Annotated in this window: 43 protein-coding genes, 1 tRNA gene, 1 other RNA gene and 4 pseudogenes; 28 read left to right on the plus strand and 21 right to left on the minus strand. The window is 72.8% G+C overall.

The features are described from left to right. Positions 1-9: 9 nt before the first annotated feature. Positions 10-871: pseudogene (locus BGP03_RS18335) on the plus strand (CoA transferase). Beyond that, positions 871-2,039: pseudogene (locus BGP03_RS18340) on the plus strand (acyl-CoA dehydrogenase family protein). Before BGP03_RS18335 ends, BGP03_RS18340 begins: the two co-directional pseudogenes overlap by 1 nt. Here the strand turns inward: BGP03_RS18340 and BGP03_RS18345 are convergent. From BGP03_RS18345 to BGP03_RS18360, 4 genes are read right to left on the minus strand one after another with little or no spacing between them, the layout of a single operon-like run. Then, positions 2,014-2,682, minus strand: coding sequence for a hypothetical protein (locus tag BGP03_RS18345; RefSeq protein WP_296371667.1), 669 nt, complete (start codon positions 2,680-2,682; stop codon positions 2,014-2,016). The pseudogene BGP03_RS18340 and the gene BGP03_RS18345 overlap by 26 nt on opposite strands. Next, positions 2,679-3,473, minus strand: a complete 795-nt coding sequence (locus BGP03_RS18350) for an ATP-binding cassette domain-containing protein (RefSeq protein WP_296371669.1) — start codon at positions 3,471-3,473, stop codon at positions 2,679-2,681. The genes BGP03_RS18345 and BGP03_RS18350 overlap by 4 nt, the downstream gene beginning before the upstream one ends. Position 3,474: 1 nt before the next feature. Further along, positions 3,475-3,846 (minus strand): hypothetical protein, encoded by a 372-nt coding sequence (locus tag BGP03_RS18355; RefSeq protein ID WP_296371671.1) that lies wholly within the window; start codon positions 3,844-3,846, stop codon positions 3,475-3,477. Then, positions 3,843-4,187 carry a helix-turn-helix transcriptional regulator gene (locus BGP03_RS18360; RefSeq protein WP_298795563.1) on the minus strand — a complete coding sequence of 115 codons (345 nt, stop codon included), beginning with the start codon at positions 4,185-4,187 and terminating at the stop codon, positions 3,843-3,845. The genes BGP03_RS18355 and BGP03_RS18360 overlap by 4 nt, the downstream gene beginning before the upstream one ends. Positions 4,188-4,365: 178 nt before the next feature. Between BGP03_RS18360 and BGP03_RS18365 the strand changes: the two genes are divergently transcribed. Continuing rightward, positions 4,366-4,593 carry an RNA-binding S4 domain-containing protein gene (locus tag BGP03_RS18365; RefSeq protein WP_296371675.1) on the plus strand — a complete coding sequence of 76 codons (228 nt, stop codon included), beginning with the start codon at positions 4,366-4,368 and terminating at the stop codon, positions 4,591-4,593. Between the two features lie 148 nt (positions 4,594-4,741). After that, positions 4,742-4,963 carry a hypothetical protein gene (locus BGP03_RS18370; protein WP_296371677.1) on the plus strand — a complete coding sequence of 74 codons (222 nt, stop codon included), beginning with the start codon at positions 4,742-4,744 and terminating at the stop codon, positions 4,961-4,963. Here BGP03_RS18370 and BGP03_RS18375 read toward each other — a convergent pair. The 4 genes from BGP03_RS18375 to BGP03_RS18390 all read right to left on the minus strand — a co-directional run bounded on the left by BGP03_RS18375 (position 4,944) and on the right by BGP03_RS18390 (position 9,832). After that, entirely contained in the window at positions 4,944-6,953 is a 2,010-nt protein-coding gene (locus BGP03_RS18375; protein ID WP_296371678.1) for an acyltransferase family protein, read from the minus strand. The genes BGP03_RS18370 and BGP03_RS18375 overlap by 20 nt on opposite strands. Positions 6,954-7,010: 57 nt before the next feature. Further along, positions 7,011-7,688, minus strand: a complete 678-nt coding sequence (locus BGP03_RS18380) for a transglycosylase SLT domain-containing protein (protein ID WP_296371680.1) — start codon at positions 7,686-7,688, stop codon at positions 7,011-7,013. 375 nt (positions 7,689-8,063) lie between these two features. Next, entirely contained in the window at positions 8,064-9,149 is a 1,086-nt protein-coding gene (locus BGP03_RS18385; protein ID WP_296371682.1) for an S-adenosylmethionine:tRNA ribosyltransferase-isomerase, read from the minus strand. After that, positions 9,146-9,832, minus strand: a complete 687-nt coding sequence (locus BGP03_RS18390) for an SDR family NAD(P)-dependent oxidoreductase (protein ID WP_296371685.1) — start codon at positions 9,830-9,832, stop codon at positions 9,146-9,148. Before BGP03_RS18390 ends, BGP03_RS18385 begins: the two co-directional genes overlap by 4 nt. Before the next feature lie 47 nt (positions 9,833-9,879). Here BGP03_RS18390 and soxR point away from each other — a divergent pair, with 47 nt between their 5' ends. After that, the gene (gene soxR, locus BGP03_RS18395; RefSeq protein ID WP_296371687.1) at positions 9,880-10,350 is read left to right on the plus strand and encodes a redox-sensitive transcriptional activator SoxR; all 471 of its coding nucleotides are present in this window, start codon (positions 9,880-9,882) and stop codon (positions 10,348-10,350) included. 447 nt (positions 10,351-10,797) lie between these two features. Here the strand turns inward: soxR and BGP03_RS18400 are convergent, their stop codons facing one another. Further along, the gene (locus tag BGP03_RS18400) at positions 10,798-11,907 is read right to left on the minus strand and encodes a polysaccharide pyruvyl transferase family protein (RefSeq protein ID WP_296371689.1); all 1,110 of its coding nucleotides are present in this window, start codon (positions 11,905-11,907) and stop codon (positions 10,798-10,800) included. Between the two features lie 173 nt (positions 11,908-12,080). Beyond that, on the minus strand, positions 12,081-13,532 hold the full coding sequence (locus tag BGP03_RS18405; RefSeq protein WP_296371691.1) for an AMP-binding protein: 1,452 nt from the start codon (positions 13,530-13,532) through the stop codon (positions 12,081-12,083). Between the two features lie 24 nt (positions 13,533-13,556). On the opposite strand from BGP03_RS18405, the gene BGP03_RS18410 reads away from it, so the two are divergent. Both BGP03_RS18410 and BGP03_RS18415 read left to right on the plus strand, forming a co-directional pair. Beyond that, complete coding sequence (locus BGP03_RS18410) at positions 13,557-13,877, plus strand: NIPSNAP family protein (RefSeq protein WP_296371693.1); 321 nt, start codon at positions 13,557-13,559, stop codon at positions 13,875-13,877. Then, positions 13,874-14,602 carry a tyrosine-protein phosphatase gene (locus BGP03_RS18415; RefSeq protein ID WP_298795559.1) on the plus strand — a complete coding sequence of 243 codons (729 nt, stop codon included), beginning with the start codon at positions 13,874-13,876 and terminating at the stop codon, positions 14,600-14,602. Before BGP03_RS18410 ends, BGP03_RS18415 begins: the two co-directional genes overlap by 4 nt. Before the next feature lie 3 nt (positions 14,603-14,605). Here BGP03_RS18415 and BGP03_RS18420 read toward each other — a convergent pair whose 3' ends face one another. Both BGP03_RS18420 and BGP03_RS18425 read right to left on the minus strand, forming a co-directional pair. Beyond that, the gene (locus BGP03_RS18420) at positions 14,606-15,004 is read right to left on the minus strand and encodes a hypothetical protein (RefSeq protein ID WP_296371696.1); all 399 of its coding nucleotides are present in this window, start codon (positions 15,002-15,004) and stop codon (positions 14,606-14,608) included. After that, positions 15,001-15,234, minus strand: a complete 234-nt coding sequence (locus BGP03_RS18425) for a hypothetical protein (protein ID WP_296371698.1) — start codon at positions 15,232-15,234, stop codon at positions 15,001-15,003. The genes BGP03_RS18420 and BGP03_RS18425 overlap by 4 nt, the downstream gene beginning before the upstream one ends. A gap of 83 nt (positions 15,235-15,317) precedes the next feature. Here BGP03_RS18425 and BGP03_RS18430 point away from each other — a divergent pair, with 83 nt between their 5' ends. From BGP03_RS18430 to BGP03_RS18475, 10 genes are all read left to right on the plus strand, one after another. Continuing rightward, a complete protein-coding gene (locus tag BGP03_RS18430; RefSeq protein ID WP_296371700.1) occupies positions 15,318-16,502 on the plus strand; it encodes an acyl-CoA dehydrogenase family protein in 1,185 nt (394 codons plus the stop codon). A gap of 12 nt (positions 16,503-16,514) precedes the next feature. Beyond that, complete coding sequence (locus BGP03_RS18435) at positions 16,515-17,528, plus strand: acyl-CoA dehydrogenase family protein (RefSeq protein WP_296371702.1); 1,014 nt, start codon at positions 16,515-16,517, stop codon at positions 17,526-17,528. Positions 17,529-17,683: 155 nt separating this feature from the next. Beyond that, positions 17,684-18,199 (plus strand): helix-turn-helix transcriptional regulator, encoded by a 516-nt coding sequence (locus tag BGP03_RS18440; RefSeq protein WP_296371704.1) that lies wholly within the window; start codon positions 17,684-17,686, stop codon positions 18,197-18,199. A gap of 25 nt (positions 18,200-18,224) precedes the next feature. Next, the gene (gene prfB, locus BGP03_RS18445) at positions 18,225-19,331 is read left to right on the plus strand and encodes a peptide chain release factor 2 (protein ID WP_296371705.1); all 1,107 of its coding nucleotides are present in this window, start codon (positions 18,225-18,227) and stop codon (positions 19,329-19,331) included. A gap of 74 nt (positions 19,332-19,405) precedes the next feature. Continuing rightward, positions 19,406-20,095, plus strand: a complete 690-nt coding sequence (gene ftsE, locus BGP03_RS18450; protein ID WP_296371708.1) for a cell division ATP-binding protein FtsE — start codon at positions 19,406-19,408, stop codon at positions 20,093-20,095. A 38-nt stretch (positions 20,096-20,133) separates the two neighbouring features. Next, positions 20,134-21,036, plus strand: a complete 903-nt coding sequence (gene ftsX, locus BGP03_RS18455) for a permease-like cell division protein FtsX (protein ID WP_296371710.1) — start codon at positions 20,134-20,136, stop codon at positions 21,034-21,036. Between the two features lie 20 nt (positions 21,037-21,056). Beyond that, positions 21,057-21,545: an SsrA-binding protein SmpB gene (gene smpB / locus BGP03_RS18460; RefSeq protein WP_296371711.1), complete on the plus strand. Its 489-nt coding sequence runs from the start codon at positions 21,057-21,059 to the stop codon at positions 21,543-21,545. Next, positions 21,542-22,486: an amidohydrolase family protein gene (locus tag BGP03_RS18465; RefSeq protein WP_296371713.1), complete on the plus strand. Its 945-nt coding sequence runs from the start codon at positions 21,542-21,544 to the stop codon at positions 22,484-22,486. The genes smpB and BGP03_RS18465 overlap by 4 nt, the downstream gene beginning before the upstream one ends. 54 nt (positions 22,487-22,540) lie before the next feature. Further along, positions 22,541-22,918, plus strand: a transfer-messenger RNA (tmRNA) gene (gene ssrA, locus BGP03_RS18470). 62 nt (positions 22,919-22,980) lie between these two features. Further along, on the plus strand, positions 22,981-24,213 hold the full coding sequence (locus BGP03_RS18475; protein WP_298795558.1) for a saccharopine dehydrogenase NADP-binding domain-containing protein: 1,233 nt from the start codon (positions 22,981-22,983) through the stop codon (positions 24,211-24,213). Between the two features lie 151 nt (positions 24,214-24,364). On the opposite strand, the gene BGP03_RS18480 is transcribed toward BGP03_RS18475, so the two are convergent. Together BGP03_RS18480 and BGP03_RS18485 are read right to left on the minus strand one after the other, a co-directional pair. Beyond that, complete coding sequence (locus BGP03_RS18480; RefSeq protein WP_296371716.1) at positions 24,365-24,748, minus strand: GntR family transcriptional regulator; 384 nt, start codon at positions 24,746-24,748, stop codon at positions 24,365-24,367. Between the two features lie 68 nt (positions 24,749-24,816). Continuing rightward, entirely contained in the window at positions 24,817-25,548 is a 732-nt protein-coding gene (locus BGP03_RS18485) for a VIT1/CCC1 transporter family protein (protein ID WP_298795557.1), read from the minus strand. Positions 25,549-25,681: 133 nt separating this feature from the next. On the opposite strand from BGP03_RS18485, the gene BGP03_RS18490 reads away from it, so the two are divergent. The 3 genes from BGP03_RS18490 to BGP03_RS18500 are packed head-to-tail and all read left to right on the plus strand — an operon-like array spanning position 25,682 to position 28,412. Continuing rightward, entirely contained in the window at positions 25,682-27,163 is a 1,482-nt protein-coding gene (locus BGP03_RS18490; protein WP_298795556.1) for a cryptochrome/photolyase family protein, read from the plus strand. Positions 27,164-27,184: 21 nt separating this feature from the next. After that, positions 27,185-27,655 carry a MauE/DoxX family redox-associated membrane protein gene (locus tag BGP03_RS18495; protein ID WP_296371722.1) on the plus strand — a complete coding sequence of 157 codons (471 nt, stop codon included), beginning with the start codon at positions 27,185-27,187 and terminating at the stop codon, positions 27,653-27,655. A gap of 1 nt (position 27,656) precedes the next feature. Next, positions 27,657-28,412 (plus strand): thioredoxin domain-containing protein, encoded by a 756-nt coding sequence (locus BGP03_RS18500; protein ID WP_296371723.1) that lies wholly within the window; start codon positions 27,657-27,659, stop codon positions 28,410-28,412. On the opposite strand, the gene BGP03_RS18505 is transcribed toward BGP03_RS18500, so the two are convergent. After that, positions 28,399-29,298 carry a prolyl oligopeptidase family serine peptidase gene (locus BGP03_RS18505; protein WP_296371725.1) on the minus strand — a complete coding sequence of 300 codons (900 nt, stop codon included), beginning with the start codon at positions 29,296-29,298 and terminating at the stop codon, positions 28,399-28,401. The genes BGP03_RS18500 and BGP03_RS18505 overlap by 14 nt on opposite strands. Before the next feature lie 239 nt (positions 29,299-29,537). Here BGP03_RS18505 and BGP03_RS18510 point away from each other — a divergent pair. Continuing rightward, a tRNA-Ala gene (locus BGP03_RS18510) sits at positions 29,538-29,610 on the plus strand. Positions 29,611-29,647: 37 nt separating this feature from the next. Here BGP03_RS18510 and BGP03_RS18515 read toward each other — a convergent pair. Beyond that, positions 29,648-30,085 (minus strand): STAS domain-containing protein, encoded by a 438-nt coding sequence (locus BGP03_RS18515; RefSeq protein ID WP_298795555.1) that lies wholly within the window; start codon positions 30,083-30,085, stop codon positions 29,648-29,650. A gap of 87 nt (positions 30,086-30,172) precedes the next feature. Between BGP03_RS18515 and BGP03_RS18520 the strand changes: the two genes are divergently transcribed. Both BGP03_RS18520 and BGP03_RS18525 read left to right on the plus strand, forming a co-directional pair. After that, positions 30,173-30,556 (plus strand): PH domain-containing protein, encoded by a 384-nt coding sequence (locus tag BGP03_RS18520; RefSeq protein WP_296371729.1) that lies wholly within the window; start codon positions 30,173-30,175, stop codon positions 30,554-30,556. 67 nt (positions 30,557-30,623) lie between these two features. Next, positions 30,624-30,950 (plus strand): plasmid stabilization protein, encoded by a 327-nt coding sequence (locus tag BGP03_RS18525; protein ID WP_296371730.1) that lies wholly within the window; start codon positions 30,624-30,626, stop codon positions 30,948-30,950. Positions 30,951-30,957: 7 nt separating this feature from the next. Here the strand turns inward: BGP03_RS18525 and BGP03_RS18530 are convergent, their stop codons facing one another. The 3 genes from BGP03_RS18530 to BGP03_RS18540 all read right to left on the minus strand — a co-directional run bounded on the left by BGP03_RS18530 (position 30,958) and on the right by BGP03_RS18540 (position 34,361). Continuing rightward, positions 30,958-32,604, minus strand: coding sequence for an ATP-binding protein (locus BGP03_RS18530; RefSeq protein WP_296371732.1), 1,647 nt, complete (start codon positions 32,602-32,604; stop codon positions 30,958-30,960). Further along, the gene (locus tag BGP03_RS18535) at positions 32,604-33,293 is read right to left on the minus strand and encodes a response regulator transcription factor (protein ID WP_298795554.1); all 690 of its coding nucleotides are present in this window, start codon (positions 33,291-33,293) and stop codon (positions 32,604-32,606) included. The genes BGP03_RS18530 and BGP03_RS18535 overlap by 1 nt, the downstream gene beginning before the upstream one ends. A gap of 81 nt (positions 33,294-33,374) precedes the next feature. Beyond that, the gene (locus BGP03_RS18540; protein ID WP_296371735.1) at positions 33,375-34,361 is read right to left on the minus strand and encodes an LLM class flavin-dependent oxidoreductase; all 987 of its coding nucleotides are present in this window, start codon (positions 34,359-34,361) and stop codon (positions 33,375-33,377) included. A 120-nt stretch (positions 34,362-34,481) separates the two neighbouring features. On the opposite strand from BGP03_RS18540, the gene BGP03_RS18545 reads away from it, so the two are divergent. Together BGP03_RS18545 and BGP03_RS18550 are read left to right on the plus strand one after the other, a co-directional pair. After that, positions 34,482-36,434 (plus strand): acetoacetate--CoA ligase, encoded by a 1,953-nt coding sequence (locus tag BGP03_RS18545; RefSeq protein WP_298795553.1) that lies wholly within the window; start codon positions 34,482-34,484, stop codon positions 36,432-36,434. Then, a complete protein-coding gene (locus BGP03_RS18550) occupies positions 36,431-37,177 on the plus strand; it encodes an LLM class flavin-dependent oxidoreductase (RefSeq protein ID WP_296371738.1) in 747 nt (248 codons plus the stop codon). The genes BGP03_RS18545 and BGP03_RS18550 overlap by 4 nt, the downstream gene beginning before the upstream one ends. 136 nt (positions 37,178-37,313) lie before the next feature. Here the strand turns inward: BGP03_RS18550 and BGP03_RS18555 are convergent, their stop codons facing one another. Beyond that, positions 37,314-37,805, minus strand: coding sequence for an adenylate/guanylate cyclase domain-containing protein (locus BGP03_RS18555; protein WP_296371740.1), 492 nt, complete (start codon positions 37,803-37,805; stop codon positions 37,314-37,316). A 75-nt stretch (positions 37,806-37,880) separates the two neighbouring features. Here BGP03_RS18555 and BGP03_RS18560 point away from each other — a divergent pair. Then, positions 37,881-38,006: pseudogene (locus BGP03_RS18560) on the plus strand (repressor LexA); the annotation flags it as partial. Between the two features lie 80 nt (positions 38,007-38,086). On the opposite strand, the gene BGP03_RS18565 reads toward BGP03_RS18560, so the two are convergent. Continuing rightward, positions 38,087-38,647, minus strand: coding sequence for a dihydrofolate reductase family protein (locus BGP03_RS18565; protein ID WP_296371742.1), 561 nt, complete (start codon positions 38,645-38,647; stop codon positions 38,087-38,089). A 110-nt stretch (positions 38,648-38,757) separates the two neighbouring features. Here BGP03_RS18565 and BGP03_RS18570 point away from each other — a divergent pair. Both BGP03_RS18570 and BGP03_RS18575 read left to right on the plus strand, forming a co-directional pair. Beyond that, positions 38,758-39,051: pseudogene (locus tag BGP03_RS18570) on the plus strand (DUF5313 family protein); the annotation flags it as partial. 85 nt (positions 39,052-39,136) lie between these two features. After that, on the plus strand, positions 39,137-40,078 hold the full coding sequence (locus BGP03_RS18575; protein WP_296371743.1) for a glycoside hydrolase family 16 protein: 942 nt from the start codon (positions 39,137-39,139) through the stop codon (positions 40,076-40,078). Positions 40,079-40,681: the final 603 nt, after the last annotated feature.

A 40,681-nucleotide genomic window follows, 5' to 3' on the forward strand; every position in this document is an offset into this window, starting at 1 on the left:
ACCGTGGTGATGGGCCCGTACGCGACCCAGGTCCTCGGCGACCTCGGTGCCGACGTGGTCACGGTGGAGCCGCCGGACGGTGACCGCACCCGGCGCATCTTCCCGCAGCGGCACGAGACGATGAGCGCGCTGACGATGGCGGTCAACCGCAACAAGCGCAGCGTGGCCCTGGACCTCAGGTCCGACGACGGCCGGCGCGACTTCCTCGCGCTCGTGCGCACCGCCGACGTGGTGGTCACCAACATGCGTCCCGGCGCGCTGCGGCGCCTCGGCCTCGACCACGAGACACTGGCGGGGGAGAACCCGCGGCTCGTCCACCGCACCGCGCAGGGGTTCCGCAGCGACTCGGCGCTGGCCGACCGCGCCGCCTACGACGAGATCATCCAGGCGTCGTCGGGGCTGACCGACCTCATGCGCCGCCCGACGGGCCGCCCGGACTACGTGCCGACGATCCTCGCCGACAAGGTCTGCGCGCTGACCATCGCCTACTCCTTTCACCGCCGCCGGCCGTCCCGACCTGGCCGACGATGCGCGCTTCGCCACCTCGGCGTCCCGCGCCGCGCACCACGGAGACCTCTACGAGCTGATCGAACAGGTGGCCGGCACGCGCACCACCGCCGAGTGGGAAGCGCTGTGCGCGGAGCACTCGATCCCGATGGGCCCGGTGCTCGACCTCGCCGACGCACCCGACGACCCGTACGTCGTCGAGGGTGGGGTGCTGGAGACCGTCGAGCACCCCACCGAGGGTCGCTACCGCTCGATCGGTATCCCGGTGCGGTTCTCGGGTACCCCGGGTTCGGTCCGCCGGCACGCCCCGAACATCGGTGAGCACACCGACGAGGTGCCGGCCGAGCTGAGGGAGAAGATCTGATGCACGAGGCCGTCACCACCAGCGACTACTACGACTTCGAGCACCTGCTCCCCCCGGAGGAACGCACGTTCCTCGACGGCGTCCGGAAGTTCCTCGACGCCGAGGTCCGGCCGCTCGTCAACGACGCGTGGGAGGCCGCGGAGTTCCCCTTCCAGCTGGTGCCGAAGTTCGCTGAGGCGGGCCTGGTCGGGCTGGCCTACGGCGAGAAGCAGGCGTCCAAGCTGCTCACCGGGTTCGTCGGGATGGAGCTCTCGCGCGTCGACCCGTCGATGTCCACGTTCCTGGGCGTGCACAACGGGCTCGCGATGGGCAGCGTCGCCGAGCTGGGCTCCGAGGAGCAGCAGGAGCGCTGGCTGCCGGCCATGACCGCGGTGGACAAGATCGGCGCGTTCGGGCTCACCGAGCCGCACGGCGGCTCCGACGTGGCCCGCGGTCTGGAGACCACCGCCCGCCGGGACGGCGACGACTGGGTCCTCGACGGCGCCAAGCGCTGGATCGGCAACGGCACGTTCGCCGACCTCGTGGTGATCTTCGCCAAGGACGTCGAGGACGAGCAGGTCAAGGCGTTCGTCGTGGAGAAGGACACGCCGGGTTTCACCGCCACGAAGATCCAGGGCAAGTTCGCGCTGCGCACCGTGCAGAACGCCGACATCGTGCTCGAGGGCTGCCGGGTGCCCGAGGCGACCGGCTGCAGCGCTGCGCGTCGTTCCGCGACGTCAACCGCGTGCTCAAGGCCACCCGCGGCGGCGTCGCGTGGAACGCGGTGGGTGCCCAGCGCGGCGCGTACGAGGCGGCACTGGCCTACGCGGGCGAGCGCGAGCAGTTCGGGCGGCCGATCGCCGGGTTCCAGCTGATCCAGGACCTGCTGGCGCGCATGCTCGGCAACGTCACCGCGTCGATGGCGATGGCGGTGCGCGTGGCGCAGCTGCAGGACGCGGGCGAGTGCCGCGACGACCAGGCCGCGCTGGCCAAGTCGTTCTGCACGAGCCGGGCGCGGGAGACCGTCGCGTGGGCGCGGGAGCTGATGGGCGGCAACGGGATCCTGCTGGAGAACGACGCCGTCCGGTTCTTCGCCGACGTCGAGGCGCTCTACTCCTACGAGGGCACCCCCGAGATCAACACCCTGGTGGTGGGCCGGGCGATCACCGGGGTCGGGGCGTTCGTCTAGCCATCGTCGACGCCGCGCTCAGCAGGGACGCCACGACGGCCATGGCGAGACCGATCGCGGCGTCGACGGCCAGCGCCGGCAGGTCCGGCGGAACCGTTTCGATCGCCTTCACCGCGGTGCCCACGGGCGGTAGCCACGGCGTCACGCCGGTGACCACCACGACCGTGACGGCCGCCAGCAGCGACCAGCCCACCCGCTCGATCACCGGCCGGGCGCACAGCAGCCCTACGGCCGTGCCCGCCGTCGCCGTGGCGAGGTGGGCGAGCCCGCCGCCGAGCAGCGCGATGGCCGGGTACGGGTAGACGTGGGTGACGATGGGGATGACCGGCCGGATGGCGGACGCCGCGGCGAGCACGACGTCGGCCAGCAGGCACGCGGCGAGCACCCCGCGGGCCACGACGGCCGGCCCGCCCGCCGCCGCGACGGTGACGAGCCGGGCCACCGGGTCCTCGCTGTTGGCCGTCGTGATCGCCAGCCACGCGCTCACCGGATAGAGGATCAGCGCCGACGCGGGCCAGCCGGCGGGGGCGGGCCCGGGGTCGCCCCCGAACAGCACGCCGAGTGTCGCGACGTAGACGAACACCGGGACGATGAACCGCTGCGAGCGCAGCAGGTCGGCGAGGACGTAGCGCGCGACGATCACGGCTGCACCGCCAGCACGCCACAGCCCCGCGCGAGCGCCCACGACAGCAGCGCGTCGCGGTCGGCCACGGGCACACGGACGACCACGCGGTCGCCGTCCACCGCGGTGTCGGCCGGGAGGTGGGGGAGCAGCGGGTCCGCACCGAGCAGGGTGATCGTGACCATCGGGCGGGGCGGTGACGCGGGGGCCAGCCGGCCCCCGACCAGCGCGAGCACCCGCGCACCCGGGAGCGCCGCCGCGGTGCCGGTGTGGTCGGCGACCAGCACGGCGGCGTCGGCGGCGCCGCTGATCCGGCTGCTCAGCGCGGCGGCCGCGGCCGCGTCGAGGCCCGACCACGGTTCGTCGAGCACGAGCAGCGCGGCCCGGCTGCACAGCGCCTGGACCAGCGCCACCTTCTGCGCGTTGCCCTTCGACAGCCGCACCATCGGCACGTCGAGCCCTCCGGTGAAGCCCAGCTCGTCGAGCAGTGCCGGTGCCTCGGACGGGTCGGACCCGTGCATCGCGGCCAGGTGGCGCAGGTAGCTGCGGGCGGGCATCCGCAGCTGCGACGGGAACCGGTCGGGCACGTAGCCCACGTGGCGGGGGCGGCCGGTGACCACTCCGGCGCTGGGCGCCTGGCACCCGGCCACCACACGCAGCAGGCTGGACTTGCCGGACCCGTTGCCGCCGAGCACCACGACCGGACGGCCGGGTGTGACCTGCAGGTCCAGCTCGTGGAGCACGGGGGCGGCGCGGCCGTAGCGCACCTCGACGCGGCTCAGCTCGACGGTGGGCGGGGGCTCGACGTCCACGTCAGTTCCGTCGGAGTGCGAGACACCAGCTGGTGACCGCCCAGCTCGGCAGGCCGAGTACGAATCCCCACAGCTGGCGTCGCCGTTCGGGCCCGTCCTGGGCGGCGTCCAGCACGGCCCGCACCTCGGCCCGCCAGTGCGCCCGTTCCGGGACGGGGAGCAGGCCCGAGGCGACGTCCGCCCAGCTCCGGGCCAGACCGCAGCCGGCCGCCACGACGACGGCGAGAACCGTGAGCGCGGCCGTGGCCAGCGCCAGCGCGTCACCGGGCACGCAGGACGCCGCGACCACGAGCGCGGCGACGCCGCCCACCCGCTGCGCCCACGACAGCGTCCTGAGCCGGGCCCCTGTGGCCGGCGCCGCCGCAGCGGTCATGACGGAGCCGCGTCGGTGTCGGGCCGCAGGCCGAGCAGGCGCGAGAGATCCGCCCGGCGCGCGGCCGTGGCCTCCAGTGCGTGCACGGCCCGGCTCCGGCCCTCGACGGTGAGCTGGTGGTAGCGCCGGGCCGGGCGCCCTCCGGCTTCGGCGTCGGACTGGTCCTCCCAGCGGCTCACGACCCACCCGGCCGCGGCCAGCCGCTGCAGGATCGGGTAGATGGTGCCTGCGGCGAGCCCGCTGAGCCGGCTCAGCTCGAAGCCCCACAGCTCGCCGCCGTGCTCCAGCAGGGCGGCCAGCACCGCCTCGGTCTGCACGGTCATCCGCGGTGGGCGCGTCATAGAAAGAATTCTACATAGGTCGTCTCGGCTGCCGCCACGGGTTGGCGCGCAGGCCCTGAGAGCGCCGATGGCGTCGTGTGGGCCGCGACGCTGCCCGACGACGGGCCCACCGGTGGCTTCTTCCGCGACGCGCGACCCCTGCCGTGGTGAGGTGGGCCGCCGCTGGTCATGATGAAGCGTGTCGAAGCCCCCGATCCTGGACATCCCGATCACCGAGGACCCCATCCGGTTGGGGCAGTTCCTCAAGCTGGCCGGACTCGCCGAGCACGGTGCCCACGCCAAGGCGCTGCTCGAGGCCGGTGAGGTCGAGTTGAACGGGCGGGTGGAGACCCGCCGCGGTGCTCAGCTGCGGTCGGGCGACGTCGTCGCGGTGGGTGGGCGGCGCGCCCGACCGGTGAAGTCATGACCGTCGAGATCCTGCGGTAGGCGTAGTAGCGCCGTCGGATCCCGAGGCCGGCTCCCCTCGCCCGGGGCGGCAACGGCCCGACGACCGACGTTCCCCATCGCACCGGCTCCGGGCCGGGGCACCGGGGAATCGGGGAATCGGGTGGATCATGAGAAAGGGCTTCGGCAGGCCGAAGGCCGTCGCCGACACGATCGCGGTTGTGCCGGGAGGGCCGGGCGACCCCGGACGCAAGGCCGACGTCCGCAAGTACTTCCGGCTCGCCCTGCACCCGAACAACGAGATCCACCTGCTGGAGACGGGCATCGGGTTCGTCATCGACGTCCTGCGTCGGCTCCAGCGGGAGCGGAAGGCTATCGGTCCACGGCCTTGACAACCTGCTCCTCGATCACTCCGGCCATGGTGGTCGTGTAGGAGCGGGTGAGGTGGTTGTCGTCCAGGTACACCAGTACGTTGCCCATCGTGGGCGGGCAGACCGTCGCGGTGCAGATGGCGTCGGCGGTGTCGAGGAACGTGACGCCCGGCGGCACCCCCGGGACCTTCTCGTACGGCGGCACCGCGCTGTAGATGTCGGCGCGGGGGAAGGAGCACCGGGGCGAGTCGATGCCGTTCTGCTGCACGCAGTCGGGCATGGAGAACGTGAAACGCGGGTTGTCGCGAACCGCCAGCACCGGGATGCCCAGGTCGGTGACCCGCTTCCACTGGGCGGGGAAACCCGGAGGGGTGTGCTCGGTGAGCCCGGGCATGACGTCGAGCGAGGCGAGGGTGACCACGGCGTCGGGCTTGAGGTCGGCGATCTCCTGCACGGCGGCGTTGTTCCACTCGACGCATCCGGGCTGGTTCGGGTCGGTCTCCGAGGCCGTGGAGAACGGGCAGGCGCCGCGCAGCAGCGAGATCAGCTGCCAGTGGTACTTCTCGGCGATCGGGCGCAGGGCCGCACCGAACTGCTGGATGTGGGAGTCGCCGACGATCACCACCCTCCTGGCCGGGTTCTGCACCGGCTGCACGCACACGTTCGACGTGGGGAACGTCTGCACGGGCGAGCAGTTCCAGTCGGTCTCGTTGTCCCAGTCGTCGAGCACCGAGACCGCGGTGGGCAGCAGGGGAGCGGCCTTGACCGGGCCGGTGGTCAGGGCCATCGAGCCGGGGTGCTGCGCGTCGCCGACCACGCCGCTGGGCATCGCCCGCACACTGGCCGCGCCCTGCCATGCTGCCGCTGCCAGCAGGACGACCGCCGCGCACACGGCCGCGAGCTTGACCCCGCCGCGCACGCCGAAGCCCCGGGCGATCAGGGGCTTCTCGACGAGGTGGTGGGTGAGGACCGACAGGACCATCGAGACCGCGATGATCGCGAGGCCGCCGAGCAGCCCTACGGTGTAGTGGTCGCGGCCCGACAGGTAGAGCATCAGCACGGGCCAGTGCCACAGGTAGAGCGTGAAGCTCAGGTCGCCGAGGTAGCGGGCCCAGCGGCCGGCGAGGATCCGGTCGGCGGCGAACGCCGAGCGGGTGTGGCCCGCGAGCAGGACCAGAACCGCGCAGCCGGTGGGCCACAGCGCCGCGTAACCGGGGAAGACGTTGACGCCCTCGATCACCAGCCCGCACGCCACGAGCGCGACGACCCCGACCCAGCCCATCGCGATCCGCGCCCACATCGGCAGCATGATGCGGTCGATCCAGAGCGCCAGCAGCGCGCCGAGCGCGAACTCCCACGCCCGGGTGAGCGAGTGGAAGTAGGCCAGCGGCTGGTCGGTGATGGTCAGCGAGACCGAGTAGGCCAGGGAGGCGACGAACACGACCGCGGAGGTGATGGTCAGGCAGGTGTGCAGGGAGGCGGTGACCCGGCGGGCGGCGAGCACGACGAGAGCGATGACGATCGGCCAGAACAGGAACACCTGCCCCTGGATCGACAGCGACCAGAAGTGCTGCACGACGCTGGTGGTGTTGCTGCGCGCCGCGTAGTCGACCGAGTCGGCCGCCAACTGCCAGTTCTCCAGGAACAGCACCGACGCGACGATCTCGCGGACGGTCTGGTGCCAGCGGCCCTCGGGCAGGATCAGGAAGCCCGCGACAGCGGTGGTCACCAGCACCACGGCCATCGACGGGAGCAGGCGCACGAGGGTGCGGCTCCAGCGCTGCGGGAGGCTGAACTTCCCGCGCGCGGCGGCCCGGTAGAGCTGCCCGGTGAGCAGGAACCCCGTGACGATCAGGAAGACGTCGACGCCGCCGGAGACGCGGTCGAACCACACGTGGTAGCAGACGACCAGCGCGGCGGAGAGGGCCCGGAGGCCCTGCAGCTCGGGCCGGTAGGCGTTGGTGGTGGCCGGTACGACACCGGCGGGAGGGGCGGACCGCGTGGTGGTCACGGGCGTCCACGGGGCCCTCGTCCGGCGGAACGGGGAGAGGGCCGGGGCGGGCGCATATCAGTAGCCGACGTATCCGCCGCTGCTGTTGGACCGGCCGCCGGCCTCGACGGTGTCGAGGCCATAGTTGGCAATCATATAGCTGATGCCCGCGGTGAGGTTCGCCACCGGGTCGGTGATGGGTCGGTTGGCCAGCTGCGGTGCCACGTAGTGCTTGAACGTCACCGGGATCGTCTGCATCAGGCCCTGCGACGGCGTGCCGCGGCGGGCGTTGGCGTCCCAGTTGTTGATGGCCCGGGGGTTGCCGCCCGACTCGGCCATCACGATCTTCTTGACGCTCGGGGCGAGCGACTGCGGGAGGTCGAGGATGTTGAGCGCCTCGGCGATCCAGCCGTCGAGCCCGCCCTGGGCGACGATGGCGTCGATGCGGGCCTGCTCGGCCTGCTTCGCCTGCTCGTCCGCGAGCTGCTTCGCGAGCTGGGCGGCGAGGTCGGAACCCTTGCCGAGGGCGGCGAGGTGCTCGTCCGCGGCGGAGAAGCCGGGGGCGGAGTAGGACACCGGGGCCAGCGTGCCGATCGCGTGCGCGTTGCTGGGGATCTTCATCGTGCTGGCGGCGAGCGTGGCGGACATCGAGGTCTCGTCGGCCGCCGCCTGCGTGGTGGTGCCGTCACCGGGGGTGGGAACGAGCGCGGTGAACGTGCCGGTGGCCACGGCGCCGACGGCGGCCGCGGAGGCCACGACGGTGGTGCGCAGGGAGGGGCCGGTCGGTGCCGGGCCCGGGGCTACCAGGTGCCGTGCCGGAACCAGCTCGCTGTTCCAGTGCGCACGCCGACCACGGGGGGAACGGTGTCCAGCCAAGAAACTGCCCTTTCAGCGTGGGGGAGCGATCTCACGCGAGGGCAGACCCGGCTCTGTCAATGTCACAGCGGGGCCGGTCGAGCCGGGTGGGGAGTCCCGGCTCGGTTGCGCTCGTGATCGGATCGTGACGCTGCGGGAGACCTTACGAGACGGCGTTATCGCGAGACAAGGTGAACCGGTGCCTGTCGGCGCACGTCAGCATCCGTTCGTCTCTCGAAGCCCCGTCGGGCGGCGGCTCGGCGGCCCGTCCAACGGTCACGGAGTGCGACCAACGGCGCCCGGTCCGGGAAGCAGCAGGCAGGAATCCCCGAACTCGTGCCACCGGTACCCTCGCTCGACGGCGGCGGCGTACGCCCGTCCGACGAGCCGGGGCCCGGCCACCGCCTCGAGCAGCAGCAGGTGGGACGCCTGGGGTTCGTGCCAGCCCGTGACGAGGCCGTCCACGACGCGGGCGGGGCGGTCCGGGCCGAGCACGAGATCGGTCCACCCGGCGCCCGCACGCACCGAGCCGTCGGGCTCCGCGACGGTCTCGAGCGCCCGCGTCGCCGTCGTCCCGACCGCGACGATCCGGCCGCCCGCGGCCCGGGTGCGGTTCACGGCGTCGGCCGTGGCGGCCGGCACCCGGTAGCGCTCGGGCAGCGGCACCTCGTCCTCCTCCAGGGAGGACACTCCCGTGTGGAGGACGAGCCGCGCGACCCCGACGCCCCGGGTGCGGAGCCCCTCGAGGACGGTGGGGGTGAACGGGCGCCCGGCGCTCGGGGACTCGGCACTGGCGAACTCCCCGGTGGGCTCGGCGAACACCGTGCGGTACTCCGTGAGTGGCGGGTGTTCGCGCAGGTGGGCGTAGCGGACCGGACGGCCGACCGCCGCGAGCCACGCCCGCACGTCACCCTCCACGGCGATGCGGGCCTCCCGGATGCGGCCCGTCGTGACCAGCTCGGCGTCCACCCCGCGCGGGAGGTGGACGACCTCACCGGGTCGCCCGTCCCGTACGCGCCTGCCGTCAGGGGTGCGGAGCTCGACGAGGAAGGTGTCGACTCGTGCACGGAGATCCGCCGACTCGCGCGCCGGGAAACGCCGACCCGCGGGGGTGGGGCCGGAGACGTGCAGCACCACCGGGCGGCCGTCGTCGCGGTGGCCGTCCACCGCCGCCGGCTCCGTGTCGGAGGTGTTGACCACCAGCAGGTCACCGGGAACCAGCGCGGACGGCAGGTCGGTGAAGCGGACGTGCCGCAGGGGGCGGCGGCTGCGGGCCACCAGGAGCCGTACCCCGTCGCGGGTGGGCGGTGGGGCGTCGGCCTCGAGCTCGGGTGGCAGGACGAAGGTCGTCGTGGCTCTCATCCCGCCACCGGCAGGTCCGTGGCGCGGTGGCGGCCGCTCGCCGGTCGGTCGTCGAGCAGGCGCAGGAAGGCGGGGACGACGGTGGATGCCTCCGGCCGGTCGGAGATGTCCTCACCGGGGAAGGCGCGCTGGTGCATCGCGGTGCGCATGTCGCCGGGATCGAACGCGTGCACGCGCAGGAGGGGCTCCTCGACGGCGAGCACGGCCGCCATCCGGTCCAGAGCGGCCTTGGCGAGGCCGTAGCCGCCCCACCCTTCGTACGCCTCGACGGCGGCGTCGGAGCTCAACGTCACCACGGTCGGTGCCGCGGCCTCGCGCAGCAGTGGCAGGGCGAGCTGGGTCAGGGCCAGCGGGGCGAGGACGGTGGTCTCCAGCACCCCGCGCAGCGCGTCGAGGGGGTAGCGCTCGAGCCGCGGCAGCGGTGACGGGCCGAGCTCGCCGGCGTTGTGGACGAGCAGGTCGAGCCGGCCGCGGGTGGCCCACACGAGCTGCTCGCGGAAGGCCGGGTCGGTGACGTCGCCGGGCAGCGCGGTGACGCCGGCGAGCCCGGCCGTGGCGGCGTGCAGGCGGTCGGCGTCGCGGGCGCAGGCGATCACGGTGGTGCCGCGGGCGGCGAGGGCGGCGGTGAGCGCGAAGCCGAACCCCTGGCCGGCGCCGGTGACGATGGCGGTGTCGGTGGTCATGTCGGTACCGTGCAAGTTGAAGTCAGGTTGAGGTCAAGGGGGAATGTGTGGACGCGAAGGACCTGCTGACGATCGGGGAGGTGGCCCATCGCAGCGGTTTCCCGCCGTCGTCGCTTCGGTACTACGAGCGGGAGGGCCTGCTGCGCACGGCGCGGACGTCGGGAGGCCAGCGGCGCTACGAGCGCTCGGTGCTGCGGAGGCTGGCGTTCATCCGCGCCGCCCGCACCATCGGCGTGGGCCTGGACGAGGTTCGTGAGGGCCTGGACCAGCTGCCCGACGGCCGCACCCCGACCAGGGCCGACTGGACGCGGCTGTCCCGGTCGTGGCGGGGCCGGCTCGACGAGCAGATCGAGGCGCTGGTGGCCCTGCGCGACGGCCTGGACTCCTGCATCGGCTGCGGCTGCCTGAGCCTGCAGCGCTGCCGCCTCTACAACCCCGGGGACCGGGCGGCGGAGGGCGGAACGGGCGCGCAGCTCCTCCCGAAGCTGCTGAGGCGCACGCCCGCCCAGGGCATGTAACCGCTCGTCGCGGAGGGGGAGTTGTCCACATCGGGGTGTGGCCATCCACAGATCCCGGATCGGGGTGGTCTCCCCGGGGCCGCCGCGCTTCGCTCGGGGGCATGCCTCGTCGAACCCACTCCCTGCGACCTGGGCAGGTCGCCGCCCTCCGCCGCTCCACGGTCGTCCGCGTCGCCGATCTCGTGGAGCTCGGGCCGCACCGGGCCACGATCGCCCACCGCCGCCGCCCGGGCGGGCCGCGGCCCTCGCTCGTGCCCGGCATCGTGCTGCGGCACAATGGCACCTGGGCCCCGGTGGGTACGACGCGACCCTGGAGCGCCGGGGAACATGACGGCCGCGGGGGCGCTGGTTCTCCCGGTGCAACCCGGCCGGCTGCCGAGGAAGCCGGGGGAGGCCCTGACGGAGCTGGGGAACACGTGGGCGACGGCGGGCAGGCGCCCCCTGGGGCTACGAGCTCAGGAGTCGGGGCCTCGCGGACCAGCGGGCCGGGAGGGTGCGGTCCACCCACGCGTGCAGGTCCTCCACCGGGGGCCGGGTGCTGATCGCGGCCTGCTCGTGCTCGGCCAGGAACGCGGTGATGCGCTCCTCCCAGCCGACGCCGAGACACGGCACGCCCGTGGAGACCGCGAAGATCAGCGCGTGCAGGCGCAGGCCGAACAGCGCGTCGGCCTCACCGACCACGGCCTTGGCCAGCGCCGGGGGGAGCTGGGGGCCGAGCACCGGCACCGTGCGGCCGAGGCGCTCGCCGAGCTCGTTGATCAACACCTCGTCACGGCGGGCGAGGCCGAGGCCGTAGTCGGCGTGGGTGCTGATGGCCAGGCCCGCGACGGCGCCGCCACGTTCGATCCACCGCTTCGCGAGCGTGGCCGCGGCGTCCTGGAGGGCGTCGACGAGGATCGGGTTCGGCAGCGCCTTCGGGGCCACGATCAGCAGCGGCACGGCCGGGTCGACGCCCGCGGAGGCCAGCGCGCGCCGGGCGTCGGCGGGCGGGGCGGGGGCGAGGCCCATGGCCAGGTCACCCACCACGGGAGCAACGATGGCGTCACCGAGGGTAGCGGCCGACGTCTCGTCCCGGACGGAGATGCGGCCCGGCTTGCGCACCGAGCGGCGCAGCAGGTCGAGCACGCGGTCCGGGGTGCCCGGGTAGACGCCGATGGCCAGGTAGGTGATGTCGCGGCCCCGCGCCGTGGCGGCCCAGATGATCGCCGGGAGCGCCTTGACCAGAGGGGAGGCGCCGCTTCCGAAGAGACCGCCACCGACGACCGCGATGCCGTCGCACCAGTGCAGCGCCTTCGCGAACCCGAGGCCGTCCATGGGAACGGCCGGGACGCGGTGCAGGGCCTCGACCATCCGCGGGTTGCGCGAGACGACCTTGACCTCGGCGTCGCCGGGCAGTTCCTGCAGCGTTCGGGCCAGCATGGCCTCGTCGCCGGTGTTGCCGTTGCCGAAATTGCCGATCACCAGCACCCTCGTGGTGCGTCCGCCCTGGCGCGCGGCGTGCCGACGGCCGAGGTCGGCGAGCTGCTGGCGGATCAGGCTGGTGCGGGGGTCCGTCATGGAGTTCCTCGGGTTGGGAGGGGCGCCACTCTCTGTCACCAACGACTCCGGCGTCAAATCGCTCCGCAGTCGTTGTCACTCGTTCGCCGTAGCCTACGGGGTGTCCTCCGGGTGCCCGACGGCACGTTCCTCGAACCGGCGACATGCTCCGCGCCGTGCTTGACAGCGGCCGCTCAGAGGCGTTCGGCCCGCAGCGCCGAGCGCCGGATCTTGCCCGTGTCGTCGCGCAGCGGGTGATCGACACGCTCGAACGTGGCCGGCACCTTGGTGCCGGTGAGCCGGGCCCGGACGTGGGCCCGCAGCTCCTCGTCGGAGGCGTCGCCGTCGAGCTGGACGATCGCGTGCACGCGGGCCCCGAGATCGTCGTCGGGCAGGCCGACCACGCACGACGACAGCACCCGCGGGTGTTCCGACAGTGCCGCCTCGACCTCCGCGGGATACACGTTCGACCCGCCCACGAGGATCAGGTCCGAGCGCCGGTCGGCCAGGTACACGTAGCCGTCCGCGTCGATGTGTCCCATGTCACCGATGGACTCCCAGCCGTCGCGGGAGCGGGCCTCCGCGCCGACGTAGTGGTAGGGCGTGGTGTCGGGCGGCGGGCGCATCCAGATCTCACCGATCTCGCCCGGAGCCACGGGCTGCCCGTCCTCGTCGAGGACGCGCATCTCGCCCGACGTCGGGCGCCCGACCGATCCCGGCCGCTCCAGCCACTCCACCCCGTCGATCATGCAGACGGCCTGCGACTCCGTGCCCGCGTAGAGCTCGACGATCCGTTCCGGCCCCAGCCAGTCGATCCACGCGCGCTTGACGGGCTCCGGACACGGGGCGCCTACGTGCAGCAGCGTGCGGACGCCGGACAGGTCCGCCGCCTCGCGCACCTCGGCGGGCAGCCGCAGGATGCGGCCCATCAGGGTGGGGACGGCGTAGAACCAGGCGACGCGGTGACGCACGACGGCCTCGAGCACCCGCGCCCCGTCGAAGTGGTCGAGCACGAGGAGTGTGCACCCGCGCAGCAGCGCGATCAGCGAGAACATGAAGGGAGCGTTGTGGTAGAGCGGCGCGGTCACGGCGAACACGTCGCCCGGCCCGCCGATGCGCAGGCGTTCCGCCCGGCTGGTCACCGACGACAGCCAGCCCGCGTTGCCCGCCACGATGATCTTCGGACGCCCGGTGCTGCCGCCCGACGTCGGGGCCTTCCAGCTCGGGGGCACGACGGGCGGCAGGGGATCGGCCGACAGCGTCTCGTCAGGGGCCCAGTCGGCGGGCAGCCACGACCGTCCGGCGGCCTCGGTGCCCACCACCAGCGACGAGTCGGCGAGCTCGACGATCGCCGCGAGCTCGGCGGGCGGCAGCTTCGCCGACACCGGCTGCGGGATCGCGCCGAGCTTCCACGCCGCGACGACGGCGATGTAGAAGGCGGCCCCGTTGGGCAGGCCGATCGTGACCATCGAGCCCTCGGTGACGCCGAGCGCGGCGAACTGCCGGGCGGCGCGGCTGGACGCGGCCGCGAGCTCCGCGCGCGTGACCGTGCGGTCGGGGCAGATCAGGGCGGGGGCGTCCGGATCGGCCGCGGCCAGCAGGTCGATGCCGGTGCCGACCGGCACGTCGTCGTCGGGTGATGGCACGCCTGTCCGTCCTAGGATCGTCGTGTGATCTACGAGATTCGTGAGTACACCACGGTGCCCGGCCGGATGCCCGCCCTCGTGAAGCGCTTCAGGGACCACACGCTGCCGATCTTCGCCCGGATGGGGATGGAGGTCACCTTCATGTCCGTCACCGAGCTGGGCGGCGACTCCAACAACGAGCTCGTCTACGTCATGAAGTTCGACTCCTACGAGGACATGGCAGGGAAGTGGGCGGCGTTCCAGGCCGACCCGCAGTGGCGCGCGGCCCGCAAGGCCAGCGAGGAGGACGGCCCGATCGTCGCGAGGATCAGCCGCCGCGTGCTCAACCCGGGACCCTTCGCATGACATGGGTGGAGCTCCAGGGCGTCGACAACGTGCGCGACGTCGGCGGCCTGCCCCTGCGCGACGGCGGTGCCACGCGCTCCGGTGTGCTGCTGCGCAGCGGGTCGCTGCACCACGTCACGCCCGAGGACGTGCAGCACCTGGTGGAGGAGTTCGGGCTGACGCTGGTGCTCGATCTCCGCACGCCGACGGAGATCGACCGGGACGGTCCGACCGCCGTCGCGGCAGCGGGCGTCGAGACCGTGGCGCTGAACTTCATCGGCGTGAGCCGGGAGTACCTGCCCGAGACCGGTGACGACACCGATCCGCTGCTGCGCAACTACCTCGGCTACCTCGCCGACCACCCCGGCAACGTCGTGACGGCGGTGCGCCGCCTGGCGGCGGAGAACGCCGGCCCGGCGCTCGTGCACTGCGCCGCGGGCAAGGACCGGACCGGCACGCTCGTGGCGCTGGTGCTCGACGCCGTCGGGGTCGAGCGCGACGCCGTGGTGGCCGACTACGTGCGGTCGTCGGAGCAGATCGAGGCGATGTTCCGGCGCTGGACCGCGGCCTCGGGCGCCCCGATGCCCTCGGCGGAGGAGCTCGCGCCGCACCACCCCCGGGGTGAGGTCATGGTGGCGGTGCTCGACCGCCTCGACGCCGGGCACGGCGGTGCGGCGGGCTGGCTGCGCGCCCACGGCCTGACCGACGAGGAGCTGGACCACCTCCGCGCCCGCTTCACCGCATGACCGTCAGGGGAGTTCCTCGATCGCCACCGCCGTGTCCAGCTTGCGGAGGGCGCCCGGGTCGCCGGTGACCGCGGGCCAGCCGCGGCGCCGCGCGCTCGCCGCCACCTGGCCCGCCGCGATGTCGTCGCCGCCCGACGCCGCCATCAGCAGGCCGGACTCCTGCGCGGACGCCGGGCTCAGGTCGTCGATCACGGTGTTGGGCAGGTCCAGCAGCACCTGCAGGGCCGCGTGGTGCTCGGGTTCCAGCAGGGCCCAGGCGCGGCCCAGCGCGGCGCTCGGCACCGCCAGCACGATGTTCTCCTCGACCGCGGCCCAGACCAGGGCCCGCATGTAGACGGGCCGGCCGACGGCGAAGGCGGCGAGTGCGGTGCTGTCGAGGACGCGTCCGCCGATGCCGCTCACACGCCCGCCCGCGGCAGCAGTGACCGCCTCGCCTGCGCCAGCTCGTCGGGTGGGGGCGGGCCGCCGTACAGGTCCGCCAGCACCGCCAGGGAGCGCTCGCGCATCTGCCGCGCGCCCATCGCCTCGGCGATGTACGCGGCCAGGCTCGTGGACGCCCCGCGCGTCACCGCCTCGCGAGCCTCGGCCAGGAGGTCGGCCGGCAGGCTCACCGTCACCCGCTCCGTACGCATCTGCCGAGCGTACCCGCTGGTCACCCGCGGTCAGATGGGTGATGGGAGGCGCAGGTTACCCACCGGTATGCCAAGGTGGGGGCATGGACCTGACCTACACCGCAGCCGAGGAGGAGTTCCGCAGCGAGTTGCGGTCCTGGCTGCAGGCCAACATCCCCGACGAGTGGCAGCGCCCGAACTTCTGGGAGTCCCTCGACGACGACGAGAGCTTCCGTCTGCGCCGCGACTGGGAGCGCGACAAGGCGCTCGCCGGGTTCGCCGGCATCCAGTGGCCCACCGAGTTCGGCGGCCGCGGCGGCACCCCCGGCATGAAGGCGATCTACGACGTCGAGATGGTGCTGGCCAACGCGCCGCGGTCGGTCAACCCGCTGGGCCTGACGTTCCTCGCGCCCACCGTCATGGCGATCGGCACCGAGCAGCAGAAGAAGGACATCATCGGCCCCCTGCTGCGCAGCGAGGTGATCTGGTGCCAGGGCTTCTCCGAGCCCGGCGCGGGGTCCGACCTCGCGGCGCTGTCCACCAAGGGCGTCCGCGACGGCGACGACTTCGTGGTCAACGGCCAGAAGGTGTGGACCACCAACGCCGTCCACGGCGACAAGATCTTCACGATGGTCCGCACCACGCCGGGCAGCGAGAAGCACCGCGGCATCTCGATGCTGCTCATCGACATGCACCAGGACGGCGTCGACGCCCGCCCGCTCAAGCAGATGAGCGGCGCGAGCGAGTTCGGCGAGGTCTTCTTCGACGACGCGCGCGTGCCCGCCACCGACGTCCTCGGCGCGGTGGACGACGGCTGGCGCACGGCGATGCTGCTGCTCTCGTTCGAGCGCGGTGCGTCGGGCATCTCGCAGTACACCGAGTTCCGCCGCCAGTACGACGAGGTCGTCGCCGTGGCGAAGAAGCTGGGCCGCGACAAGGACCCGGTGATCCGCGGCAAGCTCGCCCGCGTGCTCACCGACCTCGAGTGCCTGCGCCTGCACGCCATGCACGTCCAGACCGAGGTGGAGCTGGGCCACGACCTCGGGTTCGAGGCCTCGATGACCAAGCTGATCTGGTCGGAGCCGAGCCAGGACCTCTGGGAGGTCTTCGACGACATCCTCGGCGAGGACGCCACGCTCTCCGAGCTCAGCCTCGATTCTGGTGGGAGCGAGGACATCACCGCGCTGCACGCGCAGGCGATGTGGTCCCGGTCGGTCACGATCTGGGGCGGGTCCTCGCAGGTCCAGCGCAACGTCACCGCCGAGCGCGTGCTCGGCCTGCCCCGATAAGGAGGGACCACCATGTTCTTCGCACTCACCGACGACCAGCGCGAGTTCGACGGCGCGGTCCGCTCCTACCTGTCGGAGCGCTTCGACCTCGCCGCCGTGCGTGAGGTCTTCGAGGACGTCTCCGGCGACGGACACCCCGCCTCGCTGTGGAAGGCCGCAGCCGATCAGGGCTGGCTCGCCGTCACCGTCCCGGAGGACCAGGAGGGACTGGGCCTGGGGCTCGTCGAGGCACAGGTCATCGCCCGGGCGCTGGGCGCCGGCGCGGCCCCCGGCCCGTGGCGCGGCACCGTCCTGGCCGCCGAGGCGGTCCGCCTGGCCGGCTCCGACGAGCAGAAGGCGGCCTGGCTGCCCCGGCTCGCGACGGGCGACGCCGTCGGCGCGTTCACGCTGCGCGGTTCGGCCCCCGGCACGCTGACGGCCGTCGAGTACGGCGGCGTGGCCGACGTGGTCGTGGCCCGTTCCGCGGACGGCCTGGTGCTGGTCACCGGCGCCACCGCCACCCCGCAGGGCTCCTACGACGGCACCACCCGGCTCGCGTCGGTGGAGGCCGGCGCGGGCGAGGCGCTCCCGGGCGCCACGGCGGAGGTGATCGCGGAGCTGGAGGCGCGGGCCACCGTGCTCGTCGCCGCCGACCTGGCCGGCATCGCCCGTGAGGCCGTCTCCCGCACGGTGGCCTACGACAAGGAGCGCTCCCAGTTCGGCGTGCCCGTGGGCTCGTTCCAGGCGATCAAGCACGCGCTGGCCGACCTGCACGTGGCCGTCACGCTGGCCGAGCACGCGGTGCTCTACGCGTCCTACGCGGTGGACGCGAAGCTCGACGGGGCCGACCTGGCCGTCGCGGTGGCCAAGGCCAAGGCGGGCGACGCGGCCGTCGCGGCGACGGCCGCGATGATCCAGTACCACGGCGGCATCGGCTACACCTGGGAGCACGAGGCGCACTTCTTCTACAAGCGCGCCAAGCGGCTGGCCGGGCAGTACGGCGACGCCGACGCCCAGCGCGAGAAGATCGCGACGCTGACGATCTAGCAGCGGTCTCGTCGACGGGTTCGACGTGCTCGACGGGGTGAGCGTCGGTCGAGGAGGACAGATGATCATCCGATCGGGTGTGGTCGGCCCACTCTGGACAACACACGGCCACTGTGGATCCTGCGAAACGGACGTTCGGGTGGCACGGTAGGGGTATGCCGCCCGCACGTGCCACTCCCGTGAACGCCACCGCCGCCGCGCTTCTCGGGCTCCTCCACGCCGGACCCATGACCGGCGGGCAGCTGGTGGCCGCGGCGGGGGAGCGGTTCGGGTCGTTCTTCGCCGTCACCCGCAGCCAGGTCTACCGGGAGCTGCCGGTGCTCGCCGAGGCCGGGTTGCTCAAGCTCGGGAAGGTCGGGGCGCGGGCGTCGCAGCAGTACGCGATCACCGCCGCGGGCCGGCGGTCGTTCAAGGCGTGGCTGGCGGACGACGGCGGCGTCGACGCGGTGCGCAGCCCCCTGGTGCTGCGGATCCTGCACGCCGGGACGCTGACGGCGAAGCAGCGCGCACAGCTGGTGGGGGCCAGCCGTGAGGCCTACGCGGAGCGGCTCGTCGCGGCGAGGGCGGCGGCCCGTGGCGAGGGCGACCCGTACAAGAAGGCGGTGGCCGACTTCGTCGTCGCGCACCTGCGGGCCATGCTCAAGCTGCTGGACGCGATCCCGGGGGAGTGAGCACGCCCGCGTACCCTGGACTGTTGTGAACCCCGACGCCGCGGCCGACCTGAAAGAGCTCACCACCACCCTGGAGAGCATCGAGGCGGTCACCGACCTGCCCAAGCTGCGTGCGGAGATCGAGGACCTCTCCGGTCAGGCGGGCCAGCCCGACCTGTGGGACGACACCGAGGCCGCGCAGAAGGTCACCAGCCGGCTCGCGCACGCCACCGGGGACCTGCGCCGGCTCGAGGAGCTGCGCCGCCGCCTCGAGGACCTGCCGGTGCTCTACGAGCTGGCCGAGGACGAGGGCGACGAGGGCGCGATCGCCGACGCCGACGCCGAGCGCGCCAAGCTCCGCTCCGACATCTCCTCGCTGGAGGTGCGCACGCTGCTGTCGGGCGAGTACGACCAGCGCGAGGCCCTGGTGACCATCCGGTCCGAGGCGGGCGGCATCGACGCGGCCGACTTCGCCGAGATGCTGCTGCGCATGTACCTGCGCTGGGCCGAGCGCCACGGCTACCCCACCGACGTCTACGACACCTCCTACGCGGAGGAGGCGGGCATCAAGTCGGCCACCTTCGCCGTCCACGCGCCCTACGCCTACGGCACGCTCTCGGTGGAACAGGGCACGCACCGGCTCGTGCGCATCTCGCCGTTCGACAACCAGGCCCGCCGCCAGACGTCGTTCGCGGGCGTCGAGGTAGCGCCGGTCGTCGAGACCACCGACCACGTCGAGATCGACGAGAAGGAGCTGCGCGTCGACGTCTACCGCTCGTCGGGGCCGGGTGGACAGGGCGTCAACACCACCGACTCCGCGGTGCGGCTCACCCACCTGCCCACCGGCATCGTCGTCTCCTGCCAGAACGAGCGCAGCCAGATCCAGAACAAGGCCTCCGCGATGGTGGTGCTCGCGGCCAAGCTGCTCGCGCGTCGTCAGCAGGAGGAGCGGGCGCTCATGGACTCGCTCAAGGACACCGGCTCGTCGTGGGGCAACCAGATGCGCTCCTACGTGCTGCACCCGTACCAGATGGTGAAGGACCTGCGCACCGAGTACGAGGTGGGCAACCCGTCCGCGGTGCTGGACGGCGACATCGACGGCTTCATCGAGGCCGGCATCCGCTGGCGCCGCAACCAGGCCACCGAGAGCTGACCGGTAGGGGTTCGTCGCCGAAGGGGCGGGTCGGATAACGGGTCGGTCCCGCCCCGGCGGTAGCGTCACGCACCGTGATCCGCCTCGAACGCGTCACCAAGCTCTACAAGACCTCCACACGCCCCGCGCTGGACCGGGTCTCGGTGAACGTCGACAAGGGGGAGTTCGTCTTCCTCATCGGACCCTCGGGCTCGGGGAAGTCGACGTTCCTCCGGCTGCTGCTGCGCGAGGACGTGCCCACCCGCGGCAACATCTTCGTCTCCGACCTCAACGTGGCCAAACTGCCGCGACGGCGGGTGCCGCGGCTGCGCCAGCGCATCGGCTGCGTGTTCCAGGACTTCCGGCTGCTGCCCAACAAGACCGTCGGCGGCAACGTCGCGTTCGCGCTCGAGGTGATCGGCAAGCAGCCGTCCACGATCAAGAAGGTCGTGCCCGAGGTGCTCGACCTCGTCGGGCTGCAGGGCAAGGCCGACCGCCTCCCGCACGAGCTCTCCGGCGGTGAGCAGCAGCGCGTGGCCATCGCGCGGGCGTTCGTGAACCGGCCGTTGGTGCTGCTGGCCGACGAGCCCACGGGCAACCTCGACCCCGACACCAGCCAGGACATCATGCTGCTGCTGGAGCGGATCAACCGCACGGGCACCACCGTCGTCATGGCCACGCACGACCACTCCATCGTCGACTCGATGCGCCGGCGCGTCGTCGAGCTCGACCTCGGGCAGGTCGTCCGCGACGAGTCCCGCGGGGTGTACGGGGTGGGGCGCTAGATGAGGCGCGACGACGTGCTTGCTCCCGGGGAGGCGTCATGAGATCCGACTTCGTCGTCCGCGAGGTCCTCACCGGGCTGCGCCGCAACGTCACCATGACCATCGCGATGGTGCTGACCACGGCCATCTCGCTGGGCCTGGTGGGCACCGGCCTGCTGGCCGTGCGCACCATCGACCGCACCGAGCAGCTCTACAGCGACCGCGTCGAGATCCAGGTGGCGCTCACCTCGGACGTGTCCGCGGCCGACCAGGACTGCAGCCAGCCCGTCTGCGCGAGCCTCAAGACGATCCTCCAGAACTCCCCGCTCGTGGCGTCGGTGAGCTACGAGAACCAGCAGGCCGCCTACGAGCGCTACAAGCAGCTGTTCGCGGGCCAGTCGCTGGCCGACGTGGTGCGCCCGCAGTCACTGCCGGCCACGCTGCGCGTCAAGCTCGCCGACCAGGCGGCCGGCGCCGCGGCGGTCAAGGAGGCCATGACCGGCAAGGTCGGCGTCCGCAACATCATCGACCAGCGCGACGTGGTGGCGAAGCTGTTCGACTTCCTCGGCGGCGTCCGCAACGTGACGTTCGCGCTCGCGCTGGTGCAGGCCGTCGCGGCCCTGCTGCTGATCTCCAACACCGTGCAGGTCTCGGCGTTCACCCGCCGCACCGAGGTGGGCGTCATGCGGCTGGTGGGGGCCACGCGCTGGTACACGCAGCTGCCGTTCCTCATCGAGGCCGTGGTCACCGGCGTGATCGGCGCGCTGATCGCGTCGGGCGGGCTGCTGGCCGGGAAGTTCCTGTTCATCGACTCGCTGCTCTCGGGCATCGTGTCCAACGGCGTCGTGCCGCCGATCCAGGTGGCCGACATCCTCTGGGTCTCGCCGTTCCTGCTGATGATCGGCGCGGGCATCGCCGCCATCACCGGCTACGTCACGCTGCGTCTCTACGTGCGGTTGTAGTCCCCGCGTAGGCTGGACAGGTGGTCAAGGAAAAGGGGCGCAAGGTCATCGCGCAGAACCGGAAGGCGCGGCACGACTACACGGTGCTCGACACCTACGAGGCCGGCGTCGCACTGATGGGCACCGAGGTGAAGAGCCTGCGACTGGGCCGGGCGTCGCTGATCGACGCGTTCGCCACCGTCGACGACGGCGAGGTGTGGCTGCGCAACCTGCACATCGCCGAGTACACGCAGGGCAGCTGGACCAACCACGAGCCGCGCCGCACCCGCAAGCTGCTGCTGCACCGCGAGGAGATCGAGCGGCTGATCGGCAAGATCCGCGAGGGCGGGCTGACGCTGGTGCCACTGTCGCTGTACTTCAACGAGGGCAAGGTCAAGTGCGAGCTCGCGCTGGCCAAGGGCAAGAAGTCCTACGACAAGCGCACCGACCTGGCCAAGCGCGACGCCGACCGCGAGATCCAGAGGGCGTACGGCCGGGCGGCCAAGGGGCGCGTGCGGGAGATGCGGTGAGCGAGCCCGCGAGCGAACCATCGGCACTGACGGTTCCCGCTCCCCCGGAGAGCGACGACGACGTCCCCCGCTTCCTCGCCGACCTCGGTCTGCCCGGCATCGTCGACGTCCACGTGCACTTCCTGCCCGAGCGCGTGCTGGCCAAGGTCTGGGCCTACTTCGACGAGGCCGAGACGCACTACGGCCGCGCCTGGCCGATCCGGTACCGCACGCCCGAGGCCGACCGCGTCGCCACGCTGGAGAAGCTGGGCGTGCAGGCCTTCGCGCCGCTGGTGTACCCGCACAAGCCGGACATGGGCCGATGGCTCACCGAGTGGGTCACCGACTTCGCGGCCCGCACACCGGGCGCGGTCCCGACGGCCACGCTCTACCCCGAGCCCGACGTCGCCGACTATCTCGGCGCCGCGGTCGAGGCCGGCGCGCGGGCGGTCAAGGTGCATGTGCAGGTGGGCGGCTTCGACCCGCGCGACCCCCTGCTGCGCCCGGCGTGGGGCCTGCTGGCCGACGCCGGGGTGCCGTCGATCGTCCACTGCGGCCACGGGCCGATTCCCGGCTCGCACACCGGCCTCGACGTGTTCGCCGAGGTGCTCGCCGAGCACCCGACGTTGCCGGTGGTGCTCGCCCACGCCGGCATGCCCGACTTCGACGGCGCGCTGGACCTGGTGCGCCGCTACGCAGGCGTCCACATCGACACGACGATGGTCGGCACGCCCTACAGCCTGCAGATGGCGCCGCTGCCCGACGACTGGGCGGCGCAGCTCGTCGACGTGCCCGGTCGTGTGGTGTTCGGCTCCGACTTCCCGAACATCCCCTACCCCTACGTCGAGCAGGTGCGGGCCGTGGCCGGCTGGGCCGCGGCCGACGACCGGCTCGGTGAGGACTTCCTGCGCTCGGTGCTGCACGACGCGCCCGCGCGCCTGCTGCGGCTCGCGTCGGAATAATCCGGCTTGCCCGCGGCGTTATGCTGTACGGACGCCTGCACGGTGCGGGCCAATGGGGGTGAACGGTTTCGACTCTGGCCGTCGATCAAGGGGAAGCGTGTCGAGGAAGGCGACGATGAGCTCGTTAACCATCCGTCGCAAAACAATAAGTGCCGCTAATAAGCAGCACGCGAAGTCTGATTTCGCCCTCGCGGCCTGATCTGACTTCGCTGTCGGCCCGGGGGCGTCCCCGCTCCGGTCGCCGGCATCAGCTAGGGGACTCACCTGTCCGCCCGGTCACGGGGTGGGCAGGGACAGCAAACAGTGACTGGGATCGTCACACCGTCTCGTTCGCATGAACGGTGGATCCGAGTAGAGGCATAGCGGACTGCACACGGAGAAGCCCTTGTGAAGCGACAGAGGACCCGGGTTCGATTCCCGGCACCTCCACCGTTGACGGCAGCCCCGTCGGCCACCCGGCCGGCGGGGCTGCCGTTGTCTGTACGGTCGCGATCGTGAGTGATGAGAAGCGGACCCACGACGTGGTCGTCTACGGCGCCACCGGCTACGTCGGCGCGCTGGTGGCGGCCTACCTGGCCGAACACGCGCCCGCGGACGTGCGGATCGCGCTGGCCGGCCGGTCGGCGGCCAAGCTGGAGACGACGCGCCGGGAGCTCCCGGAGCGGGGCCGGTCGTGGCCGCTGATCGTGGCCGACGCCACCGACGAGGCGTCCCTCGAGGCGCTGGTGACCAGCACGCGGGTGCTCGTCACGACGGTCGGGCCCTACGCCCGCTACGGTCTGCCCGTCGTCGGGGCCTGCGCCCGGGCCGGCACCCACTACTGCGACCTGACCGGCGAGGTCCTCTTCGTCCGCGACGCGATGGAGCTGGTCGACAAGACCGCCCGCGACACCGGTGCGCGGATCGTGCACTCGTGCGGCTACGACTCGATCCCGTCCGACCTCGGGGTCTTCCTGTGCCACCAGCAGGCCGCCGCCGACGACGCCGGTGAGCTGACCGCCGTCGGGCTCGTCGCCACGGCCAGGGGCGGGTTCAGCGGCGGGACGATCGACTCGATGCGGGCCCAGATGGAGGCCGTCGGGGCCGATCCGGCCCTGCGGCGGGTGGTGACCGACCCGTACGCGCTGAGCCCGGACCGCACGGCCGAGTCCACGCAGGCCCAGCCGGCCGACGCCCCGCTACCGGGCCGGCGCGGCTCGCGCGGCATGTGGACCGCGCCGTTCGTCATGGCGTCCTACAACACGCGGATCGTGCGGCGCAGCAACGCGCTGCAGGACTGGGCCTACGGGCGGACACTGCGCTACCAGGAGGTCATGGGCACCGGACGGGGCCCGGCCGGTGCGGTGGCGGCCGCGGGCGTGACGGCGGGGCTCGGCCTGGCGCTCGCCGGGATGAGCTTCGGCCCCACCCGCTCGGTGCTCGATCGTGTGCTGCCCGCCCCGGGCACCGGACCGACGCCGGAGGAGCGGGAGAAGGGCTGGTTCCGCATGGACCTCGATGCCGCGACGACGAGCGGGCGCCGCTACCGCGCGGTCGTCTCCGGCCCCGGGGACCCCGGCTACGCGGCCACCGCCGTCATGCTCGGTGAGAGCGCGCTGTGCCTGGCGCTGGACGGCGACCGCCTGCCCGCCCGGGCCGGGTCGCTCACGCCCGCCTCGGCGATGGGGGAGGCGCTGATCGACCGGCTCCGTGTGGCGGGGCACACCTACACGGTCTCGCCCGCGTAGACGGGCGCACCGCCGAATCCGATGCAGCGACCACCACCGCGCCCGCGTCGAGCAGGCGGCGGGCGGCCCCGGCATCGACGGTCGGGGTGGAGGTTCCGGACGACGTCGTGGACGGTGACGTCGCCGCGGCGCAGGACCTCCCGCAGGGCCCTCACAGGCGCGCGGACGCACAGGGTGCGCGCGGACCCGTCTGGCCCGAGCCGGGACCGGGAGAAGGAGGTCGGGACGACGCAGCCACGCTCTGCACATCACCACGAGTCCCACCCGCCGGCCTGATCATTGCGCAGTGGTTCAGGCGGCAACCGGAATCAGTGAGCGCTCGGGTCCTGGGTGAGGTCGTGGCGAGGCCGAGAGCTGGATGACCCGCACGCCCCGGCGCGGCAGGGAGCTCGACGAGGCCCTGTTGGCCGAGCAGCCGCAACGCCTCGCGCAGCGACGCCCGGCTGATCCCGAGACGGCGGGTGAGCTGCTCCTCGACGAGCCGTTCCCCGGGGATCAGCGCACCACTGAGGATCTCGCTGCGCAGCCGCCGCACCGCGGGATCGACGAGCCCGTTCGGTGGTGACCTCGGCCGTCACGGCTCCAGATCGTCAGACGGGCGACCTATCCGCCGACACCCACCCCGATGAGCATGCCCACGACGTACGTGGCGCCGGCCGCGATCGCCCCGAACAGCAGCTGCCGCAGCCCGCTGAGCCACCACGACCGGGTGGTGAAGCGCGAGGTCAGGGCGCCGGCGATGAACAGTCCGACCGCGCCGACGCCCAGAGCGAGCGCCAGCGACGAGTAGCCGAGCAGGTAGGTGACGATCGGGACGATGCCACCGATGGAGAACGCGACGAACGACGAGATCGCGGCCGTCCACGGGGAGGGCTGGTCGTCGGGGTCGACGCCGAGCTCCTGGGTGATGTGCACCTTCACGGCCAGCTCGGGATCGGCGCTCACCTCCCGGGAGACCGCCTCGGCCGTCTCCCGGCTCAGTCCCATCTCGACGTACATCTCGGTGAGCTCGGCCTGCTCGGCGTGGGGGTGGCGGCGGATCTCGTCGCGCTCGACGCGGACCTCGTTCGCCACGGCGTCGTTCTGGGTGTCCACCGACGCGAACTCGCCCAGCGCCATCGAGAACGCGCCCGCGACGAGCCCGGCCATGCCGGTCAGGATGATCGTCTGACGGTCGGCGCCACCGCCGCCCACGCCCGCCACCAGCGCGATGTTCGTGACGAGACCGTCCATCGCCCCGAAGACGCCGGCGCGCAGCCAGCCGCCGGAGACGTCGGCGTGGTGGTGGTCGTCGGTGTGGTCGGCGAACTCGGCGGGGCCCGGGACCGGCGTCATGCGCGGAAGCATAGAACGCACGCGCAGGGAACGCGCGTCATCCGGACGGGCGACTCGCGCCCGGAAAACCGCCGACTCGCGCACGGCGAACCGCCGACTCGCGGGGGTGGGGTGGGGCCGGGACACTGGCCCGATGATCGAGGCACCGCTGTGGATCTTCGGGGACCAGCTGGGGCCGCACGTGCACAGCACCGACGAGCACCACGGGCGGGAGGTGGTGCTCGTCGAGTCCGAGCGGGTGTTCCGGCGGCGCCGGTTCCACCGCCAGAAGCTGCACCTCGTGCTCTCCGGCCTGCGCCACACCGCGGCCGAGCTGGGCGACCGGGCCATCCACCTGCGCGCGGGCACCTACCGCGAGGCCCTGGAGCAGGTGGGACGGCCCGTGGTGGTGCACGAGCCCACCTCGTTCGCGGCGGCCGATCTCGTCGAGCGGCTGCGCAAGGACGGCCTGGTCGCCGAGGTGCTCCCCACCCCGACGTTCGCGCTGCCTCGCACCGACTTCGACGAGTGGGCGGGCGACCGCACGTCGTTCCGGATGGAGGACTTCTACCGCGCGCAGCGCCGCCGGTTCGACGTGCTGATGGACGCGGGAGAGCCCGTCGGTGGGAAGTGGAACCTCGACGCCGAGAACCGCGAGCCCCCGCCGAAGGGCCGGGTGACCCTCGACGTGCCCGGGCCGTGGCTGCCCACCGAGGACGAGATCGACGGCCGGGTCCGCGCCGACCTCGACGCGATGGAGCTGCCCACCGTCGGCCGTGACGGCCCGCGCCTGTTCGCCGTCACCGCCGACGAGGCGCAGCGGGCGCTGGCGCACTTCGTCGAGCAGCGGTTGCCGCACTTCGGCCCGCACGAGGACGCGATGCTCACCGGCGACTGGGCGACGGCCCACTCGCTGCTGTCGGTGCCGCTCAACCTCGGCGTGCTGCATCCCCTCGACGCCGTGCGCGCCGCCGAGGACGCCCACCGCGCCGGGGCCGTGCCGCTGCCGAGCGCCGAGGGCTTCATCCGGCAGGTGCTGGGCTGGCGGGAGTACGTGTGGCAGTTGTACTGGCGGTTCGGGAAGGGCTACCAGCGGCGCAACGCCCTGGCGGCCCGCACGCCGCTGCCGGACTGGTGGCGCGAGCTCGACGCCGACGCCGTCACGGCGACGTGCCTGAGCACGGCGCTCGAGGGCGTCCGCGACCGCGGCTGGACCCACCACATCCCGCGCCTGATGGTGCTGGGCAACCACGCGCTGCAGCGCGGTTACCGGCCCGCGGAGCTGTCGGACTGGTTCCGGGAGGCGTTCGTCGACGGCTTCGAGTGGGTGATGCCGCCCAACGTCATCGGGATGAGCCAGCACGCCGACGGCGGCATGATGGCCACCAAGCCCTACAGCTCCGGTGGCGCCTACATCGCGAAGATGTCCGACCACTGCAAGGATTGCGCGTTCGATCCGAAGAAGCGGCTCGGTGACGACGCCTGCCCGTTCACGGCCGGCTACTGGGCCTGGACCCACCGCCACCGCGACCTGCTCGCCGCCAACCACCGCACCGCCCGCGCCGTGGCGTCGATGAACCGGCTCAAGGACCTCGACGCGGTGCTGGAGCAGGAGTCGGCCCGCGAGGAGTTCTGACCCCCCGACTAGTCTGTTCGCGTGAACCGGGCCCGCGCTCTCGACGTGCTCGGGACGCTGGCCCGAGTCGGCCTGGCCGCCGTCTGGCTCGTCTCCGGCACTCTCAAGGCCGTCGACCCCGACCAGACCTTCGTCGCGGTCCGCGCCTACGACGTCCTGCCGGAGACCGGGGTGGAACTGGTGGCCGCGGTGCTGCCGTTCCTCGAGATCGCGCTCGGTCTGCTGCTGCTGGCCGGCGTCGGCACCCGGGCCGTCGCGGGGCTCTCGGCCGTGCTGCTGCTGGTGTTCGTCGCGGGGGTGTCGCAGGCCTGGGCGCGCGGGCTGTCGATCGACTGCGGCTGCTTCGGCGGTGGCGGCGCCGTCGACCCCGGCAACACCGCGTACGTGCAGGAGATCCTGCGCGACACCGGGTTCCTCGCGATGGCCGCCTGGCTGATCGTGCGGCCCCACACCGTGGCTTCATTCGACTCGCGCTACAGCGGAAGGACCTGACATGGGCGGAGCGTCCCGGAACGACAAGAAGCGCAGGCAGGAGGCCGCGAACCAGCGGCTGGCCGCGGCCGGCATCCAGGTGCCGGCGAAGGCCGCCAACCGCACGCCGCTGATCGTCGTCGGCGTCGTCCTCGTCGTGGCGGTGGTCATCGCCGCCGCCGTCCTGTACTTCCGCAACAGCGCGAACGGCACCGCCGCCGCGCCGACCTACACCGCCACGGTGAGCGGCGCCGTCGTCACGGCGGGCACCGGCAAGGTCGTGGTCGACTCCTACGAGGACTTCCTCTGCCCGATCTGCAACCAGTTCGAGAAGCGCTACTCGGCCCAGATCGTCGACGCGCTGAACTCCGGCAAGATCAGCGTCCGCTACCACACCATCGCGATCCTGGACCCCAGCAGCAACCCCGCCGGGTACTCGACGCGCGCGGCCAACGCCGCGGTCTGCTCGGTGTCGGCGGGCATCTACCCGGCCTACCGCGCGAAGCTGTTCGCGGAGCAGCCCGCCGAGGGCAGCGCCGGGTTGAGCAACGAGCAGCTGATCAAGTTCGGCACCGACCTGGGCGCGAAGGGCGACTTCGCCGGCTGCGTCAACGGCGGCACGAACACCGCGGCCGTCACCGCCGAGACGAAGAAGGCCATCGCCGACCCCGCCCTGCAGACCAACGGCCAGTTCGGCACCCCGACGCTGGCGATCAACGGCAAGAAGGTCGACCTCAACGACAGCAACTGGCTGAAGAACGCCATCACCGCCGGCTGATCAGCTCCTCCGCGACGGGTGGTCCCAGGTGATCTCGGGCCGCCGGCCGCCGAGGTGCCTCCCGAACCAGCTCGTGGCGGAACGTGCCGGCCACGTCGGCGCTCCACTCCTCGGAGGCCAGGTTGTTCACCGCCCGCTCGCTGCACGCCGCGGCGAAGCGGTCGGTGTGGCCGACGAGCCAGCTCGTGAGGAACCCGCCGTAGGAGCCGCCGAGCACCCCGACGCGGTCGGGGTCGAACGAGGGTTCCCGGGCCAGCGCGGCGTCGAGGACGGCCAGCACGTCGTCGGCGTCGATGCCGCCCCAGCCGGTGCCCGGGTGCTCCGCCGCCTCGGGCGTGCGGATCGAGCGCAACCACGCCTCGGAGCGCCCCGTCGAGCCGTGCGGGTTGCAGTAGACCACCGCGTACCCGGCGGCGGCCCATAGCTGGAACTCGTCGAACCAGCTGTTGCCGTACTGGGTCATCGGGCCGCCGTGGATCGACAGCAGCACCGGCACACTGTCGCCCTCGCGGACGCCGGGCGGCTTCACGATCCACGCGTCGACGTCACCGTCGCCCGCGGGGGAGGGCACCGTGATCTGCTCGGGAACGGCGGTCGGCACCGCGGCGTGGAACGCGGCGCCGAGCGTGGTGAGCTGCCGCTCGGTGCCGTCGGCGTCGCGGACGAACACCTCCGGCAGCGCGGAGACGGTGCTCGCGACGAACGCCAGCGTGCCGGCGGCGAGGTCGTGGGCGCTGACGACCCGCGAGCCGCCGAGCAGCGTCTGGACCTCACCGATCCCGTCGGCCGGGATGCGGTGCACGGGCACGTCGCCGCGGTCCTCGGTGGCGAACAGCAGGTGGTCACCGTCCCAGATCGGGGGCGGGCACCGGGCAGCGGAACGCACGTCCGGTCCAGCGCGGCCGTGAGGATGCGCTGCGTCCCCGTGGCGACGTCGAGCACCGCCACCTGCCCGTTCGCCGACACGATGCGCACCTCGTCGGTGAGGGTGGCGATCTGCGTGCCGTCCGGTCTGAACGAGGGGTGGGCGTGCGACAGGCCGCGGTCGGTGAGCGTCCGCCGCTCGCCCGTAAGGGACCCCGGTCGCGGGGGCGGGACGGGCTCGTGTAACTTCTTCCAAGGCAAGGGGCTGTGGCGCAGCTGGTAGCGCATTTGACTGGCAGTCAAAGGGTCAGGGGTTCGAATCCCCTCAGCTCCACTCTTGCATCCACACCCCGTCTCCTGGTCATGCCAGGTCAGGCGGGGTTTTGTGTCTTCTCCTCCCCGTCGGGCCCGAACCCGTCGTCGCCCGGCTCGACCCGGCTGACGGCCAACACCGCGGCTTCGACGCTCGGGAAGGTGTCGAACCGGGCCACGACCTCCGACACCCACGTCGGCAGCAGGCCGACGCGGTCGGACAGGCCCGTCAGGTGCAGCACGACCCCGGCCTGGGCGCCCGCGAACTGGGCGTGGCGCAGGACGTGCAGGCCGCCTTGTCCGAAGTTCCGGACGCAGGCGAGGTCCACGATGATGTGGCTGCGCCCGGTCTCGGCGCATCGGTCCAGGCGGCTGTCCACGAGCCGGGCCAGCCGGGGCGCGGACGCCCGGTTCAGGTCCCCGGCCACGAACACCACCGTGATGGTTCCGGTGGGATCCTCGACCGAGAGGGTGAGCGGTTCGACGGACATCGCCATGGCGCTGCTCCTTCCCGAACCCGACACCGTCGTCGGGCCGGCCGGATACCCAGCGGGCACACGGAGCAATCGTCGAGGAGGCATGCGATGCGCGAGAGCGGCACCGGCTGGTACTGGGGCGGGCGTTACACGCGTACCTGGTTCACGACGCTGGCCGGGCTGCCGGTGCTGGTCGGCATCTTCTTCTCGGTGCTCGGCGGCACCCGCGCGTGGGTCGTGCTGGTGCCGCTGCTGGTCGTGGTCGTGGTCGTCATCTGGGCGGTGCCGCTCGCGGTGGTCGACGCCGGGGGCGTCCGGCTGGTCATGGGGCGTCGGGCGGTCCGGTGGGCCGACGTGGCGTCGGTGCTCGCGCCCGAGCCGGGGGACGAGTCGGTCCGGCTGGAGCTGACCGACGGCCGGGTCCTGCGGGTGCCCGGGGTGCCGCCGGACGCCGGGCCCGCGTTGCGCGCCGTGCACCGCGCCCACCGCTGACGCGGTTCGCGGGCCGGGGTTCCGGGAACGTCACGGGTAACCGATCCCGACCGGAAGGGAGCCCGCCGTGCCGCAGCAGGGCTGGAGCAGGAAGCGCGAACGGCAGTACGAGCACGTGAAGGAGTCCGCGGAGCAGCGCGGCGCCGGCGAGGACCGCGCCGAGGAGATCGCGGCCCGCACCGTCAACAAGAACCGGGCGCAGGCCGGCGAGTCGAAGCAGGCCAGCCGCACCTCCCTCGACGACGTGTCGCCGCAGCACCGCGGCGGCAAGCGCTCGCACACGGGGGCCCAGGGGAGGACCAAGGCGCAGCTCTACGCCGATGCGAAGCGCCAGGGCGTCACCGGCCGCTCGCGCATGACGAAGGCGCAGCTGGAGGAGGCGGTCGGCGACTGATGCCCCGTCACGGCCCGCACGCCGGCAGCCGCACCTCCATCGTCGTCCCCTCGCCCGGTGCGCTCCGCACCGTCAGCGAGCCGTCCATGGCCTCCGCGAGCCCGCGGGCCAGCACCATGCCCAGGCCGGTGCCCGGGCCGTCGTGGGCGCCGAGCCGGTCGAACGGCACGAACAGCCGGTCGAGCATCTCCTCGGGGATGCCCGGCCCCGAGTCCGCCACCCGGACCGCGACGCACGCGCCCGCAGGCTCGGCCGTGACCCGCACCCAGCCGCCGCTGCGGTTGTAGCGCACGCCGTTGGCCACAAGGTTGATCAGGACCTGGCGCAGCCGGCGGGGGTCGGCCCGCACCACCAGGCCGCTGCAGGTGCGGTCGAGGGTGATGCCGTGCTGGTCGGCGGCCGGCTGGAGCAGGTCGACGACCTCGCCGACCAGCTCGTCGAGGGGGGTGTCGGACAGGGTCAGCGGGAGCGCGGCCGCCTCGATCCTCGCGATGTCGAGCAGGTCGTCGACCAGCGAGAGGATGTGCGACGAGGCGCCCGCGATGTGGCCCAGCGCCGCGCGTCGCCGGTCGTCGGCGAGGTCGAGGGTGCCCAGCAGCTCGGTGAACCCGGTGATGGCCTGCAGCGGGGTGCGCATCTCGTGGCTGAGCGCGGACAGGAAGTCCGACTTCGCGCGGCTGGCCTCCTCGGCGACGCCCCGGGCGAGCTCGGCCTCGCGGCGGGCCCGGCGCTCGCGCTCGCCGGCGCGCCGCGCGGTGACGTCGAGGACGTTCATCGACAGGTAGAGCGGGGCCCCGTCCGCGCCGCGCACCACCGACGCCGTGACCGCGGCCTCGACGGGAGCACCTCCCTCCCGGGCGAGCGTGGTCTCGAACTGGACGGACTCGCCCGAGCCGGAGATGAGCCGGCGCAGCGCCCCGACGGCGGCGGGCTCCAGCAGCGACGCGAGGTCGGCGGCCAGCAGCTCGTCCTCGGAGCGGCCCATCATGTCCTGCAGGGCCCGGTTGACCTTGCCGAAGCGCCGGCCGGGCGCGGTCAGGGCCATGCCGACGGCGTTGTCCTCGAACGCGCGCCGGAAACGCTCCTCGCTCTCGGCCAGCGCCCCGTAGAGCCGGGCGTGCTCGATCGCGACGGACGCGAGGTGGGTGAACCGTTCGACGAGCCGGTGCTCGCGGTCGGTCGGGACGTGCGGTTCGTCGTGGTAGACGGCGAAGGTGCCGAGCACGCCGGCGCCCCGGCCGCGGATGGGGCTGGACCAGCAGGCCCGCAGGCCGTGCGGCATGGCGAGCGCGCGGAAGTGCACCCACCGCCGGTCACGCGCGATGTCCTCGGCGACGACCTCGTCGTCGAGGTAGGCGGCGGCCCCGCAGGAGCCCGCGTTCTCGCCGATGGGCAGGCCGTCGACGGCGGCCGAGTACTCGTGGGGAAGCGTCGGCGCCGCGCCGTGGCGCAGGGTCCGGGAGCCGGTGTCGAGCAGCAGCACCGAGCACCGGCTGCCGGGGATGAGCTCCTCCAGCGACTGCGTGACGGCGCCGAGCACCTCGGGCAGCGCGACGCCCGCGGCGATCAGTTCCAGCACCCTCGTCTGGCGCCGCAGCAGCCCCAGGCTGTCGGAGTGGTCGAGATCCACGTCGAGGTCGACGGCCGGGAGCATCACGGCTCCAGCTGGTAGCCGACGCCGCGCACCGTGCGTAGCCGCCGCGGGCGGGACGAGTCGGTCTCCAGCTTGTGGCGCAGCCGGTGCACGTGCTCGGTGACCGTGGCCTCGCTGGTCCACTCCGGCTCGCTGCGCCACACCTGTTGCAGCAGCTGGGCGCGGGTGAAGACGCGGCGGGGATGGCGGGCGAGGAAGGCCAGGAGGTCGAACTCCCGCGCGGTGAGCTCGACGGGCGTGCCGTCGACGGTGACCTCGCGGGTGTCCGGATCGACCACGAGGCCGCAGACCGCGGCCGGTGCCGTCCGGCCCGAGCGGCGCAGAACCGACCGCACCCGCGCCGCCAGCTCGCCCGGCGAGAACGGTTTGACGAGGTAGTCGTCGGCGCCGAGGTCGAGCCCGACGATGCGGTCGGTCTCGCCGCTGCGGCCCGACAGCACGATCACCGGCAACGGTGGGCCGTCGTCGCGGGCGCGGACGCGACGCAGCACGTCGAGGCCGCCCACGCCGGGCATCGACAGGTCGAGCACGACGAGATCGGGCCGGTCGGAGGCGATGCGGTCCAGAGCGGCGGCGCCGTCACAGGCGTGGGTGACGGCGAACCCGTCGGCCTCCAGCTGCCAGGACACGACGGTGCGCACCCGCTCGTCGTCGTCGACGATCAGCACCCGCGCCGCGTGTTCGGCCACGACCACTCCCCACTGAGCCCGTCGGAACGCCCATCCTGCCCGGCGTGGGCAGGATGGGCAACGGGCCCGGCGGGGTGGGCGTCAGGACGCGTTGACCTTCGGCATGATCTCCTCGACGAGGCGCTTCAGGTCGTCCATGGTCTTGGACGTCGGCACGTCCCGGAACGGCGGCCAGATCATCGGCATCGTCAGACCGGCCTCCTTGTAGGCCTTGAGCCGGTCCTCGATCTGCTGGGCGGTGCCCGCCAGCAGGTTCGTGACCTTGCCGTTGTCGGTCTGGTCCAGCGGCTCGTCGGTGATGACCGTCCAGATCATGCTGGACATCTCGAAGTTCTCGGGGAAGCCCTTGCCGAGCTCGTTGAGCTCGCGCTCCATCTCCCCCTTCCAGCGCTTGATGTCCTCGGGGGTGTCCTGGATGCCGATCCAACCCTGCAGGCCGTACTTCGCGATGCGCTTGGCCGACCGCTTCGGGTCCTTGAGGCCGGAGAAGTAGATCGGCAGCGGGTCCTGCAGCGGCTTGTGGCCGAAGCCGCCGAGCTCGATGTCGGCGAACTCGCCCTTGTACTCGAACAGCTCGTTGTTCCAGATGCCGGTCATGATCTCGAGCGTCTCGCGGACGTGGCCGTGCCGGCGCGGGAACAGGTCCGCCACGCCGGAGGCGGCGAACTCCTCGGGCATCCAGCCGGAGCCGACGCCCACGTTGAGGCGGCCGTTCGAGAGGTGGTCGATCGTGGCCAGCTCGGTGGCCAGCACGGCCGAGCCGCGGAACGGCGTGTTGGTGATGCTCATGCCGAAGCGGATCTTGGTCGTCTTCGCGGCGAGCCAGGGCAGCAGCGGGTAGCCCTGGAACCACTTGCCCCGCGAGATGACCGGCAGGCCGTTGGGCAGCCCCTCCATCATGCCGAACGGGTAGTCCATCTCGGCGCGATCGGACCGCTCCGGGACGAACACCCGGTCGAGCGTCCAGACGGAGTCCATGTCGAGGTCCTCGGCGAGGGCCGTGAGGTCCTCCAGCTCCTTGACGGTCACCTCGTCGCGGAAGTTCGGCAGGTAGAGAGCGAGTTTCATGGGTTGCGGCCTCCTTCGAGACGTCGTCGTCAGCAAGATCGTGCTCCCGCCGTCTCAACACCCGGACACACGAATCTCAACGGACCGTCAACGGCCGCGAACCCGCTCTATGTTGCACGTATGGACGCCGTCTGGACCCCCACCGCGGACCGCATCGAGCACTCGGCCCTGCGCGACTACCTGAACTGGTTGGAGAAGCGCGAGGGGTGCTCGTTCCCCGACCACGACGCCCTGCACGCCTGGTCGGTGGAGGACCTGGACCGGTTCTGGGTCTCGCTGGTCGACTACTACCAGGTCGAGTTCTCCACGCCGTGGCGCCACGTGCGCACCTCCGACCCGATGCCCCGCACCCGCTGGTTCCCCGGGGCCCGGCTGAACTTCGCGCAGCACGCCCTGCGGCACGGCGACGACGACGCCGTCGCGCTCGTGTGCGTGCAGGAGGGCGGGCTGCCCGCGCGTGAGATCACCTGGGCCGCGCTGCGCCGCTCGGTGGCGGCCGTGGCCGGCTGGCTGCGCGAGGCGGGCGTGCAACCGGGCGACCGTGTGGGCGCCTACCTGCCCAACACCGAGCACGCCGTGATCGGCTGCCTCGCCGCGGCGGCGGTCGGCGCGGTCTGGGCGTGCTGCTCGCCGGACTTCGGCGCCGACGGCACGACCGGCCGGCTCGCGCAGCTCGAACCCACCGTGCTCATCGCCGCCGACGGCTACCACTGGAACGGCAAGGAGATCGACCGCGGCGACGTGGTCGCGCAGCTGCGGGAGAACCTCCCGACGGTGCGCCACGTCGTGCACGTCGCGGTGCTCGACCGGCCCGCTCCCGACGGCGCGACGCCGTGGGACGAGCTGCTGGCCACGGACGCGGCCCCGGAGTTCGAGCAGGTCGAGTTCTCCCACCCGCTGTGGGTGCTGTTCACCTCCGGCACCACCGGTCTGCCCAAGGGCCTGGTGCACGGCCACGGCGGGATCACGCTGCAGGGCCTGGAGTGGGCCGGGCTGTACGGCGGGCTCCGCACCGGCGAGCGGATGTTCACCTACACCTCCACCGGCTGGGCGCTGTGGAACATCCAGCTGGACGCGCTCACCCAGGGCGCGAGCATCGTCCTGTACGAGGGCAGCCCCAACCACCCGGCGGGCGCGATCTGGGAGGTCGCGGCGCGGACCGGGGCCGATCTCATGCTGCTGGGCGCCGCCGTCGTCATGGCCACGGCGAACACCGGGGTCTCGCCGCGGCAGGAGCACGACCTGTCCCGGCTGCGGCACGTCTCGGTCAGCGGCTCGGCGCTGCCCCCGGCCGGCTACGAGTGGCTGCTGGAGCACGTCGGTGACCTGCGGATCGACTCCACCAGCGGCGGCACCGACATCTCCGGCTCGTTCGTCGGTGCCAACGAGTACGCGCCCGTGCAGGCGGGCCGCATCGGCGGGAAGATCGCGGGCGTCGACTGCGCGGCCTGGGACGAGGACGGTAACCCGGTGGTCGACGAGGTCGGCGACCTCGTGATCACCCAGCCCATGCCGTCGATGCCGGTGCAGCTGTGGAACGACCCGGACGCCGTCCGCTACACCGAGAGCTACTTCGACACCTGGCCCGGCGTCTGGCGCCACGGCGACTGGGTGACGATGCACTCCGACGGCTCGATCTCCATCCACGGCCGCTCGGACTCCACGCTCAACCGGCAGGGTGTGCGGCTGGGCAGCAGCGACTTCTACGACGTGCTGGAGACCCTGCCGGAGATCACCGAGACCCTGGTGATCGGCGTCGACCTGCCTGACGACAGCTACTGGCTGGGCCTGTTCGTGGTGCCGGCGGCCGGCCACGAGGTGGACGACACGCTCAAGCAGAAGATCGTCAGCACGCTGCGGACGCGCCTGACGCCGCGGCACGTCCCCGACGAGATCCTCGCCGCCCCCGCCGTGCCGCACACGTTGAGCGGCAAGAAGCTCGAGGTCCCGATCAAGAAGCTGCTGGCCGGCAGGCCGCTGGAGAAGGCCGCCAACATGGCGTCGGTCGACGATCCCGACGCCCTGCGCTGGTACGCGCGGTTCGCCGAGGACCGGGCGGGCTCGGCGACGTGAGACTGGGCGCGACGCTGGCCTACCTGTCCCCGGGCCCGCCCCTCCCGATCGCGGAGACGGCGAAGCGGCTGGTGGGCGAGGGGTTCGAGAGCCTCTGGGTGCCCCAGGTGATCGGGCGCGGGTTCCTGGTCCCGGACCCGTTCGTGACGCTGGCGGCGGCGGCCACGGCCACCGAGGGCGTGGAGGTGGGCACGGCCACCGTGCAGGTGCCGCTGCACCATCCCGCCGACCTCGCCCACCGGATGCTGTCGCTGATGGCGGTGTGCGGCGACCGTCTGACCCTCGGCGTCAGCCCCGGCTCGACCGACGTCGACTACGCCACGTTCGACCGGGACCACGCCACGCGCTTCCGCACGTTCGACGCGAACCTGATGCGCCTGCGGGCGCTGCTCGCCGAGGGCCACGACGAGCGCGCCGACCTCGCGCCCCGTCCCGCCCGCGTGCCGCCGCTGCTGCTCGGCTCGTGGGGGGCCAGGGTCGAGAAGGCCGCCCGGGAGTTCGACGGCTGGCTGGCGTCGGGGTACCGCAGCACGGCCGACCAGATCGTCGCCGCCCACGAGCGGTACCGCGCCGCGGGCGGCCGGCGCGCGATCGTCTGCGCGATCCCGCTGTCCGGGAAGGAGGATCTCGGACCCGTCGGCGAGCAGCTGCACCGCTACGCCGAGGCCGGCTTCGACGACGCCGTCGTGCTGATCGAACCGGGCGGCCCGGATCCCGGGGACGTCAGGGCCCTCTTCGGATGACGCCGCCGGCCCGGCCGACGAGTCCACGGTCGGTGGTCGGGCCGGGCCCGGTGCCCGGCATCGTCCCGGGGGAGATCCCGTTCCGGGAGCGGCACCCGGCGCCGCCGTCCCCGAGCCAGGTGGGTGTCCGGCCGCGTCAGCCCCCGGGATGGCGGGGGACGACGGCGAAGACCTCCAGGTCGGCCGGCGTCCCCTTCGCCCGGAACGCGCGGCGCCGGCGCACGACGTAGCGCTCCCGGTCGAGGTTCTCCAGCGCCGGCCCCGAGACGAGCACCTCGCCGCCGTTCGCGGCCGCCGCGACCCGGGCGGCGATGTTGACGTCGACGCCGAGGTAGTCGCGCCGCACGACGCGGGGGTGTCCGGAGTGGACGCCGGTGCGCAGCTGCGGCCGGTCCCCCCCGACGTCGACCGACGGCACGGAGCCGGCCATCTCGTGGCAGGCCGCGACCGCGGCGGCGGTGTCGGCGAACACGGCCATGTGCCCGTCGCCCAGGGACTTCACCATCGTGCCGTGGTGCCGGTTGACGGCGTCCTCGCTGATCCGGGTGACCGCCCGGACGAGGCGCAGGACCTGGTCGTCGCCGGCGCGGAGCGCCCAGCTGGAGAATCCGACGAGGTCGGTGAACACGATCGTGACCTCGACGCCGGCGCGGCGGACGCTGCGCCGCGCGGCCAGGGACTGGCCTCGTCGTCGATCATCGCGGTGAAGGTGTACCGCCGGCGCAACGGGCACGTGTTCCTGGAGCCGCGCAACCCCGCCTACGACGTGATCGACGGCGACCGGGCGGTCGTGCTGGGCGTCGTCGTGTCGGTGCTGCGCAGCGTCTGAGGGCCGGGGCCCGGGAAGGCGCGGTGGGACCGGACCCGTGAGTGCGAGGCGCTTCGGGACCGCCCGCCCGCCGAGCGGGCTCAGCCGGCCGCCGGGCGGTACGCCATGTGCACCACGCCGTTGTCGAAGGCCTGGGTGCCGGCCAGTGTCAGCGGGGTCCGCGGTGCGCCCTCGGGGAACAGGCGGGGGCCCTCGCCCAGTGCCAGCGGGTAGACGAGCAGGTGCAGCTCGTCGACCAGCCCGTCGGCGAGCATGGCGCGCACCAGGGTGCCGCTGCCGCTGACGTAGATGTCGCCGTCCACGGAGTCCTTGAGCGTGCGGATCGCGTCCGCGTCGTAGCCACCGAGCACGGTGGAGTTGCGCCAGACCGACTCCGCGTCGTCGAGGGAGGAGGACACGACGTACTTGGTGGTGTCGTTGAAGAACGGGGCGCCGGGGTCGTCCTCCGCGGTGCGGGTGGACCAGGACGGCGCGAACATCTCGAAGGTGGTGCGGCCGAGCAGGATCGCCGTGGTGGCCGGGCCGGTGAGGGCGCCGATGGCCTCGCCCATCTCGGGGGTGGACCCGTAGTCCATCGTCCACATCGGGGCGCCGATGGACCCGTCGAGGGTGGTGAACTCGTGCACCTTGATCGATCCCACGGTGGCTCCTGTGGTCGTTGTGTCGGTTTCGGGCTGTAGACCATCGTGGTGGGTCGGAGTCATCGGTCACGCGCGGGGTTAGCAGCTGCGAACGCGGCCGGCGTGGGTGGATGACCGTGCCCCGGCCCGGTCCGTTCCGCTGGATCTGCTACGCCTTCGGCGGCGGCCTGCCCGCCCGGCACCGGTCCTGGGTGCTCGGCGACGCCGGCTGCCCGAGCGGGGGGCTACGGCACTCCGCGCGCGCCTTCGTGCAGATGGCGCCGGTCGCGATCCCGGTGTTGCTGCTGGTCCCGGGCCCACTGTGGATCCGGCTCGTCGCCATCCTGCTCGGCCGGCTGGTCGGCCTGCAGTACGCGCTCCACACCATGCAGGAGTCGGTGGAGCGCCGCGTGCCCAAGGCCGGCCACCCGCGGGGCCCGCTACCGCGATCCATGATCTTTTTTCGTTCGCCCACGGCGCCGGGGTCCGCGGTGCGAGTGTGCCCGCACCATGACTCCTCTCCCTCGCCGCACCGTCGTCGCCGTGGTGGTGCTCGGCCTGCTCGCGCTGCTGCCCGCCGTCGCCGGCGCGGCCCCGGCCGACGACTGCACGTGGCGGGTCACGGCGCAGCAGCTGGCCGCGGCCCTGCCGGACCAGGACGATCCCGCCGCGCAGCGGCTGCTGCGGATCCTGCGGAACGCGGGCTTCACCGGCGAGGGACCGGCACCGGGATGCCAGCCGTCCGGGGGTGACACGGGCAGGTACGTGTTCGCCGACGAGTTCGACGGCACGCAGGTCGACACGGCGCTCTGGTCGATCGGCGACCGCCCCGGTGACGCGAGCAACAACGAGTCCCAGTGCTACGTCCCGGGCAACGTCTCCGTCGCCGACGGCGCCCTGCAGATCCGCTCGAAGGTCGACTCGTCGTGCAGCGGCTACCGCTACACCTCCGGGATGGTGCAGTGGAAGCAGTTCACGATGCTCCGCGGCACCATCGAGATCCGGGCCAAGCAGTCCGGCGGCAGGGGCTCGTGGCCGGCGCAGTGGCTGCTCGGTGCCAAGTGCCAGACGGCGTTCAAGGGCACGGCCGAGAACGTCGGGGGATGCGACTGGCCCAGCCCCGGCTCCGACGAGGTCGACATCGCCGAGTTCAAGTCCGACGGGCCGACCGTCGACTGGCAGAACGTCGTCTCCGGCGGCAGTGGCTTCAAGACCTGCAAACCCACCGTCCCGGACGCGTCGCAGAACTGGCACGTCTACTCCTTCACGTGGACCGACAGCGCCCTGAACTGGGGCATCGACGGGAAGACCACCTGCACGCAGCAGGAGGTGGTGCCGAGCACGCCGATGTTCCTGATCATCAACAACGCCATGGGCGGGGCGGGCGGCGCCATCGACGACGGTGCGTTCCCCCAGACCATGCAGATCGACTACGTCCGGGTCTCCCGGTGAGGAGCGCGGTGACGTGACACCACCGACCGACAGCCTGATCGCCGCCCTCCTGGCCGCCGTCCTCGGCGTCTTCGCCCCGGCCGCCGGGTTCGTCGTCACCGTCCTGGAGCCGGCGCCCACCACGGCCTGCAGCACGACCGGGTCCGCGGGATGGGAGGCCCAGGCGCAGCGGCTGGCCGACCAGCTGGAGAGCTCGGGGAGCGTCGACGCGCAGTCGCTGCGCCAGCAGCTCGTCTCGGCCGGCCTCACCCCGTCAGCGCGCAACCTCCTGGCGCCGACCACCACCGCGGCCGCCGGCCCGGCCGACTGGCAGGAGCTCGCCGCGAAGCTCTCCGGCGAGCTCGCAGGCTCCAGCGACCCCGAGGCCCAGAAGCTCGCGCAGGCGATCGGCGGCACGGGCACCCCCGACAGTACGGACGCCCCGACGACCCGCGCGCGCAGCACCGCGGCGCCGACCACGGGCGCCCCCGGCGCTGCACGGCCGATGCCGGGTGACGTCGGGGCGGGCGACGGGGAGTCGGGGGGCACCGGGTCGACAGCCCCCTCCCGCCCCCCCCCCCCCCCCCCCCCCCCCCCCCCCCCCCCCCCCCCCCCCCCCCCCCC

The organism is Pseudonocardia sp. 73-21 (assembly GCF_001899645.1).
In the GTDB taxonomy this organism is placed as follows: Bacteria; Actinomycetota; Actinomycetes; order Mycobacteriales; family Pseudonocardiaceae; genus Pseudonocardia.

Bases quoted from the DNA above. Each gene is read 5' to 3' on its own strand.
- BGP03_RS18485 (WP_298795557.1), bottom strand. From the start codon at position 25,548: ATGACGCCGGTCCCGGGCCCCGCCGAGTTCGCCGACCACACCGACGAC.
- BGP03_RS18370 (WP_296371677.1), top strand. From the start codon at position 4,742: ATGAGAAAGGGCTTCGGCAGGCCGAAGGCCGTCGCCGACACGATCGCG.
- ftsX (WP_296371710.1), top strand. From the start codon at position 20,134: ATGAGATCCGACTTCGTCGTCCGCGAGGTCCTCACCGGGCTGCGCCGC.
- BGP03_RS18415 (WP_298795559.1), top strand. From the start codon at position 13,874: ATGACATGGGTGGAGCTCCAGGGCGTCGACAACGTGCGCGACGTCGGC.
- BGP03_RS18390 (WP_296371685.1), bottom strand. From the start codon at position 9,832: ATGACCACCGACACCGCCATCGTCACCGGCGCCGGCCAGGGGTTCGGC.
- BGP03_RS18425 (WP_296371698.1), bottom strand. From the start codon at position 15,234: ATGCGTACGGAGCGGGTGACGGTGAGCCTGCCGGCCGACCTCCTGGCC.
- BGP03_RS18530 (WP_296371732.1), bottom strand. From the start codon at position 32,604: ATGCTCCCGGCCGTCGACCTCGACGTGGATCTCGACCACTCCGACAGC.
- BGP03_RS18575 (WP_296371743.1), top strand. From the start codon at position 39,137: ATGACTCCTCTCCCTCGCCGCACCGTCGTCGCCGTGGTGGTGCTCGGC.
- BGP03_RS18360 (WP_298795563.1), bottom strand. From the start codon at position 4,187: ATGACGCGCCCACCGCGGATGACCGTGCAGACCGAGGCGGTGCTGGCC.
- BGP03_RS18355 (WP_296371671.1), bottom strand. From the start codon at position 3,846: ATGACCGCTGCGGCGGCGCCGGCCACAGGGGCCCGGCTCAGGACGCTG.
- BGP03_RS18540 (WP_296371735.1), bottom strand. From the start codon at position 34,361: ATGAAACTCGCTCTCTACCTGCCGAACTTCCGCGACGAGGTGACCGTC.
- BGP03_RS18500 (WP_296371723.1), top strand. From the start codon at position 27,657: ATGGGCGGAGCGTCCCGGAACGACAAGAAGCGCAGGCAGGAGGCCGCG.
- BGP03_RS18400 (WP_296371689.1), bottom strand. From the start codon at position 11,907: ATGACGGACCCCCGCACCAGCCTGATCCGCCAGCAGCTCGCCGACCTC.
- BGP03_RS18545 (WP_298795553.1), top strand. From the start codon at position 34,482: ATGGACGCCGTCTGGACCCCCACCGCGGACCGCATCGAGCACTCGGCC.
- BGP03_RS18520 (WP_296371729.1), top strand. From the start codon at position 30,173: ATGCGCGAGAGCGGCACCGGCTGGTACTGGGGCGGGCGTTACACGCGT.
- BGP03_RS18440 (WP_296371704.1), top strand. From the start codon at position 17,684: ATGCCGCCCGCACGTGCCACTCCCGTGAACGCCACCGCCGCCGCGCTT.
- BGP03_RS18430 (WP_296371700.1), top strand. From the start codon at position 15,318: ATGGACCTGACCTACACCGCAGCCGAGGAGGAGTTCCGCAGCGAGTTG.
- BGP03_RS18490 (WP_298795556.1), top strand. From the start codon at position 25,682: ATGATCGAGGCACCGCTGTGGATCTTCGGGGACCAGCTGGGGCCGCAC.
- BGP03_RS18385 (WP_296371682.1), bottom strand. From the start codon at position 9,149: ATGAGAGCCACGACGACCTTCGTCCTGCCACCCGAGCTCGAGGCCGAC.
- BGP03_RS18515 (WP_298795555.1), bottom strand. From the start codon at position 30,085: ATGGCGATGTCCGTCGAACCGCTCACCCTCTCGGTCGAGGATCCCACC.
- BGP03_RS18435 (WP_296371702.1), top strand. From the start codon at position 16,515: ATGTTCTTCGCACTCACCGACGACCAGCGCGAGTTCGACGGCGCGGTC.